This window comes from Pseudomonas sp. MF08817 (assembly GCF_059862705.1).
In genome coordinates, this window is the sequence record NZ_JCBCUY010000039.1 from 1 (window position 1) to 47,887 (window position 47,887).

At 63.8% G+C, this 47,887-nt stretch carries 37 protein-coding genes and 2 pseudogenes; 17 read left to right on the plus strand and 22 right to left on the minus strand.

The annotated features are described in order from the left end of the window. Positions 1-134: 134 nt before the first annotated feature. Both AC19YR_RS20870 and AC19YR_RS20875 read right to left on the minus strand, forming a co-directional pair. Positions 135-629 carry a DUF934 domain-containing protein gene (locus AC19YR_RS20870; RefSeq protein WP_095109783.1) on the minus strand — a complete coding sequence of 165 codons (495 nt, stop codon included), beginning with the start codon at positions 627-629 and terminating at the stop codon, positions 135-137. After that, on the minus strand, positions 613-2,271 hold the full coding sequence (locus AC19YR_RS20875) for a nitrite/sulfite reductase (RefSeq protein WP_500599979.1): 1,659 nt from the start codon (positions 2,269-2,271) through the stop codon (positions 613-615). The genes AC19YR_RS20870 and AC19YR_RS20875 overlap by 17 nt, the downstream gene beginning before the upstream one ends. A gap of 478 nt (positions 2,272-2,749) precedes the next feature. Between AC19YR_RS20875 and AC19YR_RS20880 the strand changes: the two genes are divergently transcribed. Continuing rightward, positions 2,750-3,832 carry an ABC transporter substrate-binding protein gene (locus AC19YR_RS20880; RefSeq protein WP_095109781.1) on the plus strand — a complete coding sequence of 361 codons (1,083 nt, stop codon included), beginning with the start codon at positions 2,750-2,752 and terminating at the stop codon, positions 3,830-3,832. Positions 3,833-3,838: 6 nt separating this feature from the next. On the opposite strand, the gene AC19YR_RS20885 is transcribed toward AC19YR_RS20880, so the two are convergent. Beyond that, a complete protein-coding gene (locus AC19YR_RS20885; RefSeq protein WP_095109780.1) occupies positions 3,839-4,057 on the minus strand; it encodes a DUF2970 domain-containing protein in 219 nt (72 codons plus the stop codon). Between the two features lie 58 nt (positions 4,058-4,115). Next, on the minus strand, positions 4,116-5,051 hold the full coding sequence (locus tag AC19YR_RS20890) for a DUF1853 family protein (protein WP_500599981.1): 936 nt from the start codon (positions 5,049-5,051) through the stop codon (positions 4,116-4,118). A 101-nt stretch (positions 5,052-5,152) separates the two neighbouring features. Here AC19YR_RS20890 and AC19YR_RS20895 point away from each other — a divergent pair, with 101 nt between their 5' ends. From AC19YR_RS20895 to AC19YR_RS20930, 8 genes are all read left to right on the plus strand, one after another. Further along, a complete protein-coding gene (locus AC19YR_RS20895) occupies positions 5,153-6,043 on the plus strand; it encodes an NAD(+) kinase (protein WP_095109778.1) in 891 nt (296 codons plus the stop codon). Then, positions 6,040-7,014: a metallophosphoesterase gene (locus tag AC19YR_RS20900; protein WP_176465132.1), complete on the plus strand. Its 975-nt coding sequence runs from the start codon at positions 6,040-6,042 to the stop codon at positions 7,012-7,014. Before AC19YR_RS20895 ends, AC19YR_RS20900 begins: the two co-directional genes overlap by 4 nt. Further along, entirely contained in the window at positions 7,011-7,883 is an 873-nt protein-coding gene (locus AC19YR_RS20905) for a rhomboid family intramembrane serine protease (protein ID WP_500599984.1), read from the plus strand. The genes AC19YR_RS20900 and AC19YR_RS20905 overlap by 4 nt, the downstream gene beginning before the upstream one ends. A 34-nt stretch (positions 7,884-7,917) precedes the next feature. Further along, entirely contained in the window at positions 7,918-8,178 is a 261-nt protein-coding gene (locus tag AC19YR_RS20910) for a YeaC family protein (RefSeq protein ID WP_095109775.1), read from the plus strand. Beyond that, positions 8,175-9,005, plus strand: a complete 831-nt coding sequence (locus AC19YR_RS20915) for a DUF2797 domain-containing protein (protein ID WP_095109774.1) — start codon at positions 8,175-8,177, stop codon at positions 9,003-9,005. Before AC19YR_RS20910 ends, AC19YR_RS20915 begins: the two co-directional genes overlap by 4 nt. 12 nt (positions 9,006-9,017) lie before the next feature. Further along, positions 9,018-11,675, plus strand: a complete 2,658-nt coding sequence (pepN, locus tag AC19YR_RS20920; RefSeq protein WP_500599985.1) for an aminopeptidase N — start codon at positions 9,018-9,020, stop codon at positions 11,673-11,675. A 369-nt stretch (positions 11,676-12,044) separates the two neighbouring features. After that, positions 12,045-13,097 carry a WD40/YVTN/BNR-like repeat-containing protein gene (locus tag AC19YR_RS20925; protein WP_500599986.1) on the plus strand — a complete coding sequence of 351 codons (1,053 nt, stop codon included), beginning with the start codon at positions 12,045-12,047 and terminating at the stop codon, positions 13,095-13,097. A gap of 35 nt (positions 13,098-13,132) precedes the next feature. Next, on the plus strand, positions 13,133-15,508 hold the full coding sequence (locus AC19YR_RS20930) for an efflux RND transporter permease subunit (protein WP_095109771.1): 2,376 nt from the start codon (positions 13,133-13,135) through the stop codon (positions 15,506-15,508). A 60-nt stretch (positions 15,509-15,568) separates the two neighbouring features. On the opposite strand, the gene AC19YR_RS20935 is transcribed toward AC19YR_RS20930, so the two are convergent. Continuing rightward, on the minus strand, positions 15,569-20,383 hold the full coding sequence (locus AC19YR_RS20935; protein WP_500599987.1) for a hypothetical protein: 4,815 nt from the start codon (positions 20,381-20,383) through the stop codon (positions 15,569-15,571). 172 nt (positions 20,384-20,555) lie between these two features. Between AC19YR_RS20935 and AC19YR_RS20940 the strand changes: the two genes are divergently transcribed. Together AC19YR_RS20940 and AC19YR_RS20945 are read left to right on the plus strand one after the other, a co-directional pair. Beyond that, a complete protein-coding gene (locus AC19YR_RS20940) occupies positions 20,556-20,858 on the plus strand; it encodes a DUF5629 family protein (RefSeq protein ID WP_095109769.1) in 303 nt (100 codons plus the stop codon). A 176-nt stretch (positions 20,859-21,034) separates the two neighbouring features. Next, the gene (locus tag AC19YR_RS20945) at positions 21,035-21,208 is read left to right on the plus strand and encodes a hypothetical protein (protein WP_176465129.1); all 174 of its coding nucleotides are present in this window, start codon (positions 21,035-21,037) and stop codon (positions 21,206-21,208) included. Positions 21,209-21,223: 15 nt separating this feature from the next. On the opposite strand, the gene AC19YR_RS20950 is transcribed toward AC19YR_RS20945, so the two are convergent. The 10 genes from AC19YR_RS20950 to AC19YR_RS20995 all read right to left on the minus strand — a co-directional run bounded on the left by AC19YR_RS20950 (position 21,224) and on the right by AC19YR_RS20995 (position 35,971). After that, complete coding sequence (locus AC19YR_RS20950) at positions 21,224-21,826, minus strand: glutathione S-transferase (RefSeq protein WP_500599989.1); 603 nt, start codon at positions 21,824-21,826, stop codon at positions 21,224-21,226. Beyond that, a complete protein-coding gene (locus tag AC19YR_RS20955) occupies positions 21,823-25,464 on the minus strand; it encodes an AAA family ATPase (protein ID WP_500599991.1) in 3,642 nt (1,213 codons plus the stop codon). The genes AC19YR_RS20950 and AC19YR_RS20955 overlap by 4 nt, the downstream gene beginning before the upstream one ends. After that, on the minus strand, positions 25,461-26,705 hold the full coding sequence (locus AC19YR_RS20960) for an exonuclease SbcCD subunit D C-terminal domain-containing protein (protein ID WP_095109766.1): 1,245 nt from the start codon (positions 26,703-26,705) through the stop codon (positions 25,461-25,463). Before AC19YR_RS20960 ends, AC19YR_RS20955 begins: the two co-directional genes overlap by 4 nt. A gap of 118 nt (positions 26,706-26,823) precedes the next feature. Beyond that, entirely contained in the window at positions 26,824-28,452 is a 1,629-nt protein-coding gene (locus AC19YR_RS20965) for a BatD family protein (RefSeq protein WP_500599992.1), read from the minus strand. Next, a complete protein-coding gene (locus tag AC19YR_RS20970; RefSeq protein ID WP_500599993.1) occupies positions 28,449-30,173 on the minus strand; it encodes a vWA domain-containing protein in 1,725 nt (574 codons plus the stop codon). Before AC19YR_RS20970 ends, AC19YR_RS20965 begins: the two co-directional genes overlap by 4 nt. After that, positions 30,170-31,246 carry a vWA domain-containing protein gene (locus AC19YR_RS20975; RefSeq protein ID WP_500599995.1) on the minus strand — a complete coding sequence of 359 codons (1,077 nt, stop codon included), beginning with the start codon at positions 31,244-31,246 and terminating at the stop codon, positions 30,170-30,172. The genes AC19YR_RS20970 and AC19YR_RS20975 overlap by 4 nt, the downstream gene beginning before the upstream one ends. After that, positions 31,239-31,733, minus strand: a complete 495-nt coding sequence (locus AC19YR_RS20980) for a DUF4381 domain-containing protein (RefSeq protein ID WP_095109762.1) — start codon at positions 31,731-31,733, stop codon at positions 31,239-31,241. The genes AC19YR_RS20975 and AC19YR_RS20980 overlap by 8 nt, the downstream gene beginning before the upstream one ends. Next, positions 31,730-32,668: a DUF58 domain-containing protein gene (locus AC19YR_RS20985; protein ID WP_095109761.1), complete on the minus strand. Its 939-nt coding sequence runs from the start codon at positions 32,666-32,668 to the stop codon at positions 31,730-31,732. The genes AC19YR_RS20980 and AC19YR_RS20985 overlap by 4 nt, the downstream gene beginning before the upstream one ends. A gap of 5 nt (positions 32,669-32,673) precedes the next feature. After that, entirely contained in the window at positions 32,674-33,633 is a 960-nt protein-coding gene (locus AC19YR_RS20990) for an AAA family ATPase (RefSeq protein WP_003218556.1), read from the minus strand. A gap of 289 nt (positions 33,634-33,922) precedes the next feature. Next, positions 33,923-35,971, minus strand: a complete 2,049-nt coding sequence (locus AC19YR_RS20995; protein ID WP_500599997.1) for a mechanosensitive ion channel family protein — start codon at positions 35,969-35,971, stop codon at positions 33,923-33,925. A gap of 260 nt (positions 35,972-36,231) precedes the next feature. Here AC19YR_RS20995 and AC19YR_RS21000 point away from each other — a divergent pair. Continuing rightward, positions 36,232-36,447, plus strand: a pseudogene (locus AC19YR_RS21000) (aldehyde dehydrogenase family protein); the annotation flags it as partial. A gap of 105 nt (positions 36,448-36,552) precedes the next feature. Here the strand turns inward: AC19YR_RS21000 and AC19YR_RS21005 are convergent. The 4 genes from AC19YR_RS21005 to AC19YR_RS21020 form a co-directional block, all read right to left on the minus strand. Further along, entirely contained in the window at positions 36,553-37,524 is a 972-nt protein-coding gene (locus AC19YR_RS21005; RefSeq protein WP_500599999.1) for an FAD:protein FMN transferase, read from the minus strand. Beyond that, complete coding sequence (locus AC19YR_RS21010; protein ID WP_500600001.1) at positions 37,508-39,688, minus strand: PepSY domain-containing protein; 2,181 nt, start codon at positions 39,686-39,688, stop codon at positions 37,508-37,510. Before AC19YR_RS21010 ends, AC19YR_RS21005 begins: the two co-directional genes overlap by 17 nt. Before the next feature lie 25 nt (positions 39,689-39,713). After that, entirely contained in the window at positions 39,714-40,184 is a 471-nt protein-coding gene (locus AC19YR_RS21015; RefSeq protein ID WP_095109758.1) for a DUF2271 domain-containing protein, read from the minus strand. A gap of 93 nt (positions 40,185-40,277) precedes the next feature. Further along, on the minus strand, positions 40,278-40,601 hold the full coding sequence (locus AC19YR_RS21020) for a PepSY domain-containing protein (RefSeq protein WP_095109757.1): 324 nt from the start codon (positions 40,599-40,601) through the stop codon (positions 40,278-40,280). A 132-nt stretch (positions 40,602-40,733) separates the two neighbouring features. Between AC19YR_RS21020 and AC19YR_RS21025 the strand changes: the two genes are divergently transcribed. From AC19YR_RS21025 to AC19YR_RS21035, 3 genes and pseudogenes are all read left to right on the plus strand, one after another. Further along, complete coding sequence (locus tag AC19YR_RS21025; protein WP_500600002.1) at positions 40,734-41,393, plus strand: response regulator transcription factor; 660 nt, start codon at positions 40,734-40,736, stop codon at positions 41,391-41,393. Then, entirely contained in the window at positions 41,390-42,784 is a 1,395-nt protein-coding gene (locus tag AC19YR_RS21030; RefSeq protein ID WP_500600003.1) for a sensor histidine kinase, read from the plus strand. Before AC19YR_RS21025 ends, AC19YR_RS21030 begins: the two co-directional genes overlap by 4 nt. Before the next feature lie 9 nt (positions 42,785-42,793). After that, positions 42,794-42,877, plus strand: a pseudogene (locus tag AC19YR_RS21035) (NAD(P)-dependent oxidoreductase); the annotation flags it as partial. 37 nt (positions 42,878-42,914) lie between these two features. Here the strand turns inward: AC19YR_RS21035 and AC19YR_RS21040 are convergent. Further along, positions 42,915-43,883 carry an AraC family transcriptional regulator gene (locus tag AC19YR_RS21040; RefSeq protein WP_500600004.1) on the minus strand — a complete coding sequence of 323 codons (969 nt, stop codon included), beginning with the start codon at positions 43,881-43,883 and terminating at the stop codon, positions 42,915-42,917. 102 nt (positions 43,884-43,985) lie between these two features. Here AC19YR_RS21040 and AC19YR_RS21045 point away from each other — a divergent pair, with 102 nt between their 5' ends. Next, the gene (locus AC19YR_RS21045) at positions 43,986-45,236 is read left to right on the plus strand and encodes an MFS transporter (RefSeq protein ID WP_500600006.1); all 1,251 of its coding nucleotides are present in this window, start codon (positions 43,986-43,988) and stop codon (positions 45,234-45,236) included. Positions 45,237-45,313: 77 nt separating this feature from the next. Here the strand turns inward: AC19YR_RS21045 and AC19YR_RS21050 are convergent, their stop codons facing one another. Next, entirely contained in the window at positions 45,314-46,228 is a 915-nt protein-coding gene (locus AC19YR_RS21050; protein ID WP_095109752.1) for a LysR family transcriptional regulator, read from the minus strand. A gap of 269 nt (positions 46,229-46,497) precedes the next feature. Between AC19YR_RS21050 and AC19YR_RS21055 the strand changes: the two genes are divergently transcribed. Continuing rightward, entirely contained in the window at positions 46,498-47,520 is a 1,023-nt protein-coding gene (locus AC19YR_RS21055; protein ID WP_095109751.1) for a zinc-dependent alcohol dehydrogenase family protein, read from the plus strand. 74 nt (positions 47,521-47,594) lie between these two features. On the opposite strand, the gene AC19YR_RS21060 is transcribed toward AC19YR_RS21055, so the two are convergent. Then, positions 47,595-47,887: hypothetical protein (locus tag AC19YR_RS21060; RefSeq protein ID WP_500600008.1), on the minus strand; the 293-nt coding region annotated here is incomplete at its 5' end.

Here is a 47,887-nt window from a genome sequence, read left to right on the forward strand (position 1 = left end):
TCAGGCGCGACTCTCATCGTGGCGCTGGGGCCTGCCCCAAACAGACGCCGGATAGATTTAAGCAAGCCAACCACACCACCCGTTAATCAGTATTGCAAAAATGGGGGTGACCATAGATTTTTGTGGGCGCAGGCTTAGCGGCGACGGAACAGCGGCAGCGGTTCGTCGGTGGCGGCCTGGTAGGTCACCGAGAAGTCCTTGAGGCTTTCAAGGGCTTCGTAGGGGTCTTTGTCGGCGCGCAGGGCGTAGGCATCGAAACCGCAACGGTGCAGGTAGAACAGTTGGTCACGCAACACGTCGCCAATGGCCCGCAACTCGCCTTTATAGCCGTAGCGGTCACGCAACAGACGGGCGTTGGAGTAGTTGCGGCCATCGGTGAAGGCGGGGAAGTTCAGGGCAATGACCTGGAAATGGCCCACGTCCTCGCCGATTTCCTCGGCTTCCTCGTCGGCGTCCAGCCACACGCCCAGGCCGCCATCGCGGGCCTTGAGGGCGTGGCCGTGCTCACGCCACAGGGCCAACGGCACGATCAGGTCGTCGCAGTTGGAGATGCCGTCGAAGCTCGCGTCCTTGGGCAGCAAGTGCCAGGTTTCGTCGACGACTTCGTTGTTCTTAATGATTCGCTGCATAGACGCGCTCCTTGAAGAGGTCAATGCCGATACGTTGATAGGTGTCGATGAAGCGTTCGTCTTCGGTACGTTGTTCCACGTAGACGTCGATCAGCTTGGAAATCACGTCGGGCATCGCATCCTGAGCAAAAGACGGGCCGAGGATCTTGCCCAGGCTGGCGTCACGGCTGGCACTGCCACCCAGGGACACCTGGTAGAACTCTTCGCCTTTCTTATCTACGCCGAGAATGCCGATATGGCCGACATGGTGGTGGCCGCAGGCATTCATGCAGCCGGAGATGTTCAAGTCCAACTCGCCGATGTCGAACAGGTAGTCCAGGTCATCGAAACGGCGCTGGATGGATTCGGCGATGGGGATCGACTTGGCGTTGGCCAGGGAGCAGAAGTCGCCACCCGGGCAGCAGATGATGTCGGTCAGCAGGCCGATGTTCGGCGTGGCGAAGCCCTGCTCGCGCAGTTCGGTCCACAGGCTGAACAATTGGTTCTGCTCGACGTCCGCCAGAATGATGTTCTGTTCGTGGGAAGTGCGCAGTTGGCCGAAGCTGTAGCGCTCGGCCAGGTCGGCGATGCCGTCCAGTTGCTTGTCGGTGACGTCGCCCGGCGCGACACCGGTGGGCTTGAGCGACAGGGTTACGGCCACATAGCCCGGTTTTTTGTGGGCCAGGGTGTTGCGTACGCGCCAACGGGCAAAGCCTGGGTGCTGCTTGTCCAATTCGGCCAGTTCGCCGCTGTGGTCAGCCAGGGCCTTGTACTGCGGGTCAACGAAGTGGCGGGCAACACGGTGCACTTCGGCGTCGGTCAAGGTGGTCTGGCCACCGCGCAGGTGTTCCATCTCGGCGTCGACTTTCTGGGCGAAGACTTCAGGTGTCAGGGCCTTGACCAGAATCTTGATGCGCGCCTTGTACTTGTTGTCGCGACGCCCGTAGCGGTTGTAGACCCGCAGGATGGCGTCGAGGTAGCTGAGCAGGTCTTGCCAGGGCAGGAACTCATTGATGAACGCGCCGACGACCGGGGTACGGCCCAGGCCGCCGCCGACCAGTACGCGAAAACCCAGTTCGCCCGCAGCGTTGTGCACCGGCTCCAGGCCAATGTCATGCACTTCGATGGCGGCGCGGTCCGAGGTCGAGCCGTTGATGGCGATCTTGAACTTGCGCGGTAGGTAGGCGAACTCGGGGTGGAAGGTCGTCCACTGACGCACGATCTCGCACCAGGGGCGCGGGTCCACCAGCTCATCGGCGGCCACGCCGGCGAACTGATCGGTGGTGACGTTGCGCAGGCAGTTGCCGCTGGTCTGGATAGCGTGCATTTGCACGGTGGCCAGTTCGGCGAGGATGTCGGGGATGTCTTCCAGGGCAGGCCAGTTGAACTGCACGTTCTGCCGGGTACTGATGTGGGCGTAGCCCTTGTCGTAGTCGCGAGCGATCTTGGCCATCATCCGCGCCTGGCGCGAAGTCAGTTGGCCGTAAGGCACCGCCACCCGCAGCATCGGGGCGAAACGCTGGATATAGAGGCCATTCTGTAAACGCAGGGGGCGGAATTCTTCTTCGCTCAGCTCGCCTGCCAGATAGCGTCGGGTCTGATCCCGGAACTGCTTGACGCGGTCCTCGATGATCCGCTGATCGTACTCGTCGTATACGTACATATAAGTCCTGTTCTCAGGCTGCTTAGCTACAGCACATCTGCGCGCACGGCCGCGCACTCCCAACGGAGCCGGCGCAAGATAACAGTTCATGGTTATGCGTAAAAGTGATGTTTTAGTATATGTAAAGAACCAAATCGCCTAATGAGACTGATTATTGCCATACCCGTATTTGTGGTGGGGGCAATCGTCGGCTTAACTGTGGTGGCGTGTTAATGCACTCACCGATAAAACCGACAAGAGGCGATGCAATGAGCAACCCTACCAAGGCCAGGAAAAGCGATAGCAGTGTCGATGCATGGGCCATTCTCTTCCTGATAATCCTGGTGGTTTCGACCGCGATTTTTTGGGTCAGCCACCAGTAACTCCCTATCTACGGGCCCTTTCCCGACGATTGTCGGACAAAAACGGCAATTATTGTGCAAGTGGTTGGCTATTGGCTTGCTATCATGCACGGCTAATTTCCGGGGCTCGCATCACCATGTCCAAGTTGTATTGCGTTGTGCTGCTGGCGCTGGGCGCCTGGATGCCCTGTGCGCAGGCGGCTTCCGTGCTGTTCCTCAATCCGGGGACGAGCAAGGAGATTTTCTGGGTCAGTTACTCGCAATTCATGCAGGCGGCCGCCAAGGATCTGGGCATGGATCTCAAGATCCTCTACTCCGAGCGCCAACCCCAACTCAACCTGCAGCAGGCCCGCGAGGCGCTGCAAGGCCCGGACCGTCCGGATTACCTGGTGTTCGTCAATGAACAGTATGTGGCCCCGGAAATCCTGCGCCTGTCCCAGGGCAGCGGGGTGAAGCTGTTTATCGTCAATAACTCGCTGACCGCCGACCAGACACGCTTGCTGGGCGACCTGGAGAGCAAATACCCCGATTGGCTCGGTAGCCTGGTGTCCAACGACGAGGAGGGCGGTTACCTGATGCTCAAGGAGCTGATCCGCAAACATCCCCGCGTCGCCAAGGGCCAGACCATCGAGTTGCTGGCGTTTTCCGGGTTGAAGATCACCCCGTCGGCGCAATTGCGTGAGAAGGGCATGATGCGGGCCCTGGCCGAGCACCCCGAGGTGCGTTTGCGCCAGTTGGTGTATGGCGCCTGGACTCATGAGCGCGCCTATGAGCAGGCGCGGATGTTGTTCAAGCGCTATCCGGGGGTTTCGCTGGTGTGGTCGGCCAATGATGAGATGGCTTTCGGTGCAATGCAGGCGTACGCCGAGACGGGCGGCAAGCCCGGGCAGGGCGCGCTGTTCAGTGCGGTCAATACGTCACCGCCCGCGTTACAGGCGTTGCTGGATGGGCGCCTGAGTGTGTTGGTGGGCGGGCACTTCAGCCTCGGTGGCTGGGCCCTGGTGCAGTTGTATGACTATGACCAGGGGGTGGATTTTCGCCGCTACGGGGGCCGCGATCGCCAGGCGCGGTTGTTGCAATTGATTAGTCGCCCACTGGCGCAACGTTTGTTGGCGCTGGGCAGCAGCCCCCAATACGGCGTGGATTTCCGCAGTTTCTCCGCGAAGGGGCGGCCGCTGTCCTATCGCTACCCGTTCAGCCTGCAAACCCTGATGCACTGAACCGAATCAAAGCCCGGCCAGGTGCAGCACCAGTTTGACAATGCCGAACAGGGTCAGGGCGAACACGGCGGTAAAGAGAATGCCCAGCACCACGAAGTGGCTGGGTTTGCCATGGGTGAAGTCCCGCGTGCGGTTTTTGCCGCTTTGTACGCCGAACGCCGCCGCCATGACGCTGTGCAGCATCTGCCAGAAACTGGGCGGCTTATTGTCGATGGGGTCGTCCATACATCCCTCGTCTGTCGGGTGGGTGCCCCCAAGCATAGACCAGCCCTGCGTGGCGGCTTCAGGCCGGCCACTGGTCGGCGACCAGGAACAGGCGTTCGGCTTCTTCCCACTGGTTTGTCGTGGTCTCGCTCAGGCGCACCAGCAGTTGCGCGGGTGCCTGTGGGGCCAGTTCAAGCAGCCATGCGTGGAGTTGCTCGCTGTCCCAGACCTCTTCGGCACTGTAGTGGGCGGGCGCCAGCCAGGCGTGGCGGGGCAGGGGTTGCCAGCGGCCGGGAGGACTCTGGCGCGCGAATGCGGGCCAGTCGCGTTGGTGCAGCCAGCGGCCTTGTAAATGCAGGGGATGGGCGCCGCTGGGGGGCTGAGCGACGCCGGGCCACGGATACAAGAGATAACCGCCCAGCCACAGATGCGCAGTGAGAGGCTGGATGTCCAGGGTCGCCAGCACCTCGCGGCTTTCCGCCCGCGATGAGATGGGCAGTTGGTGCTGACACAGGTGCGCCAGTTTGCGGTCCAGTCGGTCGTGGCAGCCCGGCCCCAGCCATTGCGCGGCATCCTGGCCGTCGCCCTGTTGTGGGCCCAGATACAGCTTGATCGCCAGCTCCAGGTGATGCACGCCGTCGCGGTCGCGCAGCAGCATGTCCAGCTCGCCCAAGGTGTGGCCTTCGCGGCGGATCGGTAGGTTGGCGGCGATCAGTTCAATGCCGGGCGCCTGCTGCACCGCAAATTGCCAGAGCCGTTCGTAGTACACCCCCAGGCGTCGCGTAGGGTGCAGGTCGAGCCAATGCAGCAACGCCGCTGGCTCTGCATCGAGGCTGTGCAGCCAATCGGCCAATTGGCCGGGTGTGTGCACCCAGTCGCTGCCCGCCAGGGGATGGCGTTGGGGCCATGGGGTTTGCGCGAGCATCGGCGGTGCGAGGATGACCCAGGCCAGGTCGCGGACCCGGGGGTGGCGCAACTGTCGGGGGAGGTTGAGCAAGTCGGGAAACAGGATCATTGTGCGAGCATAGTCTTTTATGCCGGGGAAAGAGTTTTGTCTGCGGCGCGCTTTCGCCCATAATCCCTTCTTTTTGCTGCCCCGAACCCTGCAGGAGCCCCATGGAGCAATTTCGCAATATCGGCATTATCGGTCGCCTGGGCAGTTCTCAGGTTCTTGACACGGTACGCCGGCTCAAACGCTTTCTGCTCGAACGGCACATGCACGTGATCCTCGAGGACACCATTGCCGAAGTCCTGCCCGGCCATGGCCTGCAAACCTCCTCGCGCAAGATGCTGGGCGAAGTCTGCGACATGGTTATTGTGGTCGGCGGCGATGGCAGCCTGCTGGGCGCCGCCCGGGCGCTGGCGCGGCATAACGTGCCGGTGCTGGGGATCAACCGTGGCAGCCTGGGCTTCTTGACCGATATCCGCCCCGATGAGCTGGAAATCAAAGTCGCCGAAGTGCTCGACGGCCACTACCTGGTGGAAAACCGCTTCCTGCTGCAAGCCGAAGTGCGCCGCCACGGCGAAGCCATCGGCCAGGGCGATGCGCTGAACGACGTGGTGCTGCACCCCGGCAAATCGACGCGCATGATCGAATTCGAGCTTTATATAGACGGCCAGTTCGTCTGCAGCCAAAAGGCCGACGGCCTGATCGTCGCTACGCCCACCGGCTCCACGGCCTATGCCCTGTCGGCGGGCGGACCGATCATGCACCCCAAGCTCGACGCCATCGTGATCGTGCCGATGTATCCCCACACTCTGTCTGGGCGGCCGATTGTGGTTGATGGCAACAGCGAGTTGAAAATCGTCGTGTCCAAGGACATGCAGATCTACCCGCAGGTGTCCTGCGACGGCCAGAACCACTTCACCTGCGCGCCGGGCGACACCATCACCGTCAGCAAGAAATCCCAGAAGCTGCGCCTGATCCACCCGCTGGACCACAACTACTACGAAGTGTGCCGGACCAAGCTCGGCTGGGGCAGCCGGCTGGGTGGTGGAGGCGACTGATGCTCGATCCCGCGCGCAGTTATGACCTGATCGGTGATGTACACGGTTGCGCCCACACCCTGGAGCACCTGCTCGACCGCCTCGGTTATCACAAACTGGGCGGGATCTGGCGCCACCCTTCGCGCATGGCGGTGTTCTTGGGTGATGTGATCGACCGTGGCCCGCGTATCCGCGAGGCGTTGCACTTGGTTCACGACATGGTCGAGGCCGGCCAGGCGCTGTGCATCATGGGCAACCACGAGTTCAACGCCCTGGGCTGGAGCACGCCGGCGCCGCCGGGCAGCGGCAAACGGTTCGTGCGCGAACACACCCCACGGCACGCACGCCTGATCGCTGAGACCCTGAACCAATTTGCCCATCACCCTGGCGACTGGCACGACTTCCTCGGCTGGTTCTACCAGATGCCGTTGTTCGTCGATGCCGGGCGCTTTCGCGTGGTGCATGCCTGTTGGGACGCCGGCTTGATCGCGCCGCTGCGCGCTCAGCACCCTGACGGCTGTATCGATGAGCATTTCCTCCAGGCCGCCGCCGTGCCTGGCAGTTTTGCCTGCACGGTGTTCGATCGCCTGTTGCGCGGCACCGACATGCGCCTGCCCCATGGCCTGACCATGACCAGTGGCGATGGCCTGACCCGGGCGTTCTTCCGCACCAAATTTTGGGAAGACGACCCGCAAACCTACGGAGACATCGTGTTCCAACCCGACGCGCTACCCGACCCCGTGGCCCAGACGCCCCTGTCGCCGACCCAGAAAGACACCCTGTTGCGCTACGGCATCGACGAACCGTTGTTGTTCGTCGGCCACTACTGGCGCAGCGGCAAACCGGCGCCGATCCGCCCGAACCTGGCCTGCCTGGACTACAGCGCGGTGCTCTACGGCAAGCTTGTGGCCTATCGCCTGGACCAGGAAACCCGCCTCGACCCACGCAAGTTCGTCTGGGTCGATGTCGAACGCCCCGAGGTACTGCAATGACTGCCGTGGCCGTGCTGCACCTGCCCCTGGCGGTGGACTTGGGCGGTTTCGTCAAGCTGCTGCAACGCATGGGCGTGCCGCACCGGGTCAGCGAGGAGGGCGGCGAACAAGTGCTGTGGGCGCCGGTGGAGATCAGCGAGGACGTGCGTTCTTTGTATGAGCGCTTCCCGGCGGGCGACCCCGAACAGCAATTGGACATCCCTGTGGCGCCCCCCGCGGCCCGGCGCCCAGGGTTTATCGCGCAACTGCGCCACAGCCCGGTGACGGCGCTGGTGCTGTTGCTGAGCCTGATCGTCGCGGGCGTCACCCTGCTGGGCGACAACCTGCACACCATGAGCTGGCTGACCTTCCTCGACTACCGTATCGAGGGTGACTACATCCTGTTCACGCCCCTCGCTGAGAGCCTGGCGGCGGGGCAGTGGTGGCGCCTGGTGACACCGATGCTGATCCACTTTGGCATCCTGCACCTGGCCATGAACGGCATGTGGTACTGGGAGTTGGGGCGCCGTATCGAAGCCCGTCAGGGCGCGATCAACCTGCTGGGCCTGACCCTGTTGTTCAGCCTGGTGTCCAATTACGCGCAATACCTGTTTGGTGGCCCAAGCCTGTTCGGTGGCCTTTCCGGCGTGCTTTACGGCTTGCTTGGGCATTGTTGGATCTACCAGTTGCTGGCGCCGAACCCGGCGTATCGCCTGCCGCGCGGTGTGTTGGCGATGATGCTGGTGTGGCTGCTGCTGTGCCTGTCGGGGTTGGTCTCGATGATCGGCTTCGGCGCGATCGCCAACGCTGCCCACGTTGGCGGGTTGCTGATCGGTTGCCTGACCGGCCTGGTGGGCGGTGCCTTCAACCGCCGCAGACAGGCCGCTTGAACCCTCTATTTCAATCAAGAGCACGGAGAACCTGATGTCCTCTTTCAACGAAATGATTAAAAACATCACCCCGCAAATCTACCTCAGCCTGAAAACCGCGGTGGAGATCGGCAAATGGTCCGACGGCGGCAAGTTGACCCCCGAGCAGAAAGAGCTGTCGCTGCAAGCCATGATCGCCTGGGAAATCCAGAACCTGCCCGAAGACCAGCACACCGGCTACATGGGCACCCAGGAATGCGCCTCCAAGGCCGAGCCGGTGCCCAACCTGCTGTTCAAGTCGGACGCCATCCATTGATCGAGATTGGCCGCGGTGCAATCAGCAAGATGTCGGCGCGCCTTGACGGGCCGGCCGTGCAATATGCCTTTCGCCTGGGCGACGCCGAGGTGCCGGTCAACCCCATGATTGGCACCACCGTGCGCCTGGAATACCTGGGGGCGATCCATTGCACCCATTGCGGGCGCAAGACCAAGACCAGTTTCAGCCAGGGCTACTGCTACCCGTGCATGACCAAACTGGCCCAGTGCGATCTGTGCATCATGAGCCCCGAGCGCTGCCACTACGACGCCGGCACCTGCCGCGAGCCGTCCTGGGGCGAGCAGTTCTGCATGACCGACCACGTCGTCTACCTGGCCAACTCCTCGGGGGTCAAGGTGGGCATCACCCGTGCCACCCAGTTGCCGACCCGTTGGCTCGACCAGGGCGCAAGCCAGGCGTTACCGATCATGCGCGTCGCTACCCGCCAGCAATCGGGCTTTGTCGAAGACCTGCTGCGCAGCCAGGTGGCGGACAAGACCAACTGGCGCGCACTGCTCAAGGGCGATGCGGCGCCAGTGGACCTTGCCGCGGTGCGCGAGCAGTTGTTCGCCTCCTGCGCCGAAGGCATCCAGGCGTTGCAGGCGCGTTTCGGCCTACAGGCAATTCAGCCGGTGACGGGGGTCGAACCCCTTGAAATCCGCTACCCGGTGGAGCAATACCCGGCCAAGATCGTCAGCTTCAACCTGGACAAGAACCCGATTGCCGAAGGCACGCTGATGGGGATCAAGGGCCAGTACCTGATCTTCGACACCGGCGTCATCAATATCCGTAAATACACGGCCTATCAGCTCGCCGTGCATCAGTAGAAGGACTGCCCCATGCGCACCGAACAACCGAAGATGATCTACCTGAAGGACTATCAGGCGCCCGAGTACCTGATCGACGAGACGCACCTGACCTTCGAGCTGTTCGAGGACCACAGCCTGGTCCATGCGCAACTGCTGATGCGCCGCAACCCGGCCCGTGGCGCCGGCCTGCCGCCGCTGGTGCTGGACGGGCAGCAACTGGAACTGCTGTCGGTGAAACTGGCGGACCAGGACCTGGGCGCCACCGACTACCAGTTGAGCGACAGCCACCTGACCCTGCACCCGGCCAGCGAGCGCTTCACGGTGGACACCAGCGTACGCATCCACCCCGAGACCAACACCGCGCTCGAAGGCCTGTACAAATCTGGCGGCATGTTCTGCACCCAATGCGAGGCCGAAGGCTTTCGCAAGATCACCTACTACCTCGACCGCCCGGACGTGATGAGCGTCTTCACCACCACCGTGATCGCCGAACAGCATCGCTACCCGGTGCTGCTGTCCAACGGCAACCCTGTAGGCAACGGCCCGCAGGACGATGGCCGGCACTGGGCAACCTGGGAAGACCCGTTCATGAAGCCGGCGTACCTGTTCGCCCTGGTGGCGGGCGACCTGTGGTGCGTCGAGGACAGCTTCAGCACCCTGAGCGGGCGCGACGTGGCGCTGCGCATCTACGTCGAGCCGGAAAACATCGACAAGTGCCAGCACGCCATGAACAGCCTGAAGAAGTCCATGCGCTGGGACGAAGAGGTCTACGGCCGTGAGTACGACCTGGACATCTTCATGATCGTCGCGGTCAACGACTTCAACATGGGCGCGATGGAAAACAAGGGCCTGAACATCTTCAACTCCAGTTGCGTGCTGGCCCGCGCCGAAACCGCCACCGACGCCGCGCACCAGCGGGTCGAGGCGGTGGTTGCCCACGAATACTTCCACAACTGGTCGGGTAACCGCGTGACCTGCCGCGACTGGTTCCAGCTCTCCCTCAAGGAAGGTTTCACGGTGTTCCGCGACGCCGAGTTCTCGGCGGACATGAACTCGCGCACGGTCAAGCGCATCGAGGACGTGGCCTACCTGCGCACCCACCAGTTCGCCGAAGACGCTGGCCCCATGGCCCACGCCGTACGTCCGGACAGCTTTATCGAAATCTCCAACTTCTACACCCTGACTGTGTACGAGAAGGGCTCGGAAGTGGTGCGCATGCTCCGCACCCTCCTGGGCGAGGCGGGGTTCCGCAAGGGCAGCGACCTGTATTTCGAGCGCCATGACGGCCAAGCCGTGACCTGCGACGACTTCATCAAGGCTATGGAAGACGCCAACGGCGCCGACCTGACCCAGTTCAAACGCTGGTACAGCCAGGCCGGCACGCCGCGCCTGGAGGTCAGCGAACACTATGACGCCGCGGCCCAGACCTACAGCCTGACGTTGCGCCAAAGCTGCCCGGCCACCCCGGACAAGGTTGAAAAACTGCCGTTCGTGATTCCGGTCGAACTGGGCCTGCTGGATGCCCAAGGCACCGACATTGCCCTGCGTCTGGCGGGTGAAGCGGCGGCGGGCGGCACCTCCCGCGTGCTGTCGGTGACCGAAGCCGAACAAACCTTTACCTTCGTCGACGTGGCCCAGCAACCGCTGCCGTCCTTGCTGCGTGGCTTCTCGGCGCCGGTGAAGCTGAGCTTCCCCTACAGCCGCGACCAGTTGATGTTCCTCATGCAGCACGACAGCGACGGCTTCAACCGCTGGGAGGCGGGGCAGCAACTGGCGGTGCAGGTCCTGCAGGAACTGATCGCTCAGCACCGCCAGGGCCAGGCCTTGATGCTCGACCAACGCCTGGTCACGGCCCTGGGCACCGTGCTGGCAGACGAACGACTGGATCAAGCCATGGTCGCGGAAATGCTCTCGTTGCCCAGCGAGGCCTACCTCACCGAAATCAGCGAAGTGGCGGACATCGACGCCATCCACGCTGCCCGCGAATTCACTCGCCAGCAGTTGGCCGACAGCCTGTTCGACGCCCTGTGGGCGCGCTACCAGGCCAACCGCGAGCTGTCCAAGCGCACGCCGTACATCGCCGCCGCCGAGCACTTTGCCCGCCGCAGCCTGCAGAACATCGCGCTGTCTTACCTGATGCTTAGCGGCAAACCCCAGGTGCTGGCAGCGGCCCTGGAGCAGTTCGACGCCAGCGACAACATGACCGAACGCCTCACTGCGTTGGCGGTGCTGGTCAACTCGCCGTTCGCTGAAGAGAAAGCCAAGGCCCTGGCGGTGTTTGCCGAAAACTTCAAGGACAACCCGCTGGTCATGGACCAATGGTTCAGCGTGCAGGCCGGCAGCAGCCAGCCGGGCGCCCTGGAACGGGTCAAGGCCTTGATGAGCCACCCGGCGTTCAACCTCAAGAACCCGAACAAGGTGCGGGCACTGGTGGGCGCCTTCGCCGGGCAGAACCTCATCAATTTTCACGCCGCCGATGGCTCGGGCTACCGCTTCCTGGCGGACCTGGTGATCCAGCTCAACGGTTTCAACCCGCAGATCGCCTCGCGGCAACTGGCGCCGCTGACACGCTGGCGCAAATACGACAGCGCCCGCCAGGCGTTGATGAAAGCCGAACTGGAGCGCATCCGCGCTTGCGGCGAGCTGTCCAGCGACGTGTTCGAGGTGGTCAGCAAAAGCCTGGCGTAACGGGCTGTTGCAGCAAGCGGGCTTGCCCGCGCTCGGTCGCGTGGCGGCCGTAAAAACGGTTTCAGGCACACCACCGTTTTAGGGGCGCTACGCACCCCAGCGCGAGCAAGCCCGCTTGCTACAGGGCATCTTCGATCACTTCCCTCAATGCCAAGCCATTCATGACCCGGGCCGACCCGAAAGGTTAACAAAACATAACGTCCCGGCGATTGTCATACGATTCTAAAGCCCGATAGGATAGGCCGGCTTCAGAAGGGGCTCTAGATTGCAGGTTTGCGGACATCGGTCCGCTTTCAGCATCAGACAAAACGCCCTCGACGGCGCCCTGAAAGGTTGAATGACCTAACAATAATAATGGGGGAAAGGTCTATGAGTGAGCCTGTCATGGGTGTGGTTTCCTGCCGCCCGCCGGCATTACGCAGATTCGCGTTGCTGGCCACAGCGCTCTCGCTGTTGGGTGCTGCTGCGCTGTCAGCGCCCGTCCTGGCGGCGGCAACGCCTGCCGCCGACACTGTCTATGCCATCGAGTCGGCCAAGGCTGCGAAAAGCCTGGTGGTCGATGTCGCCCACGCCGGCCCACGCCTGGTGGCGACCGGCGACCGTGGCCATATCCTTTATTCCGATGACCAGGGCACCACCTGGGTGCAGGCCAAGGTGCCGACCCGGCAGTTGCTGACGGCGCTGTTCTTTGTCGATGACAAGAATGGCTGGGCCGTCGGCCATGATGCACAGGTGCTTGCCACTCAGGATGGCGGCGCCACCTGGACCCGGCAATTTGAAGACGTCAAGCGTGAATCACCCCTGCTCGACGTCTGGTTCAAGGACACCCACCATGGCTTCGCCGTCGGTGCCTATGGCGCTGTGCTGGAAACCACCGACGGTGGCCAGCACTGGGAAGACGTCAGTGATCGCCTGGACAACGAAGACCAGTACCACCTCAATGCCATCGCGCAGGTCAAGGATTCGGGCCTGTTCATCGTGGGCGAGCAGGGCAGCATGTTCCGCTCCGCCGATGACGGGCAAACCTGGGAACGGGTCGAAGGCCCGTACCAGGGTTCGCTGTTCGGCGTGATCGGCACGGGGCAGCCAGGTACCTTGCTGGCCTACGGCTTGCGCGGCAACCTGTTCCGCTCCACGGATTTCGGCACCACTTGGGAGCCGGTCCAGCTCAAGGCCGGCCGCGGTGCCCTGGAGTTCGGCCTGGCGGGCGCCACCTTGCTCGACAACGGTTCGCTGGTGATTGTCGGCCACGGCGGTAGCGTGGCGCGCAGCGATGACCACGGCGCAACCTTCAGCGTGTTCAACCGCCCCGACCGCATCTCGCTGTCGGCGGTCACGGCGGCGGGCAATGGCAACCTGATTCTGGTGGGCCAGGGCGGCGTACACGTCGCGACGTCCTCGGGCGCCGATCTGGGCAAATAAGCAGCCGGGCAAATAATAAGAAGGCGGGAATCTCCATGAGCAGTCATCACAACGACAAGGCGACGTTTCTCGAACGCCTGATTTTCAACAACCGCCCGGCAGTGATCTTCATCTGCCTGCTGGTCAGCGCCTTTCTGTTCTGGCAGGCCACGCTGATCCGGCCGTCCACCAGTTTCGAAAAAATGATCCCCCTCAAGCATCCCTTCATCGAGAAGATGATGGAGCACCGCAACGACCTGGCGAACCTGGGTAACACCGTGCGGATCTCGGTAGAAGCCAAAGAGGGCGACATCTTCACCCAGGAGTACATGGAGACCCTGCGCCAGATCAACGACGAGGTGTTCTACATTTCCGGCGTCGACCGTTCCGGCCTCAAGTCGCTGTGGAGCCCCAGCGTGCGCTGGACCGAAGTGACCGAGGAAGGCTTCGCCGGTGGCGAGGTGATCCCGCAGAGCTACAACGGCTCGGCTGACAGCCTCGACCTGCTGCGTAACAACGTGCTCAAGTCCGGCCAGGTCGGGCGCCTGGTGGCCAACGATTTCAAGTCGAGCATCATCGATATCCCGCTGCTGGAGTCTTACCCGGACCCGCAGGACCAGGGCAAGCTGCTGGCGTTGGACTACCAGAAGTTCTCCCATGAACTGGAAGAGAAAATCCGCGACAAGTTCGAGGCGCAAAACCCCAATGTGAAGATCCACATCGTCGGTTTCGCCAAGAAGGTCGGCGACCTGATCGACGGGCTCATCATGGTCGTGCTGTTCTTCGGCGTGGCCTTCGTCATCACCCTGGTGCTGCTGTACTGGTTCACCTGGTGTATCCGCAGCACCATCGCGGTACTGATTACCACCCTGGTGGCGGTAGTCTGGCAACTGGGGCTGATGCACGCCTTCGGCTTCGGGCTGGACCCATACTCGATGCTGGTGCCGTTCCTGATTTTCGCCATCGGTATTTCCCACGGTGTGCAGAAAATCAACGGTATCGCCTTGCAGTCCAGCGAGGCCGACAACGCCCTGACCGCGGCGCGGCGCACCTTTCGTCAATTGTTCCTGCCGGGGATGATCGCCATCCTGGCTGACGCGGTGGGTTTCATCACCCTGCTGATTATCGACATCGGCGTGATCCGTGAGCTGGCCATCGGCGCGTCCATCGGTGTGGCGGTGATCGTGTTCACCAACCTGATCCTGTTGCCGGTGGCCATTTCCTATGTGGGCATCAGCAAGCGTGCCATCGAGCGCAGCAAGAAGGACGCGACCCGCGAACACCCGTTCTGGCGTCTGCTGTCCAATTTCGCCAGCCCGAAAGTCGCCCCGGTGTCCATCGCCCTGGCCCTGGTGGCCTTTGGTGGCGGCCTCTGGTACAGCCAGAACCTGAAAATCGGCGACCTCGACCAGGGGGCCCCTGAACTGCGCCCGGATTCGCGCTACAACAAGGACAACAGCTTCATCATCAACAACTACTCCACCAGTTCCGATGTGCTGGTGGTGATGGTCAAGACGCCGCCCGAAGGGTGCTCGCGCCACGAGGCCATGGCCCCGGTGGACGAGTTGATGTGGAAGATGCAGAACACCGAGGGCGTGCAGTCGGCGGTGTCGATGGTCACCGTGTCCAAGCAGATGATTAAGGGCATGAACGAGGGCAACCTGAAATGGGAAACCCTGTCGCGTAACCCCGATGTACTGAATAACTCCATTGCCCGTGCCGACGGCCTGTACAACAACAACTGCTCCCTGGCGCCGGTGCTGGTGTTCCTCAACGACCACAAGGCCGAGACCCTGGACCGTGCCGTCCATGCGGTGCAGGAATTCGCCAAGGAAAACAATAAGGAAGGCCTGGAATTCATCCTGGCCGCGGGTAATGCCGGCATCGAGGCTGCCACCAACGAAGTCATCAAGGAATCGGAGTTCATCATCCTGATCCTGGTGTACATCTGCGTGGCGACCATGTGCATGATTACCTTCCGCTCCTGGGCGGCAACCCTGTGCATCGTTCTGCCGCTGGTGCTGACCTCGGTGCTGGGCAACGCCCTGATGGCCTTCATGGGGATTGGCGTAAAAGTGGCGACCCTGCCGGTGGTAGCGCTGGGTGTGGGCATCGGTGTCGATTACGGCATCTACATCTACAGTCGCCTGGAGAGTTTCCTACGAGCGGGCCTGCCGTTGCAGGAGGCGTACTACCAGACGCTCAAGTCCACGGGTAAGGCGGTATTGTTCACCGGCCTGTGTCTGGCCATTGGCGTGGCTACCTGGATTTTCTCGGCCATCAAGTTCCAGGCCGATATGGGACTGATGCTGACTTTCATGCTGCTGTGGAACATGTTCGGCGCCCTGTGGCTGTTGCCAGCGCTGGCGCGGTTCCTCATCAAACCGGAGAAACTGGCCGGGCAGAAGGGCAACTCGCTGTTCGCCCACTGACTGGGCTGAAAACTGAAAAAGCCGCGACCCTCAGGTCGCGGCTTTTTTATTGGGCGCCGGTCAGAGATTGAGGAACAGCTTCCGATCCAGCGGCGGATAGATCCGCACATACACCACGTCGGCTATTTTTTCCTGGCCCGGCTGCTGGCGCAGTAGCAAATCCTTTTGCGTCAGGAAGCGTTGGTGCGGCAGCTTCAGATGGGCGCGGCTGTAGTCAACCTTGGCGGCGTCGGCGCTGGCGTAGTGAAAGTGCGCGTACCACAGCACCTTGTCTGCCGGGGCGCCTTTTTCGCGGATCGCGTATTCGGCAAGAAAATCACCGGCTGCCGTTGGCTTGGCCCGATGCACCAGGTTGATGTCCACGGCGCCGTTGATCCACAGGTAGTCGATATGTTCCGGGGACGGTAACTGCTGTTTATAGCCGTCAATGCAGAACTGCCGAGCTTGCTGGCGCATGTCTCGGGCGGCACCTTGGAACTCGTCGAGCAGCGCCTGCGCCTGGGGTTTGTCCAGGTGCGTCGCGCGAATTTCATCGGCGACGCGGTCCAACTGGTCGGCCTGGGTGTTGAGCATAGTGTCCCAGTCCAGGGGGTTGATCCCCTGTCGGCGTTGCGGGTCTTTTAGTTTGTTCTGCTGGAACCTGATGGTGCCTTCGATGCCGGCGCGTTGTGCCATGAGTTTTTGCCCAGCCTCGCGCAGGGCGGGTAGGGCGCGCGGCGGTGTCATCGGGGCAACTCGTTGGGGCGCCTGGGTGATGACTTCCACCCAACCATCTTCGTGCTCGCTGAAGCTGGATATCGCTTGGTGGGTCATTACGTCGACCACGTCGATCTGTGGCAGGGGTTGGTCCGCCGTGCGGGGGGTGACGTCGCCGATGAGGGAGCCTTTGTTGCGCACCTTGAACACTCGCTTACTCGCGGCTTTGGGGCGAAATGGCACGGACACCGGTAAGTTGACCTGCAGTTGCTCTTCTTCGCGGGCCAGGGCTTCGAGTTCGCTTTCTACGCTGTTCAGCGCTTCGTGCAGGCGTTCGACGAACCGGGCCTGGAAGGGTTGGCGCAAGTAAGCCGAATTAAGGTCCGCCAGTGCCGAGCTGGAGGTATGGAACTGCTTGTATTGCACCAGGATGGTTTCGAACACGCTGCGGCGCTCCTGGAGGCTGTAGCCACTGCTGCAACGCATCTCAATGTGGGCGGTAATCACCTTGCGCAATTCGGAGGCCTGGAGCTGGTTGCTGTAATAGGTCTCCATCGGATTGCCTTCCGCGGCGGTCAGGTTCAGGCTTAGCTCGCGCAGCAGTTCCAGGCTGTTGAGCTTGAGGTTCATGGCGAAAAACACTTCCGGTTGGGTCACGCTGGCGAGCAAGGTATCGCGGGTGGCGGCGCCGGCCGGCGAGTCCAGGGCCAGTTGGGCCAGGGTCTGCTCCGTGTCTTCGGTGGCGGCGATCAACTGGTCGGTGATGGCCAGGTTTTCCGTGTAGTTGGCAATGAACTCGTAGTACGCCACAGGAATGCCCTGGCTCAGGTATTCCGGCGTCCGTTTGCGCAGCTCATAAAGCGGTTCGCCACGGCTGCTGAACATCAGGTCTCTGCCCAGTTCGCGAATCATCAGGTTGGCCGCCAGTTGCAGCCGCCAAATGGTCGTGTAGGCCTGATATCGCTCGGCGGCATGGACGGGCTTGCGGTCGATATCTTCGATTTTGCGCAGCACGTCGATCAGTTCCTGGCGCAGTGCCATGGTGTCCTGGAGGCGCTGCTGGTAGGTCTCAAGCAGGATCTTGACCTGGGTCCTGAGGGCGTGGGCGGTTTCCATTTCCTGAGTATGGCGCGCCTGCAACCCAGGCAGTTGGGCGTCGTCGGCGCTATTGAGCAGCCTCCACACCAGTTGCAGTTTGCGGTGCTGGACCTCTTGCTCCGTGCGCGTCGCCCTAAGCCGGATCAGGGCGTCGTTCTGGGTGTCGATCAAGGGGTTGAGGTCTTGCTGTATCTGCAGTTTGCGCGTGGCCAGGCGTTCGGCCTGCTGGCGCTGTTGCAGCAGCAGCGCCTGGATACGAGGCCCTGGGCCGCCGCCTTCGAGCGTCAACCCGCGGTCCAGTGTCCAGCGCCCGTGGCCATCGGTTTTAAGCTTGAGGCCCCGGTGGTCGGGGCGCTTTTCATCGATGATGAACACCTCGTTGAATCCTGGCACCACTGAGGCGCGGAATAGCAGGCCAGCGACCGATACATAGAACTTGCCGTCAATGCGATACAAGCCTTTTAACGGTGGGTACTCGTAAGGTTCTGGCAGAGGTGAGGGCCAAGGCACATTGAAGCCGAGCAATTGCTCCAGCAAGTGGGCCAGTGCCGAGTCGCGGCTAGCCGAACGGGGGAAGTCCACCAAGGTTCGCCCGCCCGCCGGTGGCTCGGCGGGAATGCCGACGGTGCCTTGTTGCAAGATCGCGCGGTGGCCCGGCGTGTCGTAGGGCGTGGGGCGGCGCACGCGTTCGAGGGCCAGTTGGGTGTCCCGTATGGCGTCGCCAGCCAGGGAGGGGGCAGGCTCGCTCGGCAACCCGGCGTGCAACAGGACCTGAGCGATGTTGAGCAACAGGTCAATCAGGGCCGGCTCCCGTGTGGCCGGGTCATTGTCGGCCAGGGCCGGAATGTCTTGCTGCAGGCTGGCGGTCAGTTGCCACAGCCAACCCACAGCCGCCAGTGGGCCGCGCACGGCCATCAATAGGGTGTTGAACAGCAGGCCCGAGCCTTCCAGAAATACGGCCCAGCGGCTTTCGGCGGTCGAGACCGATTGCTGTTCTGCCTGATCCACCAGGGCCCGGGCCTCACTGCCGTACAGTTGTGCCAGCAGTTGCCCGCTGCGCAACGCCGCCAGCCACTCCAGCGCGCTGTCGTCGTCGGGTGCGGCCAGGGTTGCGGGTTTCGGGCGCTCCAGAGGGGCGAACTCGGAGCCCACACCAAAGCGCACATAGTGTGGCTCGATAAAACCACCGTGGTCATAGACTGCCCGCGCGCCATTGCTCAGCCAGGTCAGCACGCTGTCCTGCAACGCTCCCGGTTGGGCGATAGCTTGGAGCAGCGCGGCGCGGCTGGGGTACTCGTGCAGTTGTTCGGCATACAGAGGCCGATAGAGCAAATGCGGGCCAATATCCGGGTTCAACGGCTCGATGATGAACATGTGGCTGACCACGTCTGCCATTGCCCCCGGTCTGCGCAACAGGGCCAAGGGGCGCATGACGATTTCATTGTCGTCGATCATGCGTCGGGCCGTGGTCGGCTGCATGACCGCATCGACATAGCGGCAGCCCCGCCGGGTCAGGCCGAACTGCCCTTTGATTTGCAGCTCCAGAGCCAACTGCGCCAGTTCGGCGGGTCGTTGCTGGCGGAACAATGCCTCGCGTTCGCGAGCCTGCGTGCTGTCATCGATCAACAGGCTGGCGATCAGTTGCGGGTAGTGCTTGCCGATGTCAATCCGGCCGACCAGATCTTCCAGGTACTGGGGCGTGGTCCAGTCCTGGATCAATTGGTCGCCGGTGTGGCGGATGGTCATGCTGCCCTTGGGCTTACCCGTCAGGTTTTTCAGGGCCAGGTCGGTCAGGCTCATGGTCACCGGCTCCAGATAGCCGCTGCCCAGGGTGCCAACCGGTACTGCGAAGGTCAGTTCCAATTGGTCGGGATCGTAGCCTGGAGCCTGGGGCTGGTCGAGGCGCATCTGCTCGCGCAAACGCTTGGCCGCGAAACGGCGGATGTCTTCGATACCGTCCAGGTACGAGCGGCCCTGGTTCGCCTGGTGCAGGCCTACTTGCGCTAGCAGGCGCTGGCGGTAGGCGAAGCTGTCTTCGGCCGAGGCTTGGCGCAGCCAGGCAGGTAGGGCGCGGGCCAGTGGCTCCAGGGTGGCCGGTGCGGGGCTGGGGCTGCCCAGAAAGTGCACAGCAGGGTTGGTGAGGTTGGCGAAGCGTTGCTCCAGGCGCTCGACCCCGCCCCGGGTGGGCAGCTTGAGGGTGGCAAGGTCTTCAAGTTGCTGATTGAGAATCAACGCTGCCTGGATATCGAAGATATCGCCGTCCGGCTCGTAGCGGCACCAGGTCAGCGTGTCGGCCAGGAATTGTTGCTCCAGGCGTTGCCCCCAGGCGATGCCGAATGCGTCCAGGTTCGGGTAGCGCTCCAAGGTGCCGGATACCCGGAACAGCAAGGCTGTCTGGCCGTTTACCAACAACAGGTCCGGGGCCTGGATATCCACGCTAAGGCCGGCGCGGGTGACCCGGGTTTCGAGGGTATAGGCATGGGCGACCAGGGCCTGTTTGGCGCGGTCACGGCGATCGGGAAAGTCGCAGATCGCCGCCAGCAGGTGTAATTGCTCGGCGTTCAGCCCGGCGGTGCGCGCTGACGCCGTGCGCAAGGCACCCTGCAACAGGTCGGCCAGCCACTGCCAGCGGCTAAAGCCGGGTTCGGCCTCCTGGTTCCAGTAAGCGGCAAGCCGCTCCTGGAACACAATATGCAGGGTCAGCGGCAGCTCGCGGATCAGTTGGGCGATGACCTCCAGGTCAAGCGTCTTGTTCTCGCCTTCGTAGGTGGCATCGGTGGCGTAGGTAAGGGGCACGGCGTCCAGGTCGAGGTAGGCGTCCTCGGCGCTGAAGACAGCCAGGCCAGCCGAGGTGCCCAGGTAGTCCAGGGCAATGTCCACCAGCAGCCGGGCGTCCTGTTGGCCGCGCCGGGCAAGCCGCAGGCGTTCGATATCCAGGTCAAAGTATTTTTCCGTGATGGCTGTGCGCAGCATCTGGGTGACGACCGATCGCAAGGTTGGGCGGTCGGCGAAGCGGGCTTGCACGATATCGGCCAGGGTCGCCGTGGCGCGGTAGGGCAATGAGGTATCGGAGTCGGGCATGAAGCAGTCCTTTGCGTGTGATTGGGGGGAATCTGGCCCAAGGGTAAAACGCAAAAAATAACCGCATGCGGTAACCGGCTACCGACAGAAACTGCCTTGGACCGCACTTGGCTGGGGCCCGCTGGAGGGTTTTGGCCTATGATGTCGCCTCTTCCACGACTGATCGCCTCCAATGACTGATGCAAGCCAAACCCTGAGCAGCGCCCTCAAAGACAGCAACATGCTGGAAATCGATGGGTTGTTCTGTTTTGAATTTTCGTTCGACAACGACCTGTTGCAGGTCGAGTGCATGGATGGCCGGGACACCCGGCGCTGGCGCTTTAATGCCCAACAAGTGGCCCAGGCCCGGTTTGACGCGGTACTCAATCGCTGGAACATCAGCAGCGACTCTGGCGAGCACTTGCTGGTGTGCATGAGTGCATTCAGCCCCAGCGACGACGGCGATGAGGGCGACAACGAATCTGAGGGGGTTTGAGGGGAGGCTGCGTCACTCGGTCGCAGCCCGCGGTTGATGGGGCCTGCGTCTTAGTATCAATCCCAGTGATAGAAAGTAGTGTTACAAAGAATTTCATCGCGGCGTTACCCCGGGCGTAAGTTGGCTTCACGGCCCCAACGGGCAAGCAAGCCAACCAACACCCCGAGGTTTACGCGATGAATTTCAATCTCTTCTCCGTTATTGCCGCATCCGCCATCTCTGCCAGCGTGGTCCTGCCGGCCAGTGCCAGTGTGGAAATCAGCGACAAGAAATCCGCCACCTACACCCACAAATACCTGCAACAGAGCGCCAACTTCTACGCCGCCCTGGATCACAAGACCCCGCGCTGAGGTACGTGGCCAGGTTTACCTGGCCATGATCGCGACACACAACGGCGCTGCCAGAATCGACCCCAGCCACCCGCGTACACGCGGGTACGGTGCCTGCTCGAACCAGTCGCGGTCGACATGGGCGAACTGGCGCACGAACGGCGCCAGGGCAAAGTCGGCCAGGCTCAGGTGCCCGGCCACCAACGCGTCGCGCCCTTGCAGGCGTTGCTCCAGGTCGGTGAGGAACACTTCGCCCTGGCTGCGATAAAACGCCATGGAGTGCGCGGGATAGCGCTCGGCGTACTTGTAGTGGTTCAAGTGCACCTTGAACACCTGGTCGTTGGCCTCGATCAGCGCGGCGCTGTCCTGTTGCGCGGGCAGGTTGCCCTGTAGCCGCCAATCGTCGGGGTCGTGCTGGGCCAGGGCCCAGTGCATGATTTCCAGGCTTTCGTCGATTACCCCCGCACCCGTGTCCAGCACCGGCACCGTGCCCTTGCTCGACAGGGCGAGCATTTCGGCGGGCTTGGCCTTGAGGCTCACTTCCACGATACGCAGCGCCACCGCGCTGTAGCGCAAAGCCATGCGCGCGCGCATGGCATAAGGGCAGCGGCGGAAGGAATACAGCGTCACCTCACTCATTTCACCTCCACGGTGCTCAGGCCATTGCCCTGGCGGCGCACCTGGATCTGCACCGCGATACGCTCGTGCATTTCCTGCACATGGGAAATCACCGCCACCTTGCGCCCCTGGGCCTGCAAGCTATCAAGGGCGTCCATGGCCAGTTGCAGGGATTCGGGGTCAAGGCTGCCAAAGCCTTCGTCGATAAACAGCGACTCGATCTTCAGGGTACTGGAGGCCATGGACGCTAAACCGAGCGCCAGGGCCAGGGACACCAAAAAGGTTTCGCCCCCCGACAGCGAATGCACCGAACGCAGTTCGTCGCCCATTTCCGTGTCCATCACCAACAGCCCCAGCATGCTGCCGCCGCGCTTGAGGCGGTAGCGGCGCACCAGTTGGCGCAGTTGTACGTTGGCGTGGTGCACCAGCAGGTCGAGGTTGTAGGCCTGGGCGATCTTGCGGAAGGTATCGCCGGTGGCCGAGCCGATCAACGCATTGAGCCGCGCCCAGCGCTGATACTCGTCATAGGCCTGGGCGATCTGCTGCGCCAGGGCCTGGTTGGTCGCTTGCCGGCGCTGGTCTTCGGCCTGCTCGGCGCGCAACTGGGCGCTGTGTTCTTCGCTGGCGGCCAGTTGCCCTTGCACCTCGGCCAAGGCCTGGGCCAGGGGTTCGGCGTCGAGGTAGTCATTGTGCTGAGCCTGATGCTCCTGCAAACGCTGGTCGCGCTCGTGCAACAGCACCTTGGCCTGTTCGAGCGCTTTTTCACTGTGCTGCAGACCTTGGCGCATCTGGTTGAACTGCACTTCGTCGATGTCGAGCAATTGCACCAGGCCGGCGTCGTCCAGTTGCGGATGGCGCGCGCGCCACTGCACCAGGCGCACCTCAAGTTCTGCCGCCTCGCCCTGAAGCGCTTGCTGGCGTTGTTGCGCGGCGTTGAGTTCGGCGCTCAGTTGCAGCAGGCGATCGCTGTTGTCCTGGCGCGCCTGGCGGGCGGCGGCTTCGGCGCTGCGGGCCTGCTCGACGTGTTCGTGCAGGGTGTGTTGCCACTGTTCGGCACCGGGCTGCTCGCCCAGCAGCGCAGTGAGCGCTTGCTGGCTGGCCAGTTGCTGGGCGGCGAGGGTGCTGAACTGTTGTTCGGCGGCTTGTTGCTGAAGCTGGCGGGCCTGCTGGCGTTCTTGCTCCAGCTCCAGGGTTTGTTGGCGCTGTTGTTGTTCCTCGCGCTCGTCCCGTTGCTGCTGCAATTGCTCCAGGCGCTGGGCGATCTGCTGGTCCAACTGCATGAACGTGGCGGCCGGTGCTTCGCCCAGGGCGGCGAGGGTGGTGGCGGGCAACAGGCTGGCAAATACCCCGCACTCTTCCTCCTGGCGCTGGCGGTCGCTGTCCAGGGCTTGTTGCTGTTTTTCCAGGGCTTGCGCGCTCTGCTGGGCGGCGGTTTCGGCGGCGCGCAGTTGCTGCTGCAAGCGCGTGGCGTCCTGTTGCAGGGCTTGCAGCGCGGTTTGGCGCTGTTCGTCCTGGCCGATGCGCTGCTCCAACTGGCTGCTTTGTTGGGCCAGCCAGGCGTCGCGGGCGGCGGCTTCCTGGGCAAGCAACGCCGGCGCGTGGGGGTGGGCGTCGAGCAGGGGCGCCAGGGCCTGCTGCTGGTTGGCCAGTTGCTCCTGTTGTTGCAGCAGCTCTTTTTGCTGGGCGATCACGCCGCCGACCTGGGCGCGTAGCTCGATGAGGGTTTCCTTGAGGTGTTCGACGGCGTGTTGGGCGCGAGTCAGCTCGCCTTCGTCGTGCTTGCCCAGGCTCTGGAGCAGGGCTTCGGGTTGATGGTAGGGATGCTCGGCGCTACCGCAGACGGGGCAGGGTTGGTCGTCCTGCAATTGCTCGCGCAGTTCTTCGACACTGGCGCTGCGGGCCAGGCGTTGGCGCTCCAGCAGTTCGCGGGTGACGTTGAGGGCCTGTTCGGCGACGCTCAGTTGCTGCTTGGCCTGTACACCTTCACCCGTCAGGCGTTCGCGGTGTTGCAGGGCTTGTTGTTGGCGCTGCTGCAGGTCGAGGCTGCGGCTGCCCAGCTCTTGCTGTTGGCGCCACACACGGGTCAGTTCTTCGAGAGCCCGCAGGTGCTTGCGGTTGTCCTGCAACAGGGTGCCGAGCAACTGGATCTGCTCGGCCACGGCCTGAGGCTCGGCCCCGGCCTCTTGGTACAGCAGCTCCAGCTGTTGGCGCTGCTGGGTCAGTTGCTCGGCGGCGACGGCCGCGCTGCGGGCCAGTTCCGGCAGCTCCGCTTGCCCTTGGTTGAGGCGATTGCCCACCAGCACCAGGTTCTGCAAGCGATCGCGGTAAGCGTTCCAGGCGTCGGCCAGGGGCGCGAGTGGCGTGCTTTGGGCCAGTTGCGTGGCGATGTTGTCCAAGCGCGCAGCGACGGCCGTTTGCCGTTCGCGCAAAGCGTCGAGGGTGGCTTGGCCTTCGGCGCAGGCCTGTTCGGCTTGCTGCTTGAGCTCGGCGCTGTGGGCGCAGTCTTTGGCCAAGCGGGCCTGGGTCAGTTGTTCGGCGAAGGCCTGGCGCAGCAGGGGCGCGGCGCGATGTTGGCCTTGTTCGGCCTCGGCCAGGGCCTGTTGTGCCTGCGCCTGGCCCCGTTCGAGTTGGGCCTGTTGCGCTTGCAGGGCGCTTTGTTGGCTCAGGTGCTGTTCGATAGACGCCGCCAGGGGCGTGAGCTGCTGGGCGAGGTGGGCCTGGCGGGCGAACTCATGGCGTTGCGGTGCCAGTTGCTCCAAGCGCGCGACCTGCAAGCGCTGCCCGGCAAGGCTGTCCCAGTGCTGCTGGGCCTGGTGCAGTTGCTCGGCGGCGCTGTGTTGCTGCGCTTGCCACTGGCGCAGTTCCTTGAGCCAGCCGTGTTGGGCTTCCAACTGCTTGAGGCTGGCCTGGCGCGCCTTGAGCTGCTGCTGCGCTTCGTTAAAGCGCACATCCAGGGCCGCGCGCTCCTCGGGCGCCAGGGGGGTGACGCCGCTGGCCTGATCCTGCAGCAGTTTGTGGGTTTCGCGGGCCTCCTTGGCCTTGTCGAAGGCGCGCTTGCCCAGGCGCGTATAGAGGGCGGTGTCGGTGAGTTTTTCCAGCAGTTCGCTGCGGTCGTTATCGTCGGCCTTGAGGAAGGCGCTGAACTCGCTCTGCGCCAGCAGCACGGCGCGGGTGAACTGCTCGAAGTTGAGACCCAGGGCGGCTTCGAGCTGGGTTTTGTATTCGCCTTTCTGGCTGGCCAGCAAGCGATCCTGGTCGATGTCGCGCAGGCTCTGGCGGCTGGCTTGCAGTTTGCCGCTGGCCTTGTCCCGGGCGCGGTTGGCTTCCCAGCGGGCGCGGTAGCGGCGGCCGTCGATGCCGACGAAATCCACCTCGGCGTAGCCTTCGCCGGTGCCCCGGCGCAGCAGGGTGCGCGGGTCGCTGGTAGCGATTTCGCCGTCGGCGTCCGGCACCTTGGCGTCGCGGCCGGTGTTGTTCAGCCGTGGCACGCTGCCGAACAGGGCCAGGCACAAGGCGTCGAGCAAGGTACTTTTACCGGCGCCGGTGGGCCCGGTAATGGCGAACAGGCCGGTACTGGCCAGGGGTTCGGCGGTGAAGTCGATCTCAATGGGGCCGGCCAGGGAGGCGAGGTTTTTCAGGCGGATGGCAAGGATTTTCATGGTTGTTCGCTCTGCATCTGCACGTCTTGCAGCAGTTGGGCAAAGTCGCTCAGGGTCTGTTCATCGACCGCACTGCCATAGCTGTCGTGCCAGGCGCGGCTGAACAGCTCCTGGGGCGTGAGTTGGTCCAACTCGATCAGGCGCGCGCCGTCGGCCTCGCCCTCGCGGCTGCCGGTGCCGGCGTACTCGGCGGCGATGCGCACCAGGCGCACGGCTTTGCCTTGCAGGGCGGTTTCCACCTGTTGGCGCAGGTCCGGTTGCGGCTCGTCGAGGCGCACCCGCACCTCCAGCCAGGGTTGGCGCTGGGTGTCGGCCAGCAGGTCGATGTCGGGCAGGTCGGCCAGTTGCACGAGGATGTCGGCCAAGGGGGCCGGGCCCAGGCGTTGCAGGTTGACGGCGCGGGGAATCAGCCGTGGCTCGACGCTGACCAGGGTTTCGCCGCGCAGGCGCACGTCGAGGATCTGGTGCTGGTAGCCGATTTCCGAGAACGACAGCGGGATGGGTGAGCCGCAGTAGCGGATGCGCGCTTCGCCGTTGACCTTCTGCGGCTTGTGCAGGTGGCCGAGGGCGACGTAGCTGATACTGGGGCCGAACAGGCTGGCGGGCAGGGCCTGGGCGTTGCCGATAATCAGGCTGCGCTCGGAGTCTTCGGACACCGAACCGCCGGCCATGTGGGCGTGGCTGATGGCGATCAGGGCCTGGCCCGGCTCGCGTCGAGCGTTGGCGGCAGCGATCAGCCCTTCGTGCACCTGGCCGATACCGCGCAGGTAGTCGTCGCCCAGGTGCGTACCGGTGACTTCGGCCGGGCGCAGGAAGGGCAGCGCCAGGCACCAGGCGCCGAGGGTGCCGTCGGCCCGTGGCAACGCAATGAGCAGGCGTTCGGCGTCTAGCTGGCCATCGTCGAGCCACAGCACGCGGCCAATGGCGTGGGTGCGCAAACGGCGCATCAGCGGCGCGGGCAGTTCGATGCGTGAACCAGAGTCATGGTTGCCGGCGATCATCACGATGGTCAGCGTCGGCTGTTGCTCATGGGCACTGACGATGAAGTCGTAGAGCCGCTCCTGGGCGGTGACCGGCGGGTTGACGGTGTCGAAGATATCGCCGGCGATCAGCAGCGCATCGGGCTGTTCTGCCGCCAGTTGGCGCAACAGCCATGCGAGGAAGCAGCTGTGCTCGAAATCGCGATCCTGGCCGTGCAGGTTTTGCCCAAGGTGCCAGTCGGAAGTGTGAAACAGACGCAAGGCAGACTCCGTGAAATTCAGCGAGGGTTGTTGTTGTAGCAAGCGCGCTCGCCCGCCCAGGGGCGCTGCGCCCCCCAGCGCGGGCGAGCGCGCTTGCTACCTGGCAACAGACAAAAAATCATTTGGGATAAAGCGGCGGCAGGCTGCCGTTGTCGCTGACCGGGTCTTGCACGCGTTCGCTCTGGGGCAGGGTGCGGATCGCGCGCCACAGGTCTTCGCCTTGCCAGTGCTGGCCGGTTTCGCTGTAGAGCGCGCCGTTGAGACCGTCCAGGGCATCGGACAAGGGCACGAAGCGCGCCGCCATGTCGGCCAGGGTTTCTGCCTGCTGCCGGGCCCAGGCGTCCAGGGCCTGGCGCGTGGCTTGCGGGTCGTTGGCCAGGCTGGCGCGCTTGAGGTCGTCCAGCAGGGTGCGCGGGCTCGGGCCGGTTTGCGTGGCGCGCAGGATCGCGGGTTGCCAGCGTGCGCGCCACCACAGGCCGAAACCCAGCAGGGTGGTGATGGCCAGCACCAGGGTGCTCAGTTGCCATGGCCACAGCGCGCGGTTGTCGGCGGGCGCGGTGCCTGGCGTGGCGCTGGCCGGGGTATCGACCACCAGGCTGGGGTTGACCGCCACTTGCAGGGTACGCGCCGGCAGGCTGCTGCGCTCCAGATGATCTTCATGGGTGTTCCACCACACCACCTCCACGGCCGGCAGCTCGAAGGTGCCGCTGCGGCTGGGCACCAGGGCCTCGCGGTCTTCGCGGCTGCCGATCAGGCCGCGTTCGGTGTTCTGGTTGCTCAGCACCGGTTGGTCCGGGTAGCGGCGCAAGCCGTTGACGGCGGTGGCCGGCAGCGGTGGCAACTGGGCGCTGGACAGGCCTTCGGCCTTGAGGGTCAGGCTGCGGGTCAAGGAGTCGCCGACCTGGCTGTGCGCCGGATCGGGGTTCCAGCTTTCGCTCAGGCTTAGGCTGCGGGCCGGCAACCAGGGCGTGTCGGCCGGGTAGGCGGCGGGTTTGGCCTTGACCTCCAGGGGTATTTGCGCCGAGCTGACGCGCATCAACTTGCCCTGCAGTGGGGGCTGGCCGTTCTCGGTGTCCACCAGCGTGGCGCTGAACACTTGGGCCGGGATCAGCAGTTCGCCGCTGTGTTGCGGGTAGATCGCGTAGCGCAACTCGATCACGCCGTGGCGCAAGCCGTTGATGAGCTTTTCGTAGGTGCGCGATTCCCCCAGTTGTTCGATGCGCGCGTCGGGGATGTGCAGTGGGGTCAGGCTGCTGTCGTCGTACAGCGACACCGAGTGGTAGATGCGCAGGGTCAGGATGGCCTGGGCCTGCACATAGACGCTGGCCTGGTCGAGGCTGGCGTCGATGAACACCGCTTGCAGGTTGTCGACGCGCTCGTTGGTGGCGTTTTCCAGCACTTGCAGGGCGATGGCCGGGCTTTGGGCCTGGCCCAGTTGCAGCGATGGGATTTCTACGCTGCCGGTGCGCCGCGGCAGCAGGGTGATGATCCAGCGCGTGGTGGCGCGGCTGTCGTCGCCCAGGGTGGTGAGCTGGTTGACCTGGCGTGTGCCGCGTACCTCGAACAGGTTGTCCAGGGGCGTCAGGTCGGGTTTGCCGAACAGGGTGACGTCGTTGGATTCGAGGGTCAGTTCCACCGTTTCGCCCGCGTTCAGGCGGCTGCGGTCGACACTGGCGAGCAGTTGCGCGGCCTGGGCCTGGGTGGCGCAGAGCGTCAGGGCAAGCAAGAGAAGGGCGCAGCGGGTCATCGAGTTTTTCCCTGATCCTGTTGGTGTTGCTGTTCGTACCAGAACTTGCGCTTGAGCAGCTCGCCCGGGTCGTCGGGGATCTGGCGCAGCCACTGTTCCAGTGCCTGGCGGTGTTCTTCGTCGCTGCCCGCCACGGCGCCGCGCAGGGGCGGGGTGGTGGTGGCGTCATCACTCGGCTCGCCGGGCGGGTTGTCAGTATGGCCCGGTTGCCGTGGTTCCTGGGGTTGCCCTTCACCTGCGGCCGAAGGTTGTTCGGTGGATGGCTGGTCGCTGTCGCCGGCCTGGGGGGCGCCGCCGGGGTTGGCCTGAGCCGGTTCGCCGTCGTTGTCGGCCGGCGGCTGGGTGGCTTGCGGGGCGGGCGGCTGTTGCTGGAGCAAGCGTTCGATCAGGGCTTTGTTGCGCAGGGCCGGTTGCAACTCGGGTTGCCGCTCAAGGGCCTGTTCGTAAGCGTCCAGCGCGGCCTCCAGTTCGCCGCTGCGGGCCAGGGCGTTGCCGCGATTGTAATGGGCGCGGGCGTCGTTGCCCTGGGCGAAGCGCTCGGCGGCAGTGGCGTAGTCGCCGGCTTCATACAGGGCCACGCCTTGCCACTGCGGGTCCTGGAAGTGCCGGGCGGCCTCCAATGGGCGCTGTTGCTCCAGCAGGCGCTGGCCCTGTTGGTCTGGGCGCAGCCACAGGTCGTTGAAGTCCAGGGCCTGGCTGGGCTGCGGCAGCATGAACAGCAGCGGCAGGCAAAACAGCCAGCCCCGGCGCCCGGCGCACGCGGCCAGCAGCAACAATGGCAGTAGCAGCCAATGGCCCTGGTCGGCCCAGGTGTCCAGGCGCAGGGTCTGGCCGTCGCTGCGCAAGGCGCGGGGGCCGTCCAACAGGCCGAGGCCGCGCAGGTCGTTGTCGTCCAGGCGCGCCTGGCGGTAGCGCCCGCCCAAGTCATTGGCAAAGGCCCTGAGGCTGGGGCTGTCCAGGCGAGAGACGAGAATCGCCCCTTGTTCGTCCTTGAGCAGGCTGCCGTCCTCCTGGGTCACGGGCGCGCCTTCGCGGCTGCCGATGCCGAGCATCAGCCACTGCGGGCCGTGGCTGCCCAGGGCCTGGCGGATGCCTTGGCGTTCCTGCTCCGACAGGGTCGAGCCGATCAGCAGGATGCGGCCCTGGCCGAGGGCGCCGCGTTGGAGCAGGGTCAGGGCCTTTTCCACCGCCAGGTCGGCGCGTTGCCCGGGTTGGGGCATGATCGAGGGCTTGAGGGTTTCCAGCAGGTTGCGGCTGGTGGCCAGGTCATCGGACAGCGGCACCAGGGTGTGGGCGCTGCCGGCGTAGACGACGATGGCGGTCTGCGCGTCGCTGCGGTAGTGCAGCAGGTCCAGCAGTTTGCGCCGCGCTTGTTCCAGGCGATTGGGCGTGACGTCGCTGGCGAGCATTTGCGGGGTCAATTCCAGTACCACCACCAGCGGGTCGGCGGGTTTCTGGCTGGTTTGCTCCACGCGTTCCCAACTGGGGCCGAGCAGCGCCAGCACGGCCAACAGCCACGCCAGCCCCAGCACGATCCACGGTAAGCGGCTTTCGCGGCCATTGCCGCCGGTGAGCAGCACGCGGTGGAAGGCGGGCGGCAGAATCATCTGCCAGCGCCCGGCGCGTTTTTGCCGGTGCCACAGGTGCCACAGCAACCACCCCAGCAGGGGCAGCACCAGTAGCCAGCCGGGGCGCAGCCATTGCGGCCAGAGGGCAATCATCGGCGCCTCCGCAGCCGCAGGCGTTTAAGCCGTTGGCGCCAGTCTGGCAGCGGTTGCAGGAAGTGCTTTTTGTTGAGCAGGCGTTGCACCGGGTTATCCGGCCAGCGCTCGCGCACCACCAGCAGCATGCTCAGCAACAGGGCCAGCGCCAGCGGCCAGTGGTAAAGGCCCTGGGCGGGGCGGGCCTGGGTCGGTTGCTGGGTGACGGGTTCGAGTTGGTCGAGGGTGTTGCGGATAGCCTGCAATTGCTCGGCATCGCGGGCGCGGAAGTAGCGCCCGCCGGTGACCCGGGCGATGTCTTCTAGGGTCGGTTCGTCCAGGTCCAGGCTCGGGTTGACCCCCAGTACGCTCAGGGTGCCGCTTTGCTGTGGGTCGGCGCCGATGCCGATGGGGTAGATGGTTACGCCTTCTTCAGCCGCCAGCCGTGCGGCGGTGAGTGGGTCGATTTCGCCGCCGTTGTTGGCACCGTCCGTGACCAGGATCAGCACCCGGCTCTGGGCCGGGCGTTGGCGCATGCGCTTGAGGCCCAGGCCGATGGCGTCGCCGATGGCGGTGTTCTTGCCAGCGATGCCGATGCGGGCTTCGTCGAGCCAGGTGCGCACGGTGTGGCGGTCGAAGGTCAGCGGAGCCTGCAAGTAGGCCTGGCTGCCGAACAGGATCAGGCCTACGCGGTCGCCTTCGCGCTGCTCCAGGAAGTCGCCCAGCAGGTGCTTGACCAGGGTCAGGCGGCTGACGTCTTCGTCTTGCCATTGCATGTCGGGGAAGTCCATCGAACCGGAGACGTCCACCGCCACCAGCAGGTCGCGGCCACTGGCGGCAATCGGTAGCGGCTCGCCGAGCCATTGCGGGCGGGCGGCGGCGCCCAGCAGCAGCAGCCACAACAGGATAAACGGGGCCTGCTGGCGCCAAGTGGGCAGGTTGGCCCGGGCGCGGCGCCGGGCCAGGCCTTCGAGGTCGGCGAGGAAGCTGACGCTCAGGGCCGGCTCGCCGCTGTCGGCCACCGGCAGCAGGATGCGCAGCAGCCAGGGCAGCGGCAGCAGGGCGAAGAGCCAGGGCCAGGCGAACTCAAACATGTTTGCGGATCCAGGTTTCGACCGCTTGGGTCAGGCCGGCGATGGCCTTGTCGTCGAGCTTGCATTCGGGCTTGTAGGCGCCTTCGACCAACACCATCCAGCGTGTCAGGCCAGCGGCTGGGCAGCGGTTGTCGAGGAACGCCAGCCATTTGCGGCCATTGAGGGTGTGGCTCTGGCTATAGGGGTAGTGGTTGCGGCACAGGCGTTTGAGCAGGCCATTGAGCTGTTGCAGCCAGGCGCCGGCCGGTGCGCCGTCGTAGGGTTTGGGCAGCAGCGCCAGTTCGGCCAGGGCGGCGAGGCGCACTGGGTCCAGGGGTTGTTCGGTGCGGGCCAGCGGTGCCCGGCGTGGCAGGAAGCGCCGCAGTTGCCACAGGCCGAACCCCAGTGCCGGCAGCAGCAATGCCAGCAGCCACCAGCCCGGCGCGGGCGGCCAGAACGCCACGGGCGGCGGGGCGATCAGCGGTTGCAACTGCGCCAGTTCGTTCATGGGGTTTTCCCCGGGCGCTGCTGCGGGTTCAGGTATTCGCGCAGTTGCTCGACCATCTCGCTTTGGGTACTCAGGGGCATCAGCAGCACCCGCAGTTTTTGCGCCAGCAGTTCCCAACGGGCGATGCGCGCTTCGCTCTGGGCGCGGTAGGCCTGGCGCAAGTCGTAGTTGAGGGTGTCCAGTTCCAGTTGCGCGCCGCGTTCGGCGAAACGCAACAGGCCGGCGGCGGGTAGGGCGTGGTCCAGCGGGTCGGACAGCGGCAGCAACAGCAGGTCGCAATGGCGCGACAGCAGGCTCAATTGCTGTTCGGCGCCGTCGGACAAGGCGCGTTCGTCGCAGATCACGATCACCAGGCTACCGGGGCGCAGCACCTCGCGGGCGCGGCGCAGGGCCATGCCCAGGGCGTCGCGGTCTGGTTCGCTGTCGGTGCCCAGGCCCTGGTTGACCCGCACGAGGCGGTTGAGCAGTTGCAGCAGGCTCTGCTTGCTGCGCCGCGGCTTGACTTCGTAGTGCTGGTTGTCGCCGAACACCAGGCCGCCGACCCGGTCGTTGTGGCCCAGTGCGGCCCAACCGATGAGGCTGGCGGCCTGGGCGGCGAGCACCGATTTGAACATCAGCCCGGAGCCGAAGAACAACCGGCGGCTTTGCTCGACCATGATAAAAATCGGCCGCTCGCGCTCTTCGTGGAACAGCTTGGTGTGGGGTTCCTGGGTGCGGGCGGTGACGCGCCAGTCGATGGTGCGCACGTCGTCGCCGGCTTGGTAGACCCGCACCTGGTCGAAGTCCACGCCGCGCCCGCGCAGCTTGGAGTGGTGCAGGCCGATCAGCGGGCTGCGCTGGCTGGGGGTGGAAAACAGCTGCACTTCGCGCACGCGGTGACGCATCTGGATCAACTCACCCAGGCTGACGCGGATTCCCGGTTCGCTGGCGGCCATGGGGCTCAAGCGACGGCTACGACGTCGAGGATGCGTTGCACCACGCGGTCCTGGTCGATGCCCGCGGCCTCGGCCTCGAAGGACAGGATGATGCGATGGCGCAGCACGTCGAACAGCACAGCCTGGATGTCTTCGGGGCTGACGAAGTCGCGCCCCGCCAGCCAGGCGTGGGCGCGGGCGCAGCGGTCCAGGGCAATGGAGCCGCGCGGGCTGGCGCCATAGGCGATCCACTCGGCCATTTCCGGGTCGAATTTGGCCGGTGTGCGCGTGGCCATCACCAGTTGCACCAGGTATTCCTCCACGGCGTCGGCCATGTACAGGCCAAGGATTTCCTTGCGCGCGGCAAAAATCGCCTGCTGGCTGACCCGCCGCTCGGGCTTGGTTTCGCCGTTGAGGGCTTCGCCACGGGCCTGTTGCAGGATGCGCCGCTCGACGGCGGCATCGGGGAAGCCGATTTTCACGTGCATCAGGAAGCGGTCGAGCTGGGCTTCGGGCAGCGGGTAGGTGCCTTCCTGCTCGATGGGGTTCTGCGTGGCCATCACCAGAAACAGCGGTGACAACTCGTAGGTGCTACGCCCGACGCTGACCTGGCGCTCGGCCATGGCTTCGAGCAACGCCGACTGGACCTTGGCCGGGGCGCGGTTGATTTCGTCGGCCAGCACCAGGTTGTGGAAGATCGGCCCTTGCTGGAACACGAAGCTGCCGGTTTCCGGGCGATAGATCTCGGTGCCGGTGATGTCGGCGGGCAGCAGGTCGGGAGTGAACTGGATGCGATGGAACTGCGCTTCAATGCCTTCGGCCAACTCTTTGATGGCCTTGGTCTTGGCCAGCCCCGGCGCGCCCTCGACCAGCATGTGGCCGTCGGCGAGCAAGGCGATGAGCAGGCGCTCGATGAGTTTTTCCTGGCCGAGAATCTGCGTTGAAAGAAAGGTTCGCAGCGCGAGCAGCGCTTCACGATGTTCCATCGATGACGGTTCCTGGAAGGGGTGGCCCGAGGCGTCGAAATAACCCGCGGGCTGGGGTGGCTACTTTAATCCATCGCGGGGGGTGGCGACTAACGGCTTTTTCGCCGCTAGCCGTCACTACAGAGGCCGGATGGGCGCCACCATCGCGAGCAGGCTCGCTCCCAGGGGTACTTGCCGGTTGTCGAGCTGGGGGTGTTCCCGCCCGCCACAAGCGGGCCTTGCCCGCAATGAGGCCGGTACAGGCAAGCATTTATCGCGGTGGGAATACTGCGCTCCCACAGGCGTTGCATCAGCCTCTCAGCGCAAGCGCCCCGGCAGCGGCATTGCCAAACGTCTGCGCAAACTGCACCTGCGGCGCGCCATCCACCAATTTCTTCAGCCGCTGGTTGAACGCCCGGCTCACCGCGTACTGGCCGCCGGACACGGTGCGGAACTGCGCCGTGAGGGTCACGCCGTTGAGGTCCATCTTGTCGACGCCGAATACCTCCAGCGGGCCTTGCAGGTTGTACTTGAGGAAGCTGTCTTCGCGGATCGAATGGCCGGTTTCGCGGATCAGCTCCAAGGCCTTGTCCACGTCTGTGTCGTAGGTGAACTGCACCGAGAAGAACGCATAGGCAAACTGCCGCGACTGGTTGGTGACGGCTTTGATCTGGCCGAACGGCACCGAATGCACGAAGCCCTTGCCGTCGCGCAGGCGCAGGGTGCGGATGGTCAGGCCTTCGACGGTGCCGGCGTGGCCGGAGTCGAGCACCACCCAGTCGCCGATGGACAGGGTGTCTTCGATGATGATGAACAGGCCGGTAATCACGTCCTGCACCAGTTGCTGCGAACCAAAACCGATGGCCAGGCCCACCACCCCGGCACCGGCCAACAGCGGCGCGACGTTGATGCCCAGGTTGGCCATGGTGGTGATGGCGCAGATCACCACCAGGATGATTTTCACCGCGTTGCGCAGCAGCGGCAGGATGGTCTTGATCCGGGTGCTGGGCTGGCGGCTGGAGCGCTTGTTGGCCGGTGGCTTGAGGGCTTCCTGAATGGCGGTGTCCAGCACCACCCAGAACAGCCAGGTGACCAGCAGGATCAAGCCGATGCTGCTCAACGAGTCGCTGATGGCCCGGCCCACGGCGTTGCGCTGGGCAAACTCGAACAGCGACACACCCCAGATGCGCCCCAGGATCTCGATAAAGGCAACCGCCATGACGATGCGCAACAGCGCATGCAACAGGCTGAGGAAGCGTTCCTTATAGGCGCTGCTGCGTTGCACCGCCACCGCGCTGCGGGACCTGAACAGGTGCTGCAACAGGGTGCTGAGGAACACCGTGGCAATCAGCAGCACGGTGGTGAACAGGGCGCAGCGCAGGGCTTTCTGGCTGTCTTCGCCGGCGCCGATCAGGTTGATTGCCGACACCAGCACCATCAGGAGGATGGGCCAGTACCACAACCCGGAAAAAATCCGTAGCGACTCCTGCAGCGCCGGTTGCTTCAAGCGCTGGGCCAGGGAGCGGTTGCGGATCAGGTGCGCCACCGGGCGGCGCAGGCGGATCACCAGCAGGCCGAACACCACCGAGGCCAGCAGGCCGGTGAGCACCGCGACGCTGCTGGTGATGTTGGAGCCCAATTGCCGGGCGATCTGCGGGCTGGTCAGGGCATCGCTGAGAGCGGCGAGAAAGCCGATCAAGAACAACGGCTGCGGGCAGTAGTGGCGGATGATCCGTACCGCCGGGCGCTTGTGCCCCAGGTTGAACATCACGATCACGCCCAGCAGCACCGAGGTGGAGACAATCCCGCTGCTGGTGGCATAGGCAAAACACAAAGCCAGGGCGCGGCCCACCGACGTGGGCAGCCAGTGGCTGACGTACAGCGTCAGGGGCAGGCAGATGAGCGCGGGCAACGTCCAGGGCAGGGCATAGCCCAACACCGCCAGCAGGCGTGGGCGGGCCTTTACAAAACCGCGACGCTGCAAACGCGCCACCGCCCAGCGCCCGAGCAGGTTCAGAGTGGCGAAGGCACCGACCCACAGGGCCGACAACAGCACAAAATCCCCGGCCACGCTCCACGGCGAGCGCTGCGACGGCTGGTTGACCAAGCGCCCCACCTCATCCGCAGCGCGGTCGGCCCGTAAGCGCCAGGCGTCGATCAGGTGCTCGTTGAGGTCCAGTTTGTCTTGCACTTGTTCGATGCTGGAGCTGATGGCGCCGAGCAAACCGCCCTCGACCAACAGTTCGGCCTTGGCCGGCTCAGGCTCGGCGGCCGGGGTGGGTTCAGGGGCAGCATGCAGCGCGGCGCTGGCGCACAACAGCCAGGCGCCGAGCAGTCGGGCGGTACGGGACGTGAACAAAATGCAGGCTCCTTACGCCAGGGTCTGTAAGGAACTGATCGGTTTTAGCCCTGGGAGTTCGGTTTTATCTGCCTGCGGTGGCCCTGGCTTCAGGCTTGGGCCAGGCGCCCAACGCGTAACCAGCCCACGACCACCAGAAGCACAGGTAGCTAAACAATGGTCCGCGATCGGCCTGTAGGGCGAAGGGGAGGTGTAGCACCCGCAGGCCGGGGTCTTTATGCCAGTCGAAGTCATCAGAGCGGGCGGGCATCAGGTTGACTGGCTTGTCGGGCTACGTCACTTCGGCAAGCCTTGAGCGCAGCCGCGCAGTTGCGCGCCACCTGCGCACCGGCATGGTCCACCTCAACGGCGCCCGAGCCGACCAAGCCGCGCCCTTTGGCGGCTATAAACAGTCGGGTAACGGGCGCGAGTGGGGTGAGGCGGGATTTGACCAGTACCTGGAGAGCAAGTCGCTGTTCGGGTATTTGCCGCTCTAGGGGAGCCTAAAGGGCGACAGTTTAGTTGTCGCCCTGAATAGCCGTTCAGAGGCCTGGCCGCTGCTAGCGGACCTGTTTGTGATGCCCACCTTCCAGTTTTCGGTGTCAGCGGCTTTCAATCTGCGCCTGCAACTGGCCGCCAACAATCGAGATTTCTTTGTACTGCTGACCCTCGCGCAGCACGAACAACGCATCCATCCCGCGTTCCTGGGCCAGGCGTGGGCCCTGGGTTTCGCCCAAGACCATCAGCGCCGTGGCCCAGGCATCGGCGAGCATGCACGAGGCCGCCACCACGGTGACGGCGGCGAGCCGATTGCGCAGCGGTGCGCCGGTAGCCGGGTTCATGGTGTGGGCATAGGACTGACCGGCCACGTCCACCCAATGTCGATAGTCCCCGGAGGTCGCGATAGCGGCATCGCTGAGTTCCATCACACCCATCACTTCACGCACGCCGCGGGTGGGCTTTTCCAGGGCCACGGCCCAGCGCCGGCCGTCAGGTTTCATGCCCCGGGCGCGCATCTCGCCATCGATGCCGACCAGGTAGCGGGTGATACCCAAACCCTCCAGGCAACGGCCCAGCTCATCCACGCCAAAACCTTTAGCGATGCCACTCAAATCCAGGTTCAGCGCCGAGCGCTTGCGCACCTGATTGCGTTGCGAGTCAACCACTAGCGCGGCGCTGGCCAACACGCGGGGGCTCGGCGCCAGGGTACCGAGCGCTTGCTCCGGGCCCGTCTGCTCTCCAGGGCCGAACCCCCAGGCGTTGACCAGATCACCCACCGCGATGTCGAAGGCGCCGCCGGATTGCTGACTGACGCGCAGTGCAGCAGCCAGCACCGTGGCCAGTTCCTTGGGAACGGGCACCCAGTCGTGAGCGGGGGCGGCGTTGAGGCGGTTGAGGTCCGAGCCGGGTTTCCAGGTGGACATTTGTTGGTCCACCCGAGCCACGGCGTGGGCAAGGCGACGGCCAACATCGTCGACATCGATCCCGGCGTTGGCATAAAACAGGGCGGTGTAGCGAGTGCCCATGGTTTCACCGCTCAGGCTGTGGCGCGGCAACTCAGTAGACGTCTTCACGGTAGCGTCCTTGTGCCTTGAGGGTCAGCACATTCAGGTTCAGAGGCGCCAACACCTCATCGAGGGCCTGCATCACGCCTTTGGCCATTTCGCGGCTGCCACACACCAGCACCTGGGCGCCTTTTTCAATCAGTCGGCGCAAGGCCGGCGCATCGCCGATCAGCCGGTCTTGCACATAGCTGTGGTCCTGGCTCTGAGAGAAGGCGGCGCGCAGTGCCGTGAGGCGCTGGTCCGACAAGTATTGGTTAAGCTGCGGCTCGTAGAGAAAGTCCGAGGCCGGGTTGCGCCCCCCCCAATACAAGTGCATGGGGTGCCGGGCCTTGTTGTTACGGATAAAACCGGCCAGAGGACCGATGCCGGTGCCGGCGCCGATGAGGATCACCGGGTGGGCGCCCGATGCCGGGCGAAATTGCGGATTGGGCTGGATAAACGCCTCAATATGCGCGCCGATGCCCAGGCCATGAAGGAACTCCGAGCACAGGCCACCGCTGTGTTTACGCACGCAGATCTCCAGCACGCCGTCCTGGGAGCCGCTGGCCAACGAGTAAAAACGCGGGATCGGGCTGCCGGGGGGCACAATCCCCACCAGGTCGCCGGCCAGAAAGCCCGGCAATTTGCCGCGGGCTTTGAAGCGCAGTATGTGGGTCGGCGCGTTCACCTGTTCGCCATAGACAACCCGCTCTGTCAGTTGCAATTGATGTGTACGCGGCGGTTGCGGGGTGTGAACCAGCAGCAGTTCCTGGCCCAACGCTTCGCCCAGCGCGTGGCCCCAGCGCGCAAACTCCTGAGAGGACTGGCGGTTGACGGTTTCCAGCCCCAGCAAGGGCGAGCCACCGGCCTGGGACATTGCCTCCTGGACCTGATGGGCGTACTGACAGAACTGCGTAAACTGGCGATCGCCCAGGCCCAGCACGGCAAAGGGCAGGCCGGGCTTGAGGCCGGTCTTGGCCAACCGCGCCAGGAACTGCGAAGCCGAGGCCGGTGCATTGCCGTCTCCGTGGGTCGCGGTGAGGATCAACACCCGTTGGGCAGTGGGGTAGTCGCCCGTCCATTCATTCATCGGCGCGCTATGCACCTGATGGCCACTGCGGCGCAGTGCGTCGTGCAAGGTGTTGGCAAAGCCCCAGGTGCTGTTGTTTTCACTGCCCACCAGAATCACGCTGTCGGCGCAGTGGGCCGGGGTGTTGTGGCGGATAGTCGGGCCAGCCTTGCGGCGGCGCCACCACAACAGGATGCCGGTCACGCTCATCAGCGGCACGCAGAGGGCGCAGAGCCCAAGCAGCAGGCCCAGCCACCAGAGGCCTTCGCCGGTGTGCAACCGAAAGATCAACTCGTAGAGGTTGTGCATCGGGTCGTAGGCTTGATACGACAACAAGGCGCCGCTGGCCTGATCCACGTAGCCTTCACCTTGGGCCGTGCGCAGGGAAAACACATCGCGCGGGTTGCCAGGGCTGGGGAAGACCAGCTCGCGCAGGTCGTTCAGGTCGGTGGCCTGCAACGCTTGCAGCTTCCCTACTGGCAAGGCCGGGCCGGTGCTGACGTGGGCGGGGAAGGCAGGCTCTGGTTGACTGCCGTCGGCGATAAAACCGAAGCCGGTGGCGGACATGTAAAGCCCGCTCAATGCCGACAGCAGCAGCCCGAGCAGTGCCAGGCGCCCGACTTCAGCATGCCAGCGCTGGCTGAAGGTACCCCGCAGTGGCCGCAGCAGGTTGCGCCAGCCGCCCAGGCGCCGGGCCAGCAATAGCGCACCCGACACCGACAGCATCAGCATGAACAGCGCGCCGGCTCCCGATACGCCGTGGCCCGGCGTGCCAAGAAACAGTGAGCGGTGCAGTTCTTTCACCCAACGGGAGAACGGGGAGGGCTCGTATGGGGCGAGGCCTTGGCCGGTCAGTGGGTTGACCGATTGCGCCCCGGCCTGGCCGTTCTGGTTGTAGTAGACGAGCACCGTGCCGGACGCTGTGCGCTGGATCTGCTCCACGCCCGGAAAGTGGCTGGCAATGCGCCCGGCCAGTTGGCCGACATTGAGTTGCCCAGTAGAAGTGGGCGTGCTTTGCAGGTGCTCCAGGGCCGGCTCGACGGACAGGATCGCGCCGCTGATGGCCAACAGCATGACCAACAGGGCGGCGATCAGGCCAGGTAGGGAATGGAACTGGCGAAGCATGTTCAGCCTCCAGAAATGGCGGGTGCTACAGGTCGTAAGTAAAGGAACTGACGTAGGTATTGCCGGGCGCCGGCTTGCCTGCGCCCTCAGACGTCAAGGGCACGCTGACATCAGCGCGGGCATCGCGTTTGTCTTCGACGGCGCTGTCGATGCGGATCTGATACCCGGCATCAATCAGGGTGTCGGCCAGTTCGACGCTGACTTTGAGCGTGCGCCCGCTGCCGACACTGGCGCCGCTGACCCCGTCGAACTCGCTTGGGTTCATTGCGCTGCCCCGGGCCCAGTCGCCCAGATGCTTGTAGTACTTGGCCTTCTTACCGGCCACCCAAAGGGTTTTTTGGTATTGGCCGTTGGCGTCGGTCACGTAGATCGCCAGGTAAGCTTCATTGCCGCTGTAGTTCTTGAGCTGGGTGGTCAAGGTCACTTCACGGGCCTGGGCCAGGCCCGGCAGGGCAATGGCGCCGGCAAGGCAAGTGGCTGCGATGATCTTTTTCATGGGGGTGTCCTTTTTGATCGTTAGGCCAAGAGCCTGGACCTGCTTGCTGGCAGCAACCTGAAGCGCAGGAAAAACTCATCGGCAGGTAAGGCATCACTCGGTGAGCGGGGTGCCGAGGTAATCCCTGGCATCGCCGTCGTCGAGGAAATGGATCTCGAACGTGCGCAGGCGCAGTGAGGCCGGCGAATAGCTGGCTTCGATGGCATTGCCTTTGCGGTCCAACCCCTTGAGCTCGTAACAACCGTCGTCGACCTTGATGCGTTGCACGCTCCAGCCGTATTGCCGCTCTACCTGCTGACGCAGGGTTTCGCGCGGTTGCCAGTCGCTCACCGGGTCGCTGCAATGGTCATCCGCCAGGGCGTAACCACTGAGCAGCAGGCTCAGCAGCGTGGTGTTGGCAATAAAACCTGATTTCATGATCTGTCTCCTGCCGAGGTCGGCGTCAGGGGCGTACCTTAAGGTGCATTCCTGACAACCAGCTGAATCTTCAGATTCACGTCAGGTAAGGCAATTAAGCTGCTGCACGACAACCATCCCAGGAGATGCCAGATGCGGGTTTTATTGGTCGAGGACGCAGCGGGGTTGGGGGAGGCAGTGCGCGAACAGATTGCCGATGATGGCCACGCCGTCGATTGGGTGCAGCGCCTGGAGCATGCGCGCAACAGCGTGCGTACCACGGTGTACGACTTGATCCTTCTGGATCTGATGCTCCCGGATGGCCGGGGGCTGGAATTTTTACGTCAGCAACGCTCGGCAGGGGACGTGACCCCGGTGATTATCCTGACTGCACAGGATCAGATTTCCGATCGTATTGCCGGCCTCAATGCTGGCGCCGACGACTACCTGGTCAAACCGTTCGACTTGTTTGAACTCTCGGCCCGTGTGGCAGCGGTGGCCCGACGTTATAGCGGCAACCCCAATCCGCAGATCAAGCTCGGTGATGTGCAGGTCGACATGAGCGCCCGCACAGTGCAACGGGCCGGCGCGACGGTGGACCTGACGGCGCGGGAGTGGGCGCTGTTCGAGGCTTTTGTGCAACGCCCCAGCGCGTTGCTGTCCAAGTCGCAGTTGGAGGACCGGCTGTATGCCTTCGGCGCCGAAATCGAGAGCAATACCATCGAGGTCTACATCAGCCGGCTGCGTAAAAAACTCGGCCGCGAGCTGATTGAAACCGTGCGGGGCATGGGCTACCGGTTGATGTCCGTATGAAGCCGTCGTCAAGCCTGCAAAAACGTCTCGGCCTGGGTTTGACGTTGGGCACGACCTTGCTGTGGCTGGCGGCGACCGTCGGTGCCTGGCTGGTGGTGCAACATGAATTGAACGAGGTGTTCGACAGCGCGCTGCAAGAGACTGCACAGCGCATCCTGCCCCTGGCCGTGCTGGAAATCAGCAACCGGGAAGACCCCACGCAGGCGCAGCATGTCGCCACCCTGAAAATGCACAAGGAACACCTGACGTACCTGGTGCGCGATGCCAAGGGCCAGGTGCTGATGCAGTCCCACGACGCCAACCCGAAGATCTTCAACCCACACCCTGTCGAAGGCTTTTCAACCACTAAAAAATACCGTTTGTACGGCGCCAGTGCGCTGCGTGAGACGGTGTTCATCGAAGTCGCCGAACCGCTGAAGCACCGCCGTGAAGCAGCGTGGGAAGCGTCGCTTGCCTTGTTGTTGCCCCTACTGGTGCTGATTCCCATCAGCCTGTTAGGCACCTGGATGTTTGTGCGCATCAGCCTGCGCAGCGTATTGGCCTACCGTCGTGCCGTGGAAGCGCGGGGCGTGGGTGATCTGTCGCCGATCAGCGGAGCGCGATTGCCGGCGGAAATCGCGCCACTGGCCGAGGCGGTCAATCATCTACTGGAACGTTTGCGCAAGGCGTTGGAGGCCGAGCGCAGCTTTACGGCCAACAGTGCCCATGAACTGCGCACGCCACTGGCCGCGACCTTGGCGCAGATTCAGCGTTTGCAACACGAAGCGCCCGAGGGCCCGTTGCGGTTACGCGCGGCTAAAATCGAAAGCGCGTTGCGCGAACTGGCTCGGCTCTCGGAAAAACTCATGCAGTTGGCCAAGGCCGAGGGGGGCGGGCTGTTGTCCGAAACGCCCCAGGACCTCATCCCGCTGCTGGCCCATGTGGTCGATGAGTGGTACCACAGCAGTGGGCACCGGATCGAGCTGCACCTGCCAACCCAGACGAGTGTGTACTCGACGATAGACCCGGACGCCTTCGCCATTCTGTTGCGCAACCTGATCGAGAACGCACTCAAGTATGGCGCTGCGGATCAACCAGTCGAAGTCAGCCTCACCCATCAGGCGCTGCTGCGGGTGGTCAATGGTGGGCCGCCTGTGCCCGCGCCGGTGTTGCAGCAACTCACCGAGCGTTTTGTGCGCGGTCACAGTGAAATCAGCGGTTCAGGGCTGGGGTTGGCGATTGCCAAAGCCGTTGTGCAGGGCGTCAACGCGAGAATGAAATTGGTCTCCCCTGCAACAGGGCGACAGGAGGGGTTCGAGGTCTGCGTCTGGTTACCGCTCGCCCAAATCCCACCCGGTCGTCAGGCTACGCTTGGCGCTCTCTGCGCGTCGAGAACACCCCCCGAGCGTTGAATTCGTGGCGTGGCACGGGCGACCCTATGGCTGGCGAGCGCGCAGGCATCCTTCCTTACCGGTACATTCCTCGACGTCACGGGCGGTAAATGAATCACAGGCACGGATCATCCACTGCTTGCGCTCGGTTTCAAGTAACCGCGTGCTGCCTCACCTTGCGACTCAAACCCGGTGTCTTGCCCGTAATGCGCTTGAATGCGCGACTGAAAGCGGCCTGGGAGGTATAGCCCAAGCGCTGCGCCACCTCTTCAATCGGCAGCCTTTCGAGGGTCAGCCACTGGCTTGCAAGCCGCATTCGCAGTTCGGTGACATAGCGCAGCGGGGTCATGCCAATCGTCACTTGAAAGCGGTCCGCGAAGACCGAACGCGAGGTATTGCATTGCTCTGCCAACTGCGCAACGGTCCAGTCGCGGCCCGGTTGTTGATGGAGCGCCAGCAGTGCACCGGCCAAGCGTGGATCGCGCAAGGCGGCGACCAGGCCAGAAGCATTCCCGCAGGCGCACTCCACCCAACCGCGAACGACCATGGCGGCCACCACGTCGGCCAACCGCGCGAGGATACCGGCGAAGCCGACACGGGCGGCACTGACCTCGCGTTCCATGGTGGTCAGGATTGGCACCAGCCCGGGGTAACGCTGGCCGCCGGCATCAATCAGCATGAGGCCCGGCATCAGCCGGCCGAGGCCATGGATACTGCCCAGTTCAAACTCCATGCAACCACTGAACACAAGGGTGCTCGGCGTGGGGCTGGCATCGGTTCCGGTATCCACCGCGCTGACGGTGTCACCTAAGGGCGCGCCGTTTAGACGGTCGATGTCTTGAACAGGCACGTGGGAATGGGAAGACAGTTGATGGGCTGCGCCGTGGGAGATGAACACGGCGTTGCCGGCAGACAGCGCGTAGGTGCTGCCGTCCTCCATTCGCATTAGCGCATTGCCGACGGCCATGAAGTGGAACCAGGCATGCCCAGGTTTCTCCGCGAAACCCAAACCAAAGGTTGGGCCCGTTTGGATACGCCGGTATTCAACGCCACGCAGGCGCATGCCACGCAACAGCTCGTTGATGAGGTCCGAGGAAAGCGCAAACTGATCTGCAGGCATCGTTCAGGTGTTTTAGTCAAAAAGTAGAGACTTTGGATCATAGATCATCCAGTTTTCGGCGCCTAGACTTCGGCTCGCAATGAATATTGGGAGATCCGTGCAATGACTGACTGTGTATGTAACGCCGTGTCCGACCGCCATCCTGGCGTCGGCGCGGACGTAGAGCCTGCGACGCCCGCGTGGATGGCCGTCTTCTCGTTGGCAATGGGTGTGTTCGGATTACTGACCGCTGAGTACCTTCCGGCCAGTTTATTAACGCTGATGGCGACCGACCTGGGAGTGTCCGAATCGCTGGCTGGCCAGGCGGTAACCGTGACCGCCGTGGTGGCGCTGTTCGCTGGCTTGTTGGTGCCAGGCCTGACCCGCGGCATCGACCGCCGTTGGGTGTTGCTGGGTTTTTCCACGCTGATGGTCGCCTCCAATCTGTTGGTCGCCGTTTCCTCCAGCTTCGCGGTGCTGTTGTTGATGCGCATCTTGCTGGGCATTGCCCTTGGCGGGTTCTGGAGCATGGCGGCGGCAGTAGCGATGCGCTTGGTGCCGAGTGCTTTGTTGCCCCGGGCGCTGTCGATCATTTTCAGCGGCATTGCCATCGGCACGGTCGTTGCCGTGCCGCTGGGCAGCTATCTGGGCGGGCTATATGGCTGGCGCAGCGCGTTCTTTGCAGCGGCGGCGGTCGGCATGGTGACCCTGGCTTTCCAGTCGCTCACTCTGCCGCGCCTCGCGCCGCGCCGGCCGGCACGTCTGCGCACCGTGCTCGAGGTGTTACAGCGCCCAGGCATCGCCATCGGCATGTTCGGTTGTGTGCTGGTGCACAGCGGCCACTTCGCGATGTTCACTTATGTTCGGCCGTTCCTTGAAGGGACTACCGGCATCGGCCCGCAAGGGCTGTCACTGATGCTGCTGGGTTTTGGTGCGGCGAACTTCGTCGGCACGCTGTTGGCCGGCAGGCTGCTGGAGCGCCACCCGCTGGCCACTTTGGTACTGATGCCCGCGCTGGTCGGCGTTGCAGCACTGGCGTTGGTGCTGTTGCCGGCCTCGGTGCCGGGGCAGGCGGCACTGCTGGCGGTCTGGGGCTTGGCCTTTGGTGGTGTGCCGGTGGCGTGGTCGAACTGGGTCGCCAGCTCGGTACCCGATCAGGCGGAAAGCGCCGGAGGCATGGTAGTGGCCTCTGTGCAGTCAGCCATTGCCACCGGCGCGGCCGCCGGCGGTGCAATGTTCAGCCTCAGTGGCAGCGCAGGCGTATTCGTAGCGGCGGCCGTGCTGATGCTGCTCGCCGCGTTGCTGATTGCGTTGCGCGTCCGCGTCCCTTCTGCCTATGACGTTCGCCAGCCCAAGCCCGCGTTGCACCTTTGATCCGGTTTGCCACAGCGCCGCGATTCGTCCGTAATCAGGACTGAAACTGGACGAGTTCTGCGCCTGCCCGACGACGCCTAAAGACTCTCAGGATCGCCAAAAAACATCTGAATCCGCGAACGCAGCCAGCGCTCACCGGGGTCGTTGTCCTGGGAACCGCGCCAGGCCATGTGCAGCTCGAAGCTGCGTACCGGCAGGGGCGGGTCGTCGGCGCGCAGGCCGCCGGCGGCGGTGAGGGCTTGTGCGGTGTAGTCGGGCACGGTGGCGAGTATGTCGGTGCCGGCCAGCAGGGTGCCCAAGCCGTTGAACTGCGGTACGGCGAGTACGACATGGCGCTTGCGGCCGAGTTTTTCCAGTTCTTCATCGATGAACCCGCTCAGGTCGCCGGCAAATGACACCAAGGCGTGGGGGCGGGCGCAGAAGTCGTCCAGGCTCAGGGCGCCGGGCACGCTGTCGGCACGCAGCATCTTGGGCAGGCTGCGGCGCAGGATCTTGCGCTTGGCGTTGGCCGGCAGGTCGGTGGTGTAGCTCACGCCGATGGAAATTTCCCCTGAGGCCAATAAGCCGGGCATCAGGATGTAGTTGACCCGGCGCACGACCAACACGATGCCCGGCGCTTCGGCGCGCAGGCGCTTGAGCAGCATGGGCAGCAGGGCGAACTCCACATCGTCCGACAGGCCAATGCGAAATACCGCAGTGCTGGTGGCCGGGTCGAACTCGGCGGCGCGGCTGACAGCGGTGGAAATCGAGTCCAGGGCCGGGGAGAGCAGGGCGAAGATTTCCACTGCTCGGGCGGTGGGTTCCATGCTGCGCCCAGTGCGCACGAACAGCGGGTCGTCGAACAGCCCGCGCAGGCGCGAGAGGGCCGCGCTGATGGCCGGTTGGCCGAGGAACAGTTTTTCCGCAGCTCGGGTCACACTGCGCTCGTGCATCAGTGTTTCGAACACAATCAACAGGTTAAGGTCGACTCGACGCAGGTCGTTACGGTTCATCGGGTGTCCTGGCAAAATCGGCCAAGCGTGGCGGTACGCTTGACGAGAGCTGCCCGTTGAGAACAACGGTCGGCGTGAATCTTACGGGCAAAGGCTGCTACTCTGCACCGGCTAATTCATTTTTCCTACGTTGATGGTTCTGTTTTCTGGTCTGTATGCGTCGCGGAATCGATGACAGACATGTCGACTATTAATAGCCACGGGTAGTCTTGGCCAGAAAGCCCGGATAAAGTTCAGGGCATTAGAGGTTACTTTTGACGAGGTTTGCGATGTCCCGCACGATCCGTTTTCACAAGTTTGGCGCAGCCGACGTGCTCAAATGCGAAGAGCATGCGCCCGCGTTGCCCGCACCGGGTGAAGTGCAGGTGCGTGTCGAAGCGATCGGCATCAGTTGGTACGACGTTCTCTGGCGGCAGAACCTGGCGTCTTCCCACGCCCGTTTGCCTTCGGGCCTGGGCCATGAAATGGCCGGGGTGGTGACGGCGGTCGGCGAGGGCGTCGAGGACTTGGCGGTGGGTGACAAGGTCGCCAGTTTTCCGGCCGAAAGCCCCAATGATTACCCGGTGTACGGCGAAGTGATCGTGCTGCCGCGCAGCGCCTTGACCCGTTACCCCGATGTGTTGAGCCCCATCCAAGCCAGCGTGCACTACACGCCGCTGTTGATCGCTTACTTTGCCTACGTTGACCTGGCGCGGGTCAAACCGGGGCAGTTCGCCCTGGTCACCGACGCCAGCCACTGTGCCGGGCCCTCCTTCGTACAACTGGGCAAGGCCCTGGGCGTGCGGGTGATTGCCGCGACCAAGACCGCCGAAGAGCGCGAATACCTGCTGAGCCTGGGGGCCGAGAAGGTCATCGTCACCGAAGAGCAGGACCTGCTCATGCAGGTCAACAAGTTCACCGACAACCGCGGCGTCGACGTGGTGTTCGATGGCCTCGGCGGGCCGCAGATGTCGATGTTGGGCGACGTCTTGGCGCCCCGTGGCAGCCTGGTGCTCTATGGGTTGCAGGGCGGTAACCAGACACCGTTCCCGGCCTGCGCGGCGTTCCAGAAGAACATCCAGTTTTTTGTGCACTGCATCGGTAACTTTACCGGCAAGCCGGAACTGGGCATTGCCCAGGACCAGGTGGCGCTGCAACGAGCCTTACGCGACATCAACCAGCTCACCGCCGACCGCGTGCTGGTGCCGCTCAAGACCACCGTGTTCGCCTTCGACGAGTTCGTGAAGGCCCACCGCTACATGGACGAGTGCCCTTGCCGCGAACGGGTGGCGCTGCACATCGTCGCACGCTGAAGGTGGTTCCCAGCGCCAGCGCCCGAACCTGCGGCGCTGGCGTTTTTTTTTGCCCGCAGTTTGGGGTCGCGTAGTTAGCTGACGTTGCGCCCCATCCTTATTATTTGATCCGCGCATTCGCGCATTGTCGTTAGTCTTGAAGGGCGAACGAGTGGGCGGGCCTTTGACGATCTATTAACGACAACTTTTTCATGCAGATATGCTGGTCTGAGTATCTGAACTGGTTTTTCGCGTAAATCTGGGCGGCGGCAAAAACTGAGTGCAACACCTGACCTTTCCGGTACGGTGCTGCCCCTATGTCCTATTCCGAACTCAGCGTTGAAGAACGCGCCACCATTCAAATCGGCAATGCCCAAGGCTTCAGCCT

What these genes read in the sequence shown, in the direction of transcription:
- AC19YR_RS20870 (WP_095109783.1), bottom strand. Translation starts at nt 629, where the DNA reads ATGCAGCGAATCATTAAGAACAACGAAGTCGTCGACGAAACCTGGCAC.
- AC19YR_RS20875 (WP_500599979.1), bottom strand. Translation starts at nt 2,271, where the DNA reads ATGTACGTATACGACGAGTACGATCAGCGGATCATCGAGGACCGCGTC.
- AC19YR_RS20880 (WP_095109781.1), top strand. Translation starts at nt 2,750, where the DNA reads ATGTCCAAGTTGTATTGCGTTGTGCTGCTGGCGCTGGGCGCCTGGATG.
- AC19YR_RS20885 (WP_095109780.1), bottom strand. Translation starts at nt 4,057, where the DNA reads ATGGACGACCCCATCGACAATAAGCCGCCCAGTTTCTGGCAGATGCTG.
- AC19YR_RS20890 (WP_500599981.1), bottom strand. Translation starts at nt 5,051, where the DNA reads ATGATCCTGTTTCCCGACTTGCTCAACCTCCCCCGACAGTTGCGCCAC.
- AC19YR_RS20895 (WP_095109778.1), top strand. Translation starts at nt 5,153, where the DNA reads ATGGAGCAATTTCGCAATATCGGCATTATCGGTCGCCTGGGCAGTTCT.
- AC19YR_RS20905 (WP_500599984.1), top strand. Translation starts at nt 7,011, where the DNA reads ATGACTGCCGTGGCCGTGCTGCACCTGCCCCTGGCGGTGGACTTGGGC.
- AC19YR_RS20910 (WP_095109775.1), top strand. Translation starts at nt 7,918, where the DNA reads ATGTCCTCTTTCAACGAAATGATTAAAAACATCACCCCGCAAATCTAC.
- pepN (WP_500599985.1), top strand. Translation starts at nt 9,018, where the DNA reads ATGCGCACCGAACAACCGAAGATGATCTACCTGAAGGACTATCAGGCG.
- AC19YR_RS20925 (WP_500599986.1), top strand. Translation starts at nt 12,045, where the DNA reads ATGAGTGAGCCTGTCATGGGTGTGGTTTCCTGCCGCCCGCCGGCATTA.
- AC19YR_RS20930 (WP_095109771.1), top strand. Translation starts at nt 13,133, where the DNA reads ATGAGCAGTCATCACAACGACAAGGCGACGTTTCTCGAACGCCTGATT.
- AC19YR_RS20935 (WP_500599987.1), bottom strand. Translation starts at nt 20,383, where the DNA reads ATGCCCGACTCCGATACCTCATTGCCCTACCGCGCCACGGCGACCCTG.
- AC19YR_RS20940 (WP_095109769.1), top strand. Translation starts at nt 20,556, where the DNA reads ATGACTGATGCAAGCCAAACCCTGAGCAGCGCCCTCAAAGACAGCAAC.
- AC19YR_RS20945 (WP_176465129.1), top strand. Translation starts at nt 21,035, where the DNA reads ATGAATTTCAATCTCTTCTCCGTTATTGCCGCATCCGCCATCTCTGCC.
- AC19YR_RS20950 (WP_500599989.1), bottom strand. Translation starts at nt 21,826, where the DNA reads ATGAGTGAGGTGACGCTGTATTCCTTCCGCCGCTGCCCTTATGCCATG.
- AC19YR_RS20955 (WP_500599991.1), bottom strand. Translation starts at nt 25,464, where the DNA reads ATGAAAATCCTTGCCATCCGCCTGAAAAACCTCGCCTCCCTGGCCGGC.
- AC19YR_RS20965 (WP_500599992.1), bottom strand. Translation starts at nt 28,452, where the DNA reads ATGACCCGCTGCGCCCTTCTCTTGCTTGCCCTGACGCTCTGCGCCACC.
- AC19YR_RS20970 (WP_500599993.1), bottom strand. Translation starts at nt 30,173, where the DNA reads ATGATTGCCCTCTGGCCGCAATGGCTGCGCCCCGGCTGGCTACTGGTG.
- AC19YR_RS20975 (WP_500599995.1), bottom strand. Translation starts at nt 31,246, where the DNA reads ATGTTTGAGTTCGCCTGGCCCTGGCTCTTCGCCCTGCTGCCGCTGCCC.
- AC19YR_RS20980 (WP_095109762.1), bottom strand. Translation starts at nt 31,733, where the DNA reads ATGAACGAACTGGCGCAGTTGCAACCGCTGATCGCCCCGCCGCCCGTG.
- AC19YR_RS20985 (WP_095109761.1), bottom strand. Translation starts at nt 32,668, where the DNA reads ATGGCCGCCAGCGAACCGGGAATCCGCGTCAGCCTGGGTGAGTTGATC.
- AC19YR_RS20990 (WP_003218556.1), bottom strand. Translation starts at nt 33,633, where the DNA reads ATGGAACATCGTGAAGCGCTGCTCGCGCTGCGAACCTTTCTTTCAACG.
- AC19YR_RS21010 (WP_500600001.1), bottom strand. Translation starts at nt 39,688, where the DNA reads ATGCTTCGCCAGTTCCATTCCCTACCTGGCCTGATCGCCGCCCTGTTG.
- AC19YR_RS21015 (WP_095109758.1), bottom strand. Translation starts at nt 40,184, where the DNA reads ATGAAAAAGATCATCGCAGCCACTTGCCTTGCCGGCGCCATTGCCCTG.
- AC19YR_RS21020 (WP_095109757.1), bottom strand. Translation starts at nt 40,601, where the DNA reads ATGAAATCAGGTTTTATTGCCAACACCACGCTGCTGAGCCTGCTGCTC.
- AC19YR_RS21025 (WP_500600002.1), top strand. Translation starts at nt 40,734, where the DNA reads ATGCGGGTTTTATTGGTCGAGGACGCAGCGGGGTTGGGGGAGGCAGTG.
- AC19YR_RS21030 (WP_500600003.1), top strand. Translation starts at nt 41,390, where the DNA reads ATGAAGCCGTCGTCAAGCCTGCAAAAACGTCTCGGCCTGGGTTTGACG.
- AC19YR_RS21040 (WP_500600004.1), bottom strand. Translation starts at nt 43,883, where the DNA reads ATGCCTGCAGATCAGTTTGCGCTTTCCTCGGACCTCATCAACGAGCTG.
- AC19YR_RS21045 (WP_500600006.1), top strand. Translation starts at nt 43,986, where the DNA reads ATGACTGACTGTGTATGTAACGCCGTGTCCGACCGCCATCCTGGCGTC.
- AC19YR_RS21050 (WP_095109752.1), bottom strand. Translation starts at nt 46,228, where the DNA reads ATGAACCGTAACGACCTGCGTCGAGTCGACCTTAACCTGTTGATTGTG.
- AC19YR_RS21055 (WP_095109751.1), top strand. Translation starts at nt 46,498, where the DNA reads ATGTCCCGCACGATCCGTTTTCACAAGTTTGGCGCAGCCGACGTGCTC.